Origin of the sequence: Ralstonia sp. NFACC01, from assembly GCF_900115545.1 — a bacterium.
In the GTDB taxonomy this organism is placed as follows: domain Bacteria; phylum Pseudomonadota; class Gammaproteobacteria; order Burkholderiales; family Burkholderiaceae; genus Ralstonia; species Ralstonia mojiangensis.
Window position 1 is genome coordinate 169,704 of sequence record NZ_FOWV01000008.1, and the last position, 57,671, is coordinate 227,374.

A 57,671-nucleotide genomic window follows, 5' to 3' on the forward strand; every position below is an offset into this window, starting at 1 on the left:
CGACATCCAGGCGGGCAAGTTGCAGGTCGAGGGGTTGGCGTCGTCGCTGGGGCTCACAAAGGCAACGCGCTTCATCAACGTGCTCGACCTCGGTTACGTGCGCAATAGCAAATCCAACGAGCCACGCGAAACGGGCTACGAGATCGGCATCGAGATCCCGCTCTTCGACTGGGGCGGCGCCCGTGTGGCGCGCGCGCAGTCGATCTACATGCAGGCGGCCGATCAGCTTGCCGACACGGCGGTGCGGGCGCGCTCCGAAGTGCGCGAATCGTATGTACGCTATCAGACGGCATATGACCTTACCCGCCACTATCGCGACGAGGTGGTGCCCGTGCGCAAGAGCATCTCCGACGAGATGCTGCTGCGCTACAACGGCATGCTCGTGAGCGTGTTCGAGCTGCTGGCCGATGCGCGCGAGCAGGTGAATGCGGTGAACGGCTACATCGACGCGCTGCGCGGGTACTGGATTGCCCAGACCGATTTGCAGATGGCGCTGGGCGGCAAGTTGCCGCCGGCCGAGGCGAACGCGGCCGCTCCTGCGCCCAACTCTCCTGAAGGACACTGAACATGGTTTCCCGACGTCAATTTCTCGGCGGCACGGGCGCGGCCATGCTGGGCGCGGCGATGGTCTCGCGCGCCGGCGCTGCCTCGCTGCCTGAAGCACCGCTCCAATCAAAGCCCGCCACACAGCCCCCGCTCGCGCCGCCCAACGGCCGGCCGTACAACCCCGTCGTCACGCTCAACGGCTGGACGCTGCCGTGGCGCATGCGCGGCGGCTGGAAGGAGTTCCACCTCGTCGCCGAGCCGGTCGAGCGCGAGTTTGCGCCCGGTATGACGGGCCACCTATGGGGCTACAACGGCCAGAGCCCCGGCCCGACGATCGAATGCGTGGAAGGTGATCGCGTGCGCATCTTCGTCACCAACAAGCTTCCCGAGCACACCACGGTGCACTGGCACGGCATGATCCTGCCCGCCGGCATGGACGGCGTGGGCGGCCTGTCGCAGCCGCACATTCCACCGGGCAAGACCTTCGTCTACGAGTTCGAGATGAAGAAGTCCGGCACCTTCATGTATCACCCGCATTCCGACGAGATGGTGCAGATGGCGATGGGCATGATGGGCTTTATCGTCGTGCATCCGAAAGACCCGGCGCAGCACCGTGTCGACCGCGACTTTGTCTTCCTGCTCGCCGCGTACGACATCGACCCGGGGTCATACACGCCGCGCGTGGCCCAGATGACCGACTTCAACATGTGGACGTGGAACAGCCGCGTCTTCCCCGGCATCGACCCCTTGCCCGTACGCCTTGGCGATCGCGTGCGCATCCGCATGGGCAACCTCACGATGACAAACCACCCGATGCACCTGCATGGCCACACCTTCGAAGTGGCTGGCACCGACGGCGGCTGGGTCCAGCCCAGCGCGCGCTGGCCGGAGGTGACGACCGACATTGCCGTGGGCCAGATGCGCGCGATCGAGTTCATTGCCGACAACCCCGGCGACTGGGCCTTCCACTGCCACAAGTCGCACCACACCATGAACGCCATGGGGCACAACGTGCCGACCATGATCGGCGTGCAGCAGAAAGACCTCGCCAAGAAGATGAACGCGCTGGTGCCCGACTACATGGGCATGGGCCAGGCCGGCATGGCCGACATGGGCGAGATGGAAATGCCGCTGCCCGACAACACGCTGCCGATGATGACGGGGCAGGGCCCGTTCGGCGCCATTGAAATGGGCGGCATGTTCACGGTGATGAAGGTGCGCCGCGATCTGCCGCGCAACAGCTACGCAGACCCCGGTTGGTACAAGCACCCCAAGGGCACCGTCGCCTACGAATACACCGGCATCGGCATCGACGACTGAGCAAATGCCTGAATCCACATCCAATACGAGACCCAACATGCAACGCAATCTGATCCGTTCCACTTTCCTGGCCGCGCTGATGTCGATGGCCGCTATCGCTCACGCATCCGGCAGTCACGCCGGCGGGCATGATCATGACGATGCAGCCATCGGCGAACCCGGCGACGCCGCCCACATCTCACGCACCGTGCGTGTCGACATGGCCGACACCATGCGCTTCACGCCTGCCCAGATCACGGTGCAGCGCGGCGAGACGATCCGCTTCGAAGTCGTCAACACCGGCCACGTGCGGCACGAGATGACGCTGGGCACGCCGGCCGACCTCGCAGCCCATGCCGAGCAGATGCGCAAGCACCCCGAGATGGAGCACGCCGACGGCAACGCCGTCACCGTTGACCCAGGACAGCGCGGCGAGATCGTCTGGCACTTCACGCGCACCGGCTCCGTCGATTTTGCGTGTCTGCAGCCCGGACATTTCGAAGCCGGCATGCGCGGCGCCGTGCAGGTGCGCGGCAACAAATCCTGATTTCTTCCCGACCCCGTCTTTGAACAAGGAGCCCAAGATGTTTCGTCACGCCCTGATGCTGACCGTGCTGCTGGCCGGTGCACCGTTTGTTCACGCGGCTGAAGATGCCGCTTCCGCCCCTGCGGCTGCCGCTGCTGCCCCGATGTCAGAAGGTGAGATCAAGAAGATCGACACCGCTGCGGGCAAGCTGACCATCAAGCACGGCCCGCTTGAGAACCTCGGTATGGAACCCATGACGATGGTGTTCCGAGTCCAGGATCCGGCAATGCTCGCCAAAGTGCAGGTTGGCAGCAAAGTGCGCTTTGTCGCCGAGAAGGTGAATGGTGCGTTGACCGTGACCGCATTGGACGTGCAATAACACGAAGGCGGGCGCCTGTCGGCTGCCCGCCCCGTCAATGCCGTGGCCGAGGCTGACATGGCGCGTTCAGCCTCGGACGGCAGCAAAGTGTTACGCCGGGACAACAGCCGAGCGACGGGAAGCGGGGCGACTGCCGAAGCGGGCGGCTCGGCCCCAAGAAACACAATGAGCCGCAGGGTACTTACGGTAAAGTGAGGGCCGCCGCGAATGCGAGTGGCAAACGGGGTCGATGTGCCGTCTGGTGGCAGATGCACGATCGGCCGCACCGTGCGTCAGCGGCGGGCAGAAAGTGGTTCATGCGCTACTTTATCTGCGTATTGGGGGCTGGAACATTTCGCTCGAAAGCGACGCCCTGGGGTTCAATTTCCGCGGCAACTTTTGGTTCATGCGTCATCTCAAATACCGCTTGAGCAGATTCTCTGCAAGAAAATTCTGGTATTACTTTTCGAATGCTTCAAGCCATTTCCTGGCGCGCGCTACAAAAAATGGAAGAGCCGAGACTCTCCTGAAAAGAAAAGGCGCTCACAGTGGCATGCAAGATATCATCGATCGATTGAGTTATTACAACTCGATTTCGGAGTCATTCGACCCAAGCCGCAATGCCGTCGAGTATTCAAGGTTCTTGTTGAAATCTTCAACCAGCACCATTGTGAACAAGGGCCGTGAAATAGGCAGCACCTATTTCTATGATCTTGTCGATCTGATGGACTATTTTGGCCCGGGCTACTGCTTCGACTACGACTGCGGCGACGTGACGGCCGAGCCGATTCACCCGGCATTTGTGAAAAGCCGCCCCATCAAGAGCAGCTCCCATAATGGGATTCTCTTGAAGCTGGACGCCATCCGGCATTTTTCACTGGCGCGCGACACGATCGATTTTCACGACAAGAAGCCCATGGCGGTTTTTCGCGGTCCTTGCCACCAAGAACATCGCAAAGCGTTTGTCGAGCGTTGTCACGACTTGGCAAACGTTGATATTGGCGATACTCGAAAATCAGAGCTTGGGAAGGCGACTTACAAGTCTCCCATGACGATTGCCGAGCAATTGCAATACAAGTTCATTGTGAGCGTTGAGGGGAACGACGTTGCGACGAACCTCAAATGGATCATGTCCTCCAATTCGCTTTGCTTTATGAGGCGCCCCCGGTATGAGACGTGGTTCATGGAGGGGAGGCTGATTCCGGATGTGCATTATGTTTTGCTGAAGGACGATTATTCTGATCTTCAGGAGAAAATGGAGCATTACCGGAAGCACCCGGGCGATGCACTGGCGATCGTCCGCAACGCCAATCGCTGGGTGGCGCAATTCATGAATCGCGATCAGGAGCGCTTACTCGGGTTGATGGTGATTGCAAAATATTTCCGGCTGTCGGGCCAACAAGCCTTTTGGTAAAGCCCGATCGGGACAACGCGCATTGCGTTTGATCCTGAGCAGGCCAGTCGTGGGGCGGGCCTGCAACGCATACGGCGGCGCGTTACACTCGTTGTCTTTCGCCGTCTCTGTACGCTTTTTCCACCATGTCCGCGTCTGCCCCCACCGCCACCCACGCCCACCCGCTTTCCGACGAGCAACAAGCCTTCTTCAAGGAGCACGGCTACGTCGTGTTGCGGGGCTTCGTCAGCCAGCAGGTGAGCGCCGCGTTGCTTGCGGCCGCGCAGGACGGGCTGGCCCGCGCTGAAGCGCCGGTGGAGCTGGAAACCGACGTCGGCTATGCCGGGGCACCACTCTCGCGCGAAGCCGAAGGGGGCCAGACGGTGCGCCGCCTGCTCGACGCAGATTCACGCGGCACGCCTTATACGGAATGGGCGCGCGACCCACGCGTGGCCGGCGCAATTGCGCAACTGATTGGTAGCCCCGTGCATCTTTCGCTCGCGCACCACAACTGCGTGATGACGAAGCACCCCGCGTTTGGCACCGCCACGCATTGGCACCGCGACAGCCGCTACTGGTCGTTCGCACGCAACGCGCTGGTGTCGTCGTGGCTGGCCTTGGTGGAAGAGACGGTCGACAACGGCTGCCTGTGGGTGATCCCCGGCAGCCACACGCTTGAGCTGCCTGCGGATCGGTTCGATGCGAAGCTGTTCCTGCGCCAGGAGCTGCCAGAGAATCGCGCGCTGATCGACACCGCGCGCCCCGTGCCGCTGCTACCCGGCGACGTGCTGCTCTTCCACTGCAACACCTTCCATGCGGCCCGCGCCAACCAGACGGGCGCTGTCAAGTTCTCGGCGGTGTTCACGTATTACGGCCCCAATAACCATCCGTTGCCTGGCACGCGCTCGTCTGCCCGGTCCGATCCGCTGGTCGGATGAGGTGCGTCCTCCCCCATTTGTAGGTGGGCGGCGGACAGATTTGTGTCATGTGCCTTTGCTAAGGTGGTCTCCCAACGATCACGAACGGGGGAATCACAATGGCGATTCAGGAAGTGACACATGGAGCGCATGTCATCGTCGTTGATCCGCTGCAACGCGACGATCATCGATGGACGGCCCGTTTCCAAGTCTGTCGCGCCGGCCACATCGTGTGTGACTGGGAAGACGTTGAGATGCCGGAAGGCTTCATCTCCGCCCAGCTTGCCCTGAGTGCGAGTGTGTTGCTGGCCGAGCACCGCTTGTCTAGCTTGCCGCATTAGCATCACCCCACAAAGCGCCCGCCGACCTCGCGGGCGTTTTAGTCAGCACCTCTGACGTGCTCCCTTCAAGCTGCAGTGATGCGCTCATCTCTCCCAAGCGACCGTTTGCGCCGTGGCATCTGCACTTCGTCGCATCCGCGCTGACTGTCCTGACGTCTCTGTCTACATTGCCTCCTGATCGCCGGCCTGCAAACGCATCGCCGGGCCCACAGGAGACGTTCATGACTGCCATGTTTTCTTTGCCGCGCCTTGCGCTGGCCCTGATGCTGACAGCACTTGCAGCAAGTGCATCCGCCGCGACGCTGACTGTGGTGGTGGAAGGCGCACAAGGGCGCCAGGGCGCCGTGCGCGCGGCGATGTTCCGCGACGCCGCGGGCTGGCTCAAGCCCGATTCGGCCATCCGGGCTGACATTGCTGCGCTCGATAGCGTGTCCGGCGCAAGCGTCACCTTCGTGTATCCGGATTTGCCGGCGGGGCGCTACGCGTTGTCGGTCTTCCATGATGCCAACAACGACGCCAAGCTCGGCACCAACCCGGCCGGCATTCCCATTGAGCCTTACGGTTTTAGCCGCGATGCACGCGGCCGCTTCGGCCCGCCCGCATTTGACGATGCTGCCATCGACGTGCAGGGCGACCAGCGCGTGACGATTCACTTGCATTGATGTTGAGCGAGGCCCCGTCATGCAACGCCGATCCTTCATTGCGGCCTTGGGCGCCGCACCGTTTGGCTTGACCCTGACCGATGTAATGGCCGCTACCCCGGACCCGTGGGCTGCGGGGTTTGCAGCGGCGCGCGCGCAGTATCCGTGGCTGGCGGGTTACCAGGGCGTCAGTGCCGACATGCCGACTCGCGCGCTGAAAGTGGAAGGCAGGTTCCCGCCCGCGTTGCGCGGCGCGTTCTATCGAAATGGCCCAGCGCGGCATGAGATCGGCGGCGTGCGTTACCACCATCTGTTTGATGGCGACGGCATGATCCAGCGCTACGACATCAGCGAGCAGGGTGTGACGCACCGCGGCGTGTTTGTGCGCACCGACAAGTTTGTTGCCGACACCGCCGCCGGCCGGCCGTTGCGCGCGACGTTCGGCACCGCCAACCCCGACATGGAGCCGGTTGCATCGCCTGACAGCATCAATGTGGCCAACACCAGCCTGGTGATGCACGGCGACGAGATGCTCGCGCTGTGGGAAGGTGGCTCGGCCACGCGTGTCGATCCCGATTCACTGCGCACGCTGGGGGTGCAGACCTGGCGCGACGACTACAAGGGCATGCCGTTTTCCGCCCATCCCAAGGTCGAAGCCGACGGCACGCTATGGAATTTTGGCGTGAGCAGCGCGGCCAGTCTGCTGACCGTCTACTGCGTCGGTGCGGACGGCGCACTCAAACGTGTGGAAACGCTCAAGGTGCCGGACGTGGCGATGGTGCATGACTTTGCAGTAACGCAGCGCCATCTGGTGTTTCTGCTGCCGCCGTTCGTGTACGACGTGGAACGCTCGCGCGCAGGCAAGTCGTTTTTGGATTCCCATGTCTGGCGGCCGGAGCTGGGCATGCGTGTGCTCGTGCTCGACAAGGACGACGTCACGCGCATGCGTTGGCTGCAGTTGCCGGCCGGCTTCGTCTTCCATCTGGGCAATGCATGGTCGTCGCCGGATGGGCTGGAGGTCCATCTCGATTACATCCGCTCGGACGATGCCTCGGTCGTCACCACGTCGCTGCGTGAATTGATGCGCGGGCAGATTCGTCCGTCGCCCGGCGCTCGCCTTACGCAAGTGCAGTTGAACCTGCGCACCGGCCGCGCCGAGCAGTTCAGCACCGAGCATGTGGCCGAATTCCCTAAGATCGACACACGCCGCACCGCGCAGCGTCATCACGCGCTGTTCATGGTGGCCCACACGGCGCCGTCGTCCAGCAGCAGCTCTCAGCCGCTGAATGGATTCGACACCGTCATGCGCGTCGATACGAATTCGGGGCAGGTGCAGCAGTACCGCTTCGGGCACCGCACGCTGGTGGAAGAACACGTGTTCGTGCCGGCATCGGCCAGTGCGCGTGAAGGCGAGGGCTGGCTGATCGGCACGGTGTTCGATGTAGACGCCGGCTGCACCAGATTGACGGCGTTCGATGCACAGAGTGTTTCTGCGGGGCCCGTCGCCATGGCAAGCCTGAACGGCGTGGCGCCGCTCGGGCTGCATGGGCTGTTTCGCCCCGCATAGGCAGAGTGGCCCGTCAGAGCGGGTGCGTCAGCAGGCCGTAGATCGTGCGCACGCCGCTCACGTAGTTGCCCATCCGGAGGTTCTCGTTGGCAGCGTGCTGATTGTTATCGGCATTGACCAGCGGAATGATCGCGAAGGGCACCTGCAGCACACCGACGATTTCTGCGGTGGGCACGGTCCCGCCCATCATGCGGATGCGAACCGGCGCCGGGTTGGCACCAAACGTGTCGGTCAGCGATTTGTAGGCCCATGTTCCCACTGCCGAGTCGATCGGCGAACCGGCAGCGTCTGCACCTTCGCTCTGATACGTGAAGGTGGCCAGTTTGTCGTAACGGCTGCGCTCTTCATCCGTCGGCGCGTTCTTGACGAGGTGGTAGCCCTGGCGCTCGACGTGCTGCTCGATCAGCTTGCCGAGGTAGGCCGCAGTGGAGTCTGGCGTGGTGCGCAGGTCGAGTTCGGCGACGGCCTTGTCGGGCACGATGTTCGCCACCTTGTCGCCCACGGCCGCAGACGCCATGCCGCGCACGTTCAACGATGGGTACTGCATCGCTTCCTGGTAATTGGCGCCGACCTTGTCGGCATGCGCAATGCCCAGGCGCTTGTTGAGCGCTGCCTGGTCGTCGGGCACGGCGGCCATGATCTTGCGGTCGGCCGCACTGATCTTCACGTGGTCGTAATAGCCCGGCACCGTCACCCGGCCCTCGTCGTTCTTCATCGATGCCAGCAGATTGGCTAACTGCTGGGCCGGGTTGCGGGCGTAGTTTCCGTAGTGCCCGCTGTGCAACGGCACCTTGCCGCCATAGACGGTCAGCCGGGCTTCGGCCGCGCCGCGGTTTCCAAAGACCAGCGTTGGCCGGTTGGTCGCGTGCATGGGGCCGTCGTGGATGACGATGGCGTCGCAGCGCAGCAGCTCGCGGTTTGCCTGCATGACCTTGCTGATCGACGGCGAGCCTTTCTCTTCCTCGCTGTCGAGAATGATCTTGATGTTGACGGCGGGCTGGCCGCCGCCGGCCTTCAATGCGTCAAGGGCGGCCAGCATCATCATGATCGGGCCCTTGTCGTCGGCAGACGAACGGCCGAAGACACGCCATTCCGGATCGAGCGGGCCGCTGAACAACTGCGCCGAGTCGATCTCTTCCCAGTTGCCCTGAGCGGTCTTGTGCTTGAGCACGGGTGTCCACGGGCTCTTCTGTGCCCACTGCGCGGGAATCACGGGCTGGCCGTCGAGATGCATGTAGAACAGCACCGTTTTGCGGGCAGCGTCCGGGTTCGGCAGCTCGGCGTAGAGCATCGGTTTGCCGTTGTTCGCCAACTGTTGGGTCGTGAAGCCACGCTTGCGGAACGCCTGCTCCAGCCAATCGGCATTCTTGCGAACATCCTCTGGCGCGATGGCGTCGTTGGGCAGGGAAAGCAGCTCGAAGTATTCGCGGTAGGTTGCCTGGGCATGGCGTTCGGCGTCTGCCGTAGACAGCTCGGCGGCGCCGGCTAGGCCAGCGGCACCGAGCATGAGGGCCGGCACCACGGCCCGGAGGCGATGGGAAGCGCGGTGCGCGGTCGTTTGACGGGCTGCTTGCTGAAGGGGCATCAGGACACTCCGCTGGTCGAACAGTTCCGGGTGAGTCTGCGCATACCACACCTTTTTGACCATTAGAATTTTCTTGGGATATCTTTGCGTTTTCTGCAAAGAAAAAGGGCCCGCGCCTACATCGCTTATGTCATCTCATCGCCTGCAGGAGACGTCCCTCCGCTATTTTCTCGAGGTTGTGCGCACTGGCTCGTTGACGGAGGCGGCCGCGCGCCTGCACGTCAGCGCATCGGCCATCAGCCGGCAAGTGGCCATGCTTGAAGAGCTTCTGGGCGTGCCGCTGTTCGAGCGGCAACCGCGCGGTATGCGGGCCAGCGCAGCGGGCGAGCTGCTCGCCGCGCATGCGCTGCGCGGGGCCCTGGAGGCAGAGCGCGTGGTCTCGGATATTCAGCGCCTGCAAGGGCTGCAGCGAGGCCGCGTGCGCATCGCGTGCTCCGATGGCTTTGCGATCGAGTTTGTGCCACGCGCCATCGTGGCGTTTCGGGAGCGGCATCCGGGCATTCAGTTCGATCTGCGCGCAGAAGAGCCGATGCGCGTGACAGAGGCCGTCTTGCGTGGCGACGTGGACATCGGCTTGACCTACAGTCGCGCCGCCGTGCACGGCATTCGTGTGGCGTATCAGCAGCGTGGCTCAGTGTTTGCCATCATGCGGCCCGACCACCCGCTGGCGAAGTTCAGCAGCGTGACGCTGGCGCAGATGCACCCATTTCCAATTGCGCTTTCGGGGCCGGACAACACGGTGCGCCAGCTGTTCGACATGGGCTGCAGTCAACGCGGGCTCGTGTTCGAGCCGGTGCTGGTCAGCAACCGCTTCGATGGGCTGTTGAGTTTCGTGCTGCAAGGCGGCGGCTTGGGCATCGCTGGGGAAATCACGGTGCGCGAGCGCGTGCAGCGGGGTGAGCTGCACGCCGCGGAGATCCGCGAGCGCGGCATGCGCGGGCGGACGGTGGAACTGCAGACCCTGGCGGGCCGCACCTTGCCCGAGGTGGTGCGGGTGTTTCTCGACTTCCTGCGCGAGGCGCTGCCGGAGCAGCCCCCGCGCTGACCCGCGCTACCGGAACGCGGGCTCGTCAAAGCTGCGCAGCTTGCGCGAGTGCAGCGCTTCAACGCCACTTTCGCGCAACAGGCGCACGGCCTCCATGCCGATGTCCAAATGCTGGCTGACACGCTGGCGATAGAACAGGTTGGCCATGCCGCGCAGCTTCAGCTCGCCGTGCAGCGGCTTGTCCGACACGCACAGCAGGGTGCCGTAGGGCACGCGCAGGCGGAAGCCGTTGGCGGCAATCGTCGCGCTTTCCATGTCGATGGCAATCGCGCGCGACTGATTGAAGCGGCTGTACAGCGCCTGGTACTTCAGCTCCCAGTTGCGGTCGTCGGTGGAGACCACCGTGCCGGTGCGCATGCGCGATTTCATGTCGGCGCCCGACAGCCCCGTGATGCGCGCTACAGCCTCCTGCAGTGCCACCTGAATCTCGGCGATGGGGGGCACGGGCACCCACGGCGGCAGATCCTGATCGAGCACATGGTCGTCGCGCACGTAGGCGTGCGCGAGCACGTAATCGCCCAGCTGCTGCGAACGGCGCAAACCGCCGCAGTGGCCGATCATCATCCAGCAGTGCGGACGCAGCACGGCCAGATGGTCGGTGATGGTCTTCGCGTTGGACGGGCCCACGCCAATGTTCACCAGAGTTACGCCCAGGCGGTCTTCGCGCACCAGGTGGTAGGCGGGCATTTGCGGCAGGCCCTTGATGCGGTGCGAGTCGTCCGGCGCCGGCGTGCCGAGTTCGTGTTCGGTGTCGCCGGGCTCGACAAAGCGGATGTAGCCCTCGTCGTTGCCGTCTTCCATCAGCTTGCGGCCGAGGGCGGCAAACTCATCGACGTAGCGCTGGTAGTTGGTGAACAGCACGAAGCGCTGGAAGTGCTTCGGGTGCGTGGCGGTGTAGTGGTACAGGCGCTGCAGGGCCAGGTCGACCCGCTCGGCCGTGAACATCGACAGCGGCTGCGGTTCGTCGCCGATGGGGCGGTACGTGCCGTTGGCAATGGAGTCGTCAATCTGTGCGAGGTCGGGCAGCGTAAACGCACCGCCCAGCGCGCGCGCCTGTTCGGGCGTGATATCTACGGTGGACGCTTCCACCACGAAGGGCAGCGGAATCGGCCGGTTGCTCACGCCCACCACGACGGGGCTGTTGTGATAGTGCAGCAGCCGTTCGATCTGTACGCGGTAGTAATCGCGGAAGAGGTCCGGCCGCGTGAGCGTCGTACCGTACACGCCCGGATATGCCACCGTGCCCCACGCCGGCCGCGCGTCGCTCACCAGCGTTTTCGGGTCGACGGTGATGCCGAGGTAGGGGTAGCAGGCGGAGAGGTCTTCGCTGCAGTCCTCTCCGCGCGCAAAGGCGTGGAAACGATCGCGGATCGCTTGTGCGGAGCGCTCGTAGATGGCGGTGATGCGCTCGACGGCGGTGTTGGCGTCGGTGCAGATCGCCAGGTCGTGCGCAGGATAGAGATGGGCTGTGGCGCGGGTATCGGTCATGTGTTCGATGATACCGACGTTTTGTGAAGCCAAGATAGCGGTGTCGCTCAAGTCACGACATCTGAAACGGGACGTTCGCGCCAGGGCAAAAACGTTGTCCGGTCGGCCTGTGGCAGGGGTCGTCCGGAGGGCTTGACGGCACCCAATTGGCGACGCTCCAATCCCCCTCTGCATAGCGGGAAAGCGCAGCACGGCCTCCGCGCCCAATACCCAAAAAACACGGTGCGCGTGACACCTCCGAGCTTTTCGGCAGTCAAGCACGAAGGTGATTTCTACGTCGCGCAAACGAATTCGTCTGCAGCTCGATATGCCCCTCTCAGCACGCGCCGCGCCATGCGCCGCAAAGCCGCACGGGCCTTCAGTTTTTACATTTCCTGCCGATGGGAGGGGAAGGTGATCGGGTGCGCACCACGCAGTCAATCGCACGGCAACAGTGCCCAATACACTGCAAGAACAACAACCGAACGGGGAATACACGTGGACCAACCGGCTGGCGTCGTCATTCGCCGGCATCGCCATGCGCGCCGGGCGTGCCGATCATGCTGATCGCTGCCCTGGCTTGCGCTGCGCTCGTTTCGATCGCGCTGATCGGCCTCTCATGGCCGCGCCGCGATGACGCGGAAGTCTCCGCCTTCATGCTGTTGGCGCTCGGTACCGCGCTCTGGAGCGGCGCGCGCCTCATGGAGGTCGTGACCTTTGACATGCCCGCGCGCGTGGGCTGGGCCAAGGTCGCCTATCTCGGGATCATGATGGTGCCGGCCGCATGGCTGCGCATGGTCGTTGGCCTCATCCGGCCAGAACTCAATGCATTGGTGCTGGTGCGCGTGGGTTGGCTGCTGGCGCTGCTCGTGGGCGCCGGATTCGTCGGGCTGGTCGCTACCAATGAACTGCATCACCTAGTATGGCTTGATGCGCGTTTCGTCGTCATCGACGGGATACGGGGCGCGGTGTTCGAGCACGGGCGCATGTTCTGGGTGGCCACCGCCTACAACTACGTGCTGCTGGCCATCAGCCTTGTGCTGTTGGTATTGCCCATCGACGAAGTTGCCTCCGGGCTCTATGTGTCGTCGCGCACGCAGGTGCGGCTGGCGCTTGTCATCGGGCAACTGCTGCCGCTGGTCGCGCATCTTGCCTATCTGCAGCGCTGGACGACGGCGCTCGGCGGCGATCTCACACCCGCCACGTTTGCCGTCAGCACCGCGTTGCTCGGCTGGATCGTTTTGCGGCCGCGCCTGCGCGACACCGCCGCTTATGCCCGCGGCAAGATCATCGAAGCCATGCGTGATGGTTGCATCGTGCTCGCCCGCGATGGTTCCATCGCAAGCATCAATGCCGCCGCGAAGTACCTGTTGCCGACTGCACAGGTGCATGCAATGCCGCCCGCCGTGCTGAACGTGGCTGGCATCGTGCGCGAGTTTGAGCGTACGCGCCTGCCCAACCGCTACCAAGTCTGGCTGCCCGACACGGGCCGCACGCTGGAAGTCACGCTCGAGGGCTTGAGCGACGCGCGCGGCCGGCATGCCGGCGTTTTCCTGCTGCTGCGCGACGTGACGGTCGAGCAGTTGCAGCGTGCGGGCATGGCCAGCGCCCAGGATGCGCTGCGCGGCGAGCTGCAGCGCACGCGCGCCTTGCTCAGCGTGCTGGAGAACGACGTCAACCGCGACGCACTCACGCAGTTGTTCAATCGCCGCTTTTTTGAAACGCAGGCCCCGCGATTGTTCGACCACGCCCGCCGCGACAAGCGCCCAGTCACGCTGGCGCTGTTCGACATCGACTGCTTCAAGCAATACAACGACACCTACGGCCACCTGCGCGGCGACGATTGCCTGCGCATGGTGGCCGACACGCTGGGCATGGCGTGCCGGCACCCCGATGACTTCATTGCGCGCGTGGGCGGCGAAGAATTTGTCGCCATGCTGTTTGACCTGGACCGCGACGAGGCCCGGCAGGCGGTTGCGCGGGCCGTGGCTATGGTGGCCGAACGAGCCGAACCGCACGCGGCGTCTGTTGCCGCGCCGTACGTCACGCTGTCAGCCGGCGCCGTCACGCTCACGCCCGCCGACGAACACGTGGACGTTCTGTTCGAATGGGCCGATGCGGCGCTCTACGATGCGAAGCGCAGCGGGCGCAATACATTCCGCTTTCATCAGAGTCCGCCGGGGCTGCGGAGTGTTGCGGGCCGGGAGTAGACCGCCCATTCGTAGGGCTACGGCATTGCCTTGTTACGCAACAGCAAGTGCATCGGAAGAATGGATACATGCGCGGGACCACCGCGCATGCGCGGCTGCCGCCAGCAGCCAATTCCATTCTTGGAGTATGCGATGCCGACAGGCCAATCCATTGCCACAGTCGTCAACCACTATCTGCGCAATGCCGAGCTGCCCGAAGCCATTTCTGCGCAGCAGACGTTCCAGCACGCCTTCGATGTCTATCTGAAGGATTCCAACGCCTACGCCAACACGTATTTCGCCCGGTATTTCGAGTGGCAGGGCGTGGTGCGCGAACGGTGGTTTCACGAATGCATCGACGCAGACCTGCTCATGAGCGGGCGCGTGATCTTCGTGACCAAGCTCGCGCATCAGGAATTCGTTGAAGAGACATTCCCGTTTCAGCGCGTGGAATGCCACTTGAACACATTCCGGGTGCAGCCCTGCTCGTTCTACATGGTGTTCCGGTTTGTTTCGGGCGGGCGGCTGGTGTCGCTGGGGTATCAGCAGGTGGTGTGCGCCAACGCCGAGCGCGTGATTCAGCGGTTGCCGGAACACGTGCGCCTGCGTGTGAAGGCGTACGAGCTGGACACGCTGCCGGAGCTGGCGCACGTGTCCTGACGCGGTTTGAAGATGTGAGCGTCAGATAGCAGGAGGTTGGGGAAACCGCATGGAGAACAGCGTGTATTCCCCAACCACCGATTCGCACTGGATGCGCCCGCCAAATGCCTGCATGACACGGCGGCAGAATGTCAGCCCCACGCCCGAACCCTTGCCGACATGCTTGGTGGAGAAAAACGGGTCGAAGATGCGACGCTGCACGCTGGGCGGAATGCCGGTGGCGCTGTCGCGCACCACAAGCACATAGGCGTCTCCATCCTGGCGGGCGGAAATTTCGATGTGGCCCTTGCGCGCGATCTGGATGGCATGCAGCGCATTCTTCAGCAGGTTGAAGAGCACATACACAAGCAGCGTGTCGGAGCCCACGAAACGCCAGTCGGCGTTGAACGGCTGCACTTGCACGCGTTCGCGCTCACCGGCCTGGAACGGATACTGCGCCACGGCCGTCTCGACGCATTCGTGCAGCGAATGTGCCGCGAAGGTGCGCCGGTCCAGGCGCTCCAGCGTGACGGAGGCCAGGGCCATCTCGATCACGCTATGTGCGGACGCGACTTCCGACGTGATGGCCCCCGCCAGTTTGGAAAGACGGTCCAGCATCGCCGGATGCTGCGGCGGCTGGCACAGGCCGTTGTCGATGGCAAGCTGATAACCGCGGTAGACGTCGGGCCAGGCGCGGGCGATTTCAGCGGCCTGCAAGCGGATGGTGGTCAGCGGCGTGCGCACCTCGTGCGCAACGGTGGCCGCCAGTGCGTAGGGGCGCATCAAGTCAAACTTGACCACGCCCACGGCGATGATGCCCAGCGCAATGGCCAACGGCAGCACACCCGGCGGGTAGAACGCAATGCCGTAGTTGACTGCGTAATCAGCCGCCGCCAACGAAATCAGCCCCACGCCGAACAGGCACGTCAGCAAACGCTTGCGTTTTTCTGCGGTGGCATGTCGCTGCTCGCGGTGGAGCACCCACATGCCGCGCGTAACCAGCGCGGTAGTTTGGATGATGTGGACGGCTTCCAGCGGGCCCGCCTTCGGATAGAAGCCGAAGTGGAACTGATGCACGCCGTCGATGACGAGATCGGTGGTCAGCAGCAACGCGATCAGCACGGCGTCCAGCGCATAGGCGACCAGAAGCCAGCGCCGCTCGCTTTGTGCCTCGGCGACCTCCACGGCAAAGTGGTAGAGCATGGTCGGCATGACGAGGATGGCGATCCAACCGAGTTTGGCGAGCACCTGGGCCGTGCCAACGTCTTGGGTCTGGAACAGAAACGCCCAGATGCCTTGCCACAGGCACGTGAGCGTCGTCATGCCGAGAAACGCCAGGCTCGCGCGCGTGCGGCCGCGCGTGGTCACGACGTAGACGCCGTAGAACAGGAAGAGCGACGAGACGAAGGCGGGGAACAGGGCGTACATGGAAATCGGAAGTCGGCGCAGTGGCCGCGCGCCAATGCCGACCGGAGTCGACGGTAACCCGGAAGGCTACCGGCAACCCCGCGTTCGTACACGTGTTCCGATATCACATTTTTTTCATTCAGGATTAAGCGAAACCCTGAAATGGCGTCGCATCGCGGCACCCCTCGAACGGGTGTGACAAAAAGGATGAGAGGGGATCAAGGCGCCAAAGCCCCTCACGTACCTCATGTCGCCTCGATGAGCATCGCGTCGATCGCAAACGAATGGTCGGGCGCCACGGCAAAGTACGTGCGTGCTTCGTCGGCTGCACGGTCGAACAGATCGCGGATGGCATCTGCGCGCACCTGGGGCGTGCGAATGCGGGCGATCCAGCTGTCGAAGGTCATCGTCAGCTTCCACGTGCGCGGCGTGCCGGGCTGGAAACCGGCCTCGGCCAGCATGGCCTGCCATTCGGAAACACGGTAGTCGCGCACGTGCGACGCATCGCGCAGCACCTCGGCGGTCTGCAGCAGCGTGTCGAGCAGCGGTATCTCCGGCGCGACGATATCCACGATGACGAGCTTGCCGCCGGGTTTGAGCACACGGCGCGCTTCAGCCAGGCATTTGCGCACGTCGTACCAGTGGTGAGCGGAAAAACGCGTGGCAACGATGTCGAACGCGGCATCGTCAAAGGGCAGGTTTTCAGCGCGGCCGGCTTGCGTGTGCAACTGCGCAAGGCCGCGACGCTCTGCTTCGGCGGCCACCACGTTCAGCATGTCTTCCGACAGGTCATACGCCACCATGGCAGCCACGTGCGGCGCCATGGCAAAGCTCACGTGCCCGCCGCCGCAGCCCAGATCGAGCACCTTGGCGTGCGGCATCGATTGCGCCAACGCGGCCAGCGCGTCCAGATCGGCGCCCTGCGCGTGCACTGCGCTGGTCAGGTAGGCCTGGGCGACCTGGCCGAATTGCTGGTCGACGAGTCGATGCTGCTGCATGGCTGCTCCTTGCGGCTTGTGGGGATGAGGAGCGGCCAGTGTAGGAGCGCCGCCCGCGCGGCGAAATTCGTGATTCGCGAAATGGGGTATCGCGCGGGGGCGCTGCTGCTGTTGCGGGTTCAGACGAAGCGGAACAACTGCGTGGGCGTGTCGACCAGCACCTGCTTGCGGTCTGCTGCGCTGGGCAGCAGCACACCGGCGAAGGCCCACATCTTGTCGTAGTTGATCTGCGATTCGAACTGCGTGTGCGGCCAGTCGCTGCCCCAGACGAGGCGGTCCAGGCCGAGCGCATCTTTCAGCCGTGGCATGGCGGCCTCGGCGATGGCTTCGCCGCGTCCGTTGGCGCCGTTGCGGTATGCGCCGGAAATCTTTACCCACACGCGACGGGAGCGGCCCGCGGCAAGCAATGCGGCAAAGCCCGGGTCGTCTACACCGAGCGCGGGATCGGGGCGGCCGAAATGGTCGACCACCACGTTCACTTGCGCTTCCAGCAGGGGCTGCAGCAGCGTGGGAAGGCGGCGTGCCTCGACATGCAATTCCACGTGCCAACCGAGCGCATGCAGGCGAGCGAGCGCGGCCTGCCATACGGGCGATTTCAGTTGTGGATCTGCCGCACCGATCAGGTTCAGGCGGATGCCGACGATGCCCTCGGCGTTCATCTGCGCGAGCAGCGTTTCGGGCGCGGCCGGGTCGATCACGGCCACACCGCGCAAGCGCTGCGGCGCCTGTTTGAGCGCGGCCAGCAGGTAGCTGTTGTCAACCCCCAGGAAACTCGGCTGGACGAGCACACCGTGGGACACCCCATGCGCGTCGAGCTGCGCCAGGTAGGCCGGCAGCGGCGCGTCATACGTGGGGGCATAGCGGCGCGCATTGGCGAGCGGCAAGCCGCGCTCGAATACATGCGCATGCGTATCGATGGCGGTGATGCGGGCAGGGGCGCCGCGCGTGGCGTCGCTGTTGCCGGTGACGGCGCATCCGGCAAGGGTGGTGGAACCTAGCATGGCAAGCAACCCGGTGTTGAAGGCGCGGCGAGTGGGCATGGGGTCTCCTGGCGGCGACGGATCAAGTGCGTCGTCATGATGTTGTGATTGGTGTTCAGACGGTGACGGCAGCGAGGTCGCGGCCCTTCGTTTCGGGCAGCATCAGCACCGCCACCGCGACGATCGAATACGCGATGGCCGCGTCGATGCCGATGGCCGTGCCGAGCGACATTGATGCGCTCATCTTGCCCACCAGCACCGGGAAGGCGGCAGACACCACGCGGCCGAAGTTGTAGCAAAAGCCCACACCCGTGCCGCGCACGCCCTGCGGATACAACTCATTGAACAGCGCGCCCATGCTGGCCGGAATGCCCGCCGCAAAGAAGCCCAGCGGAAAGCCCAGCACCAGCATCGCGCCGTCCGAAAGCGGCACCAGCAGATACACCAGCACCGTCACCACGCAGCAGCACGAGAACAGCAGGATGTTGCCGCGGCGGCCGAGCACGTCCAGCAGCCACGCGCTGGCCACGCAACCGCACCAGAAGGCGAAGATGATCACCGCCAGGTAGCCGCCCGTGCCGAGCACGGACAGGTGCCGCTCTGTCTTGAGATACGTCGGCAGCCACGTCATCAGCGCGTAGTAACCGCCGTGCGCGCCTACCCCCAGCAGCCCGCCGATCAGCGTCATGCGCAGCACCTGCGGACGGAAGATGTCGAGCAGCGGAAAGCGCGAGATCGGCATCGCGTTGGTATTCGCGCCCGGCTTGGCGGCCGGCACGGGCTCCTGTACGCCACGGCGGATGTAGATGATGAGCAGCGCCGGCAGCAACCCGGCGGCAAACATCACGCGCCAGGCGAGGTCCGGCTCGATGAAGGAATAGGTGAGCGCATACAGCAGCACCGCCGCGCCCCAGCCGACCGCCCAGGCGCTCTGCACCGTGCCCATCGCCTTGCCGCGGTGGCTGGCGCGAATACTCTCGGCCATCAGCACGGCGCCCGCCGCCCATTCACCGCCAAAGCCGAAGCCTTGAATGGCCTTGAGCACCAGGAACTGCTCGAAGTTCTGCGCAAAGGCCGAGGCGAATGTGGCCAGCGAAAACCACAGCACCGTGAACTGCAGCGTGCGCACGCGGCCGAAACGATCGGTCAGCGCGCCGGCAATCCAGCCGCCCAGGGCCGACGCCACCAGCGTGACGCCCGACACCAGCCCGGCCTCGGTCTTGCCGATGTGCCACGCCGCGATGATGGTCGGGATGACGAGGCTGAACATCTGCACGTCCAGCGCGTCGAGCGCCCAGCCGCCAAAGCAGGCCCAGAACGTGCGCTTTTCTCCTTTTGAAATCTCTTTGAACCAGCCGAACATGCGGTCTCCTCCGGGTGACGTGAGCGACGTGTTCACCACACATTGCTCTAGTCATCTATATGAATAGAGGAATTTTAGGGCGAGCCAAGGAGCGGCGCAGTCGGTGTTAACCCGTGCGGGTGCGTAGCGTGCGGATCAGGTATGCAGCAGGGCGACCGGCAGGTGGGCGAGCACCTGGCCCAACGCCAGGCGGGGGCTGTGCAGCGTCTGGCCGTCAAAAGCGCTATGCAACGGAGCGTGCGACAGCGCGGACGGCAGACAGACCGTGGTGTCCCGCCATGCGCCATCCGCAAACGTTGGTGTGGCGGCATGGCCCAGCAGGGCGGAGGCATGCAGCGGCACGATCGCGATGACCGCCTGGGCGCCATGCACGCGCGCAAACGCCAACACGTGCTGCGCGCCGCTGCCGGTCACGGCCAGGGGTTGGTAGTCGCCGGATTCGAACACGGCCGGCATGGCGGCGCGCAGGGCCAGTGCACGTGCCAGCACGGCTTGCTTGATACGGCCGTCGGTCCAATGCGTGAGCAGCGACGCGAGGCTGTGCCCGGCATGCACGTGCAATGCCCGCAATGCGCGATGCCGCGCGGCGTAGTCGACGGGGCGGCGGTTGTCGGGATCAACGAGGCTGGTGTCCCAGAAATCCGCGCCCTGGTAGAGGTCGGGCACGCCGGGCAGTGTGGTGCGCAGCAAGGTCTGGGCGAGGCCGTTGACGGCGGCGGCCGGCGCTACGCTTTGCACGAAGGCGGAGAGCGAAGGCAGGAAGGTCGAGGCCGCCTCGCCCGTCAGCAGCGTCAAGACGAAATCGCGGCAGGCAGCTTCGTAGTCCGCATCGGGCTCGAACCAGTCAGTGCGCAGCTTGGCTTCGCGCTGCGCTTTTTCTTGCCACTGCGCGACGCGCTCGGCCAGCTCGCGCACGGCATCGGCGTCATGCCAGTCGAGATCCGCGGGCCAGATGCCAACCAGCGTCTGATACAGCATCCACTGCGCGGCGGGTGAGGGGGCTGGGCCGGGAGGCAGTTGACGCACCCACGCGGCGTGTTCCGTGCGCCATTGGTGCGCGGCGGCCAGCCACTGCGTGGGGCGCTCCGACAGCACGGCCAACCGCGCACGCACATCTTCGCCGCGCTTGTGGTCGTGCGTGGCGGTGGTGAGCATCGCGTGCGGCCAGGTGTGGGCGCGCGCTTGCATGGCGTGATGGAACGCGTTGGCGCTCATGGAAAACGCACCCGGATCCGCGCCGACCTCGTTGCGCGACAGCAGCCGGCCGTAGCGGTAGCACGCCGTGTCTTCGACCGCCTTGGCCGCCACCGGCGACGACAACTGCTGGCACCGGCGCAACGCCAGTTGGCGCAGCTTGTCCTGCCCCGCCGGTTGCCCGCCCAGCCATGCGTCGAGCCAGCGGAGCACAGGCTCGTCGACGCGCCGCAGACAGGTCGCCGCGCCGGACATGGCGGTTTGCAAGATCGCCGAATCCTGCGCATCGCGTTGCTGCGCATTCGCATAGGTTCGATACACCGGAAAGTGGACGATCACCTCGGCCAGCGCGCGTCGGATGGCGTGCCACGTCACGTCGTGGCTGCTGCGGTCCTGTTGTGCCACCGCGTGCAGCGCCGACGTGGCTGCATCGAGTTCTGCAGCAAAGTGCGCATGCAGGATCTGACGACGTGCGGGTACCGCGGTGGCTGAGAACGTCGCCTCAGCCGCTGGTGCGCCAATCCACTCAAGCCAGCCTTGGGTGAGGGCGGTCTCGCCGTGCGCATCGTGCAACAGCGCGCCTACCTGGTTCATGAAATCGTAGCCACTGGTGCCGTCGACGCCCCAGTCGGTGCGCATGGCTTCATCGCCGGCGAGGATCTTTTCGACGACGATCCACGGGTGGCTCGTGAGCCGGTCAGCGGGGCGTGCAGCGTGTTCGGCTTGCAGGCGGCGGCGTAGCTGGCGGCAGTATGCGGCCGGGTCGGCCAGGCCATCAACATGGTCGATGCGCACGCCGTCAATCCAACCCAGGCGATAGAGCCGGAACAGCAGCGCATGCGAGGCTTCAAACACCTCGGCGCGCTCCATGCGCAGGCCGGCCAGCGAGCCGATATCGAAGAAGCGGCGCCAGTTGATCTCATCGTTGGCGGTACGCCAGTGGGCAAGGCGCCAATGCTGTCGCGCCATCAGCGCATCAAGCTGATCGGGCTGCGCGTTGAGCACGCGCACGGCTTCGGCGACGTGTGCGGCACCTGCTTCCGTGGTAGCGAGGTTGCGCAGCGCGTCGCGTGCTTCGTCGGTGCGTTCGCGGCGCGTGCGCAGTGAGCGGATTGTGCCGAGGGCGGCAAAACGGTCGGCCACCGCGTGGACGGCGGTGTCTGCGTTGCCGGTGCGAAGCAGTGCGGCATAGTCGGCCAGCACGATCGGGAAACGGTGGTCGTAATACGCCATCGCCAGCCGCGCGGCCGTGTCGTCGTAGGTCAGCTGCAGTCGGCCGCCGTCCAGTGCGTCAGCGTAGTTTTCGCCCAGGAAGGGCGCGAGCACCTTGTTGCGCAGCGCCGGGTTGGGCGGCTGCCAGTCGATATCGAAGAAGTTGGCGTAGGCGCTGTCGGGGCCGGATTCGAGCACGTCCAGCCACCACCCGTTGTGTCCGCCGCCCACGCCCATGTGGTTCGGCACGATATCGACAATGAGCCCCATGCCGCGCGCATGCAGCGCATCCACCAACTGTTCGAGCGCGCGTTCGCCGCCCAGCTCGGGGTTCACGTGAGTGGGGTCCACAACGTCATAGCCGTGTGTGGAGCCTGGCTGCGCCGTGGTGATGGGCGACGTGTAGAGATGCGAGATGCCGAGTGCGGCGAAGTCATCCACCAACGCGCGCGCATGGTCGAACGTAAAGTTGCGGTGCAATTGCAGCCGCACCGTAGCGCGCGGCACACGCTGGAGGGCGACGGGCGGGAGAGGTGTGGTCGGTTCACTCATGGCGTGCTGATGCGCGCGTTGGCCAGCGCGGACAGGCGGGCCTGCACGGTGGACGCGTCGAGCAGCGTGCCGGACGGCCCGGGCAGGCGACGCCGCCAGTTCGGGTGGGTGTCGATCGTGCTTGGCAGGTTCGGCTGCTCGACGAGACCGAGCAGGTCTTCCAGCGGCACCAGCGCCAGCGGCGTGTTGGCCGCACCCGTAAACACGGTGGCCGCCGTGGCAAAGTCCTGCGCGCTGGCTTGCAGGATGACTTCGGCTTGTGCCGCGTTTGCCACGCGCGCCTGTTCCAACGCGGCCTGCAGCGGCGCCACGCCGATCATCGGCACACCGCCATTGGCCAGCACCAGGCGGTTGTGCTCGGCAAAGGCGGCGACGAGAGCGGCGCGATCGTCCATGCGGCGCGCGTGCGCCTCGCCCTCGGTCATGCCGGCCGGTAGCAGGCCAAGCTGGGCTTGCCAGCGCAGATCGTTGCCGATCCACCAGCCGACGAGCGTGGGCAGATCGTGCGTGCTCGTCATCGCGACTGACGCCGGCGCCCATGTGCGCGGCGCCTTGAAGGGGGCATCGTCGCGGGTGTACTCGCGTTCAAACCAGAGGATGCGCATGCCAAGCAGGCCGTCGTCGGCAAGCTTGTCGCGCAGGCCCGGTGGCACGGTGCCAAGGTCTTCGCCAATGACGATGCAGCGGTTGCGCCACGATTCCAGCGCGACCAGCCGCAGCAGATCCTGCATCGGGTAGCGCAGGTACACGCCGTCCAGCGGTCGTGCGCCATCTGGAATCACCCACAGCCGCATGAGCCCGAGCACGTGGTCGATGCGTACACCGCCGGGCACGGCCATCACCGCGCGCAGCATCTCGATAAATGCCGAAAAGCCTTGCGTGCGCATGGCGCGCGGGCTGAAGGTGGTCAGCCCCCAGCCCTGGCCTTGCGCGTTGAACACGTCGGGCGGCGCCCCCACCGTCACGCCGATCAGCAAGTCGCGCTGCCGCGCCCACGCATGGCTGCCCGCGCTGTCGGTGCCCACAGCCAGATCGGCGATGAGGCCGATGGCCATGCCGGCGTTCTCGGCAGTGCGCTGCGCAAGGGCCCACTGGCGTGCCGCCGCCCATTGCAGGAAGAGGTGGAAATTCACCGCATCCTCATGCTCGCGAGCGAAAGCCTGTACGCCCAGATAGCTCGGATCTTGATATTGCTCGGGCCACTGCTTCCAATGGGCGGGTCCAAGGTGCGCATTCAGTGCCTCAAAGTGAGCGTGATCGCGCAGGCCGGTGCCGCCATCAATGCAGTACGCACGAAAATCGTCCAGCAGCATCTGAGCGACGGTGTCCCCGAGCGGGGCCTGCAGCAGACGGCGATGCAACGCGCGCAGCACCGTCATGCGCGCGTTGCCGCTGGCCGGCCAGTCGATGAGCTGCGCGGCTTCCAGGCGGGCATAGTCGTCGACGAGGTTGCAGTCGACCACGGTCTGCCGCACGGCTTCGTCCCCAAAGAGCGCGGCGGGGTCGATCATCCACGCGTTCAGGAACAGGCGGCTCGATGGCGAGTACGGCGAATAGCGGCGCGCGTCGGCCGTGAACATGGCATGCACGGGGCTGAGCGCCAAGGCATCCGCTCCGCGCTGCGCCAGGTGCCGCGCCAGGGTGCCCGCCGCGGTGTAGTCGCCCAGGCCGGCGCTGCTGGCGGCGCGTTCGGCATCGCATCGCAAGCCGTAGAGCTGGGCGGACGCGCCCCACAGGCGGGTGTCGGCCGGGCGATCGTGCCGGCGCAGGGCATCGGCCACGCCATAGCAACGCGCTGGGGCGATGGCGAGCGTGGTTTCGATCACGGTGCCCGGCCCGGCGTCAATGGTCAGGCGGTGGTAGCCCACGGCCTGCACCGGCGTCAGGTGCAGCGTTGCATGGCGCTCGCTTGCGCTGACGCTGATCTTGCCATCGGTGCTGCCGTCGGACTCAAAGTCGACGCGATAGGTTTGTCCACCCAGCAACGCGGCTTGGGGCGCCGAGGTCTGCAGCACGATCGGCTGTCCGGCCACGCCGGTCACAAGCGGCGGTATGGCGACCGCTTCGGCTTCTGCGCGCAGGCGGGTCTGGCTTTCCGACACCTGGGCCGACGTGCCGGCCGGCAGGCCCAGCGTAAAGAGCACCGCGCGCAGCACTTCGTCGGCCACGCGCATGGGGCGGCTGGCAGCGTCTTCCCAGTCGACGAGTAGCCCGGCATCCGTGGCCAATTGCTGGAGCGGCGTGCGCTGCGTGCCTGAGGAGTGAGTCGTGCGGTCCATGATGCGTTGGTACGTTGCGGTTGTCCTCAGGCAGGCGACGGCGTGTGCAGCAATGCCACGCACGCGCGCTCCGGCAGGCGATGCGCGATGAGCGCTGCGGCCGCACCTTCACGCGATTCGTACAGCAGATCGGCGGGGTTGCCCGCCAGCACTGTGGGCACCGCCACGGACTGATCGGCCAGGTTGAGCATCAGCGTAAGCACGCTGCCGTCGCCCATGCGCCAGCGGGCAATGGCGCCGGCGTGGCCCAGCGCGACCGCATCTAGTGCGCGCGCATTGGGCAGGCGCGGGATGATTTCTGCATGACGCAGCGCCAACAGGCGGTGCATGCGGTTCAGCACATTGAGGGGACCGGGTAGGGTCAGGTCCGCCTCGCCGGGGCGGGAGGCGAGGTAGGTGCGCTCGTCGTTCGGGTCGGGGATGCGCTCGCGCTGATGTGGATCGGCAAACGCCTCGAACTTCGCAAACTCCCGACGCCGGCCTTCCCGCACGGCTTCAGCCAGCATGCCGTGGTGGCTGGTGAAGTACTGGAACGGGCACGTGCTGCCCCATTCTTCACCCATGAAGAGCATCGGAATCTGCGGGCTCAGCAGCAACAGCACTTGCGCAGCATGCAACGCATCGGGGTGCGCAAGTTGCGTCAGCCGTTCGCCAAAGGCGCGGTTGCCGATCTGATCGTGGTTTTGCAGGAACAGCACGAATGCGGTGGGCGGCAGGTGCGCGCTCGGTTCGCCGCGCGGTGCGTTTTCATGGATGGGCGACGGATCGCCCTGGTAACAGAATCCGTCCTGCAGTACACGCGCCAGGCGCTCTGCCGGCGCATCTGCGTAGGCTGCGTAATAGGCCTCGCGCTCGCCGGTCAGCAGCACGTGCAGGACGTTGTGGCCGTCGTCGTTCCACTGCGCTTCGAAGTCGCCATGGGTGCCGCCATCGCGCAGCAGCGATGCCGCGTTGTGCTCGTTCTCCAGCACCAGATGCACATGCCTGCCGGGTTCGACCGATAGCCGCACGCGAGCGGCGAGTTCGCCCAGCCAGTCGCGCTCGGTGATGGCGTGCACGGCGTCGAGCCGCAGACCATCAAAGCGGTATTCCATCAGCCACATCAACGCGTTCTGGATGAAGAACTCACGCACCTGCGGCATGCGGAAATCGATCGCCGCGCCCCAGGGCGTATGCACATCGTCGCGGAAGAAGCTGCGTGCGTAGTGGTGGAGGTAATTGCCGTCGGGCCCGAAATGGTTGTAGACCACATCGAGAAACACCATCATGCCCAGCCCGTGCGCGGTGTCGATCAACGCCTTGAGATCGTCCGGCGTGCCATAACTGGCGTCGGGCGCAAAGGGCAGGACGCCGTCGTAGCCCCAGTTGCGCGCGCCTGGAAACTCCGCCACCGGCATCAGCTCGATGGCCGTGATGCCCAGCCGCGCCAGTTCCGGCAGCCGTCCGCGCACACCCTTGAAGCCGCCCAGCGTGCCGACGTGCAGTTCGTATAGCACCGTCTCGTGCCAGGGCCGCCCCTGCCAGTTGGCGTGCTGCCAGCGGTAGCGCTGCGGATCGACGACGAGGCTCGGGCCGGGGATGTCCTGCCACTGTGCGCGTGCGGCGGGGTCGGGTACGGACAGCGTCACGCCGTCCCGATTGGTGATGCGGTACCGATAGCACGTACCGGCGCCCACGGGTGCTACCCCTGCATACCAACCGTCGGGTTCGGCGTCCATGCGGATGGCCTCGTTGCCGCGCGCCTCGTCGAGGTCGATCCAGGCGGCGGTCGCGTCAGGTGCCCACAGGCGGAAGCGGGTGTTGCCGTCAGCCAGGACGGTGGCGCCAAACGGCATGTCGTGCGCAAACCGGGGAGCGGGTGCGGTCATCGCGAGGCGTCTCCATTGTCGTCGTTGGCTGCTTGGCCGGCAGTTGGTGCGGTGCGCTCGTCGTCGGTGATGGGTTGCTCGGGCCTGTCGTCCTGCAGTGCGCTCCGCGGTACGTTGTGCGTTTCGGGAACGTGCCCGAGGGTTTCACCGCTGACGTCCGCATCAGGCTGCCCGGCAATGTGGGCGATCGTGGCGAGCTGCGTGGCGAACAGCAGAACGACGCTGCGCCCCGCCACTTTCAGGGTGCCGCTGCCGTGCGGACGGGCCTCCTGCTCTGGCGCTGCGCTATCGATGGCGATTTGCCAATCCATGGCTGGCTCAGGCAGCGTGAAGGTCAGGTCCGTTGCGGCACCGTTGATGAGCAGCAGCGCCACATGCGGGCGGGCCTCCGCGTCGATGGTCTCGACGCATGCGCGCCGTAGCGCCAACGCGCGAGCCTCGCTGTCGTTCCACGCGTCGGGCGAGAGCACCTGACCGCGCTCATCAAACCAGGCGATGTCCGGCACGCCGGGCAGAATCTCGGTGTTGCCGTGCACGTAATGTGGCCAGCGCAGCGCGGGGCTTTCCTTGCGCAACGCTATCAGCCGTGCCGTATAGCGCGCGAGCGCCTGCCCCGGGTCTTTATCCAGCAATGACCAGTCGAGCCATGAGAGCGCGTTGTCTTGGCAGTAGGCATTGTTGTTGCCGTCTTGCGTGCGGCCGAACTCGTCGCCCGCCAGCAGCATCGGCGTGCCGCTGGAGAAGAACACCGTGGCCAGCAGCGCGCGTGTCACGCGTTCACGCAGGGCTTGGATGGCGGTGTCGTCCGTCGGGCCCTCGGTGCCCCAGTTGGCACTGCAGTTGTCGTTGTGGCCGTCGCGGTTGTCTTCGCCGTTGGCCTCGTTGTGCTTGTCGGCGTAGCTCACGAGGTCGTGCAGCGTGAAGCCGTCGTGCGAGGCCACGTAGTTGACCGACGCCCAGGGCCGGCGGTGGCGGCGGTCGAAGAGGTCGCCACTGCCGGTCAGGCGTGCGGCAAGGTCTGGGCGCTGCCCGGAATCGCCACGCCAGAAGCGGCGGATGCCATCGCGAAATCGGTCGTTCCACTCCGCAAAACCCGGCGGTTGGTTGCCGACCTGATAGCCGTCGGGGCCTACGTCCCAAGGCTCGGCGATGAGCTTGACGGTGGAGAGCACCGGGTCCTGACGTATGGCATCGAAAAAGCCCGAGCCCGGATCGAAGCCGTTGCCCTCGCGCCCGAGCGTGACACCCAGGTCGAAGCGGAAGCCATCCACATGGAACGCGTTGACCCAGTAGCGCAGCGAATCCATCACCATCTGCAGCACGCGCGGGTGCGACACGTTGAGCGTGTTGCCGCAACCCGTGTCGTTGATGTAGTAGCGCTCCTGGCCCGGCACGAGACGGTAGTAGCTCGCGTTGTCCAGCCCACGGAACGACAGCGTCGGCCCCAGTTCGCTGCCTTCACACGTGTGGTTGTAGACCACATCGAGCAGCACCTCGATGCCCGCCGCATGCAGCCGGCGGATCGCCACCTTCAGCTCATGCAGCGATGGCGCCGACAGGTACGACGGCTCCGGCGCAAAGAAGCACAGCGTGTTGTAGCCCCAGTAGTTGCGCAGGCCGCGCTCCACCAGGAACTGGTCCTGTAGGAAGGCGTGAATGGGCAGCAGTTCGATGGCGGTGATGCCCAGCCGCTGCAGGCGCTCGATGAAGACGCTGTCGCCGAGCGCGCTGAACGTGCCACGCTCAGGCGGCAGCAAGTCTTCGCGCAGCATCGACATCCCGCGCACGTGTCCTTCATAGATGACCGTGCGCGACCACGGCGTGTTCGGGCGAACGTCGTTGCCCCAATTGAACGACTCGTCGGTGACCACGGCCTTGGGCATGGCGGGGGCGCTGTCGCGGCGGTCGAATGAAAGGTCGCCACGGTTGGAGTTCAGCCGATAGCCGAACAGTGCATCGGACCAGCGCAGCGCGCCCACCAGCCGGCGGGCGTAGGGGTCGAGTAGCAGCTTGTGGGGGTTGAAGCGATGGCCATGCTGCGGCTCCCACGGGCCGTAGGCACGGTAGCCGTAGACAAGGCCGGCTTCCACGCCGGGCAGGTAGCCGTGCCAGACCTCGTCGGTGCATTCGGGCAGGGCGAAGCGGGTCAGTTCCTTGCGGCCGGTCGGATCGAAGATGCAGAGTTCGATCTTGCTGGCGTTGGCCGAGAAGACAGCGAAGTTGATGCCTAGGCCGTCCCATTGGGCGCCAAGGGGGAAGGGTTTGCCGGGGGCAAGGGAGCTTGGGAGACGGAGCATTGGTTGAGGCGTTTTGCGTCTTTTTGCCTTGGTGGTTCATCCCTGTTTCGTACCCTGCCGGGCACGACTTACTTTTCTTTGTCTTGCCAAAGAAAAGTAAGCAAAGAAAGGCGCGCCCGAGATGGCGACCCATCCCTTGAATCTTTGTAACCGGGCGGAGACGGGGAAAACTCGCTTCGCTCAGACAGTTCCCCGTCTTGTTTCCGCCCGCTTACAAAAATTCAAGGCGCCATCTAGGGCAGGAAAAGCAAACAGTCGATTGCCAACGTTGCACGTCCTGTTGTTCTCCAGCCAGTTCGCCCAGTACCGCTCTGATTTCGTCGCGTCCCTAAGTGCTCCGTTGGTTTGGCCGTTCCCAGCCCTAGATGGCGCCTTGAATTTCTGTTGCAGGGAGGAAAAAGGAAGGGAAACTGTCTGAGCGCAGCGAGTTTTTCCCTTCCCCTCTCTGCGACATAAATTCAAGGAGTCTTTCGCCATCTTGGGCGCGCCTTTCTTTGCTTACTTTCTTTGGCAAGACAAAGAAAGTGAGTCAGCCCCGGCAGGGGATGAAACAGGGGATGCACCACCAGCAAAAAAACTCAAACCTTCAAAACCACAACCCCCAACGGCGGCAGCCTCAACACCAACGACTGCCCCTGCCCATGCGCAGCCACGTGGTCCACATCCACCGCTCCACCATTCCCGAGATCGCTGCCGCCATACACGGCGGCGTCTGTGTTCAGTACCTCCTGCCAATGCCTGGCGCCATCGGCGGGTGGCACACCAATGCGATATCCCTCTCGCGGCACCGGCGTCATGTTTGCCACCACGAGCATCGGCCGCCCCTCGCCATCCAGCCGCAGGAACGCAAACACGCTGTTGGTGCGGTCGTCGCCAATCACCCAGTTGAACCCTTCCGGCGCGGTGTCTCGCGCATGCAATGACGGTTCATTCCGGTACAGCGCATTGAGGTCATGCACCAGTCGCTGCACGCCACGGTGCCGCGGGTCATCCAAGAGGTGCCATTCGGGCGATGCATCGTGGTTCCATTCGCCCACCTGCCCAAACTCGCAGCCCATGAACAGCAGCTTCTTGCCCGGATGCGTCCACATGAACGCGAGATAGGCGCGCAGGTTCGCCAGCCGTTGCCATTCATCGCCGGGCATCTTGCCCAGCAGCGAGCCCTTGCCGTGAACCACCTCGTCGTGCGAGATCGGCAGGATGAAGTGCTCGGAGAATGCGTACACCAGCCCGAACGTCATGCCGTCGTGATGGTGCTGGCGGTACACCGGGTCGCGCTGCATGTAGTGCAGCGTGTCGTGCATCCAGCCCATGTTCCACTTGTAGTCGAAGCCCAGGCCGTTGAACTCGACGGGCGCGGTCACGCCGGGCCACGCGGTTGACTCTTCTGCGATGGTGATGGCGCCGGGGCAGCGTTCGTGCACGACCGTGTTCATCTGCTGGAGGAACGCCACGGCCTCAAGGTTTTCGCGGCCGCCGTAGCGGTTGGGGACCCATTCGCCGGCGCGGCGCGAGTAGTCGCGATAGAGCATCGAGGCCACGGCATCCACACGCAGGCCATCGATATGGAAACGCTCCAGCCATTCCAGCCCGCTGGCGATCAGGAAGCCGCGCACTTCATTGCGGCCGAAGTTGTAGATGAGCGTGTTCCAGTCCTGATGGAAGCCTTCGCGCGGGTCTTGGTGTTCGTACAGCGCGGTGCCGTCAAACTGCGCCAGCCCGTGCGCGTCGGTAGGGAAGTGCGCGGGCACCCAGTCGACGATGACGCCCAGGCCTGCCTGATGACAGCGATCAACAAAGCGCGCAAACGCCTCGGGCGAGCCAAAGCGCGCGGACGGCGCGAACAGCCCGAGTGGTTGATATCCCCAACTGCCGCCGAACGGATGTTCCGCCACCGGCAGCAGTTCAATGTGCGTGAAGCCGAGCGCCGTCACGTAGGGGATCAGCCGGTCGGCCAGCTCATCCCAATGGAGGTTGCGGCCGCCGTCTTCCAGATCGCGCAACCACGAGCCGGCATGCACTTCATAGATGCTGATGGGTGCGTCAGGTTTGTGGCGTTCAGCGCGCGTTTGCATCCAGTCGTCATCGCTCCAGCGCAGCGGGGCCGGGTCGGCCACCACCGATGCGGTGGCGGGCGGCGGTTCGGTCTGGCGGGCGGCGGGGTCGGCCTTGACCATCAGCCGACCATCGGCGCCAATCAGTTCGAACTTGTAGCGCGTGCCGGGGCCGACGCCCAGGCCGCTAGGCAGGAACAGCTCCCACACGCCAGCCTGATGGCGCAGGCGCATAGGGTGGCGACGGCCGTCCCACTGGTTGAACTCGCCCACCACCGACACGCGCTGCGCATTCGGCGCCCATACCGCAAAGCGCACGCCGCTGATGCCGTCGATGCGGATGGCCTGCGCGCCCAAGCAGCTCGCCAGCGCCCAATGCGTGCCTTCGTTGAGCAGGTGCAGGTCGAGGTCGCCCAGCAGCAGGCCGAAGGCGTATGGGTCTTCGGTTTCCTGTACGGCTTCATGGCCGGTGCCTGCAGGCCAGATGATGCGCAAGCGATAAAGGTCGGGGTGGCCGTACACGTCTTGCGCATCCGCGCGCAGCGGGCCGTGGAACAGTCCCGTGCGGCCTACCGGCGTCATCTCGGTGATGATCTGGCCGCGTGCGTCGATGGCCTGCACACGGCGCGCGCCGGGATAGAAGGCACGCACCACCCAGCGCGTGCCGTCGTCGGTGTCCACGCGATGCGGCCCGAGCACGGCAAACGGGTCGCCCAGGCGGCCATGTGTGAGCGCGTCGACGCGCATCTGGTCGACACCGGGCGGTAGCACGATCGGCGCCTCAGGGGCGGCGGCGGTTTTGGTTGGAGAGGCAAAGTCGAGTGCGGTCACGGTGGGCCTCCCGTCGAGTCTTCTGCAGCAGGTGAGGGTGGCTCTGCATGCAGCAGGCGGTGTGCCACGCGCGTGAAGCCTTCCAGCGGAATTGGCAGCCAGGTTGGGCGGTTGGACGCTTCGTAGTTGACTTCGTATGCGGCCTTTTCCAGCAGGAAAAGATCCAGCAGGTGAAAGTCGACCACGGGCTGATCCAGCGCGTTCAGATCGGGCCCGCGAATGGCAGCGGCATACGCCTCCAGGAAGCGTTCAGTGGACGCAGCGCGGAACCGCTCCAGCAGGACGTTGCGGCGCTCCTGCGCTGGGCCGGCCACGTGTTCAGGGCCTTGGCGCATGGCGCCCACCACGTAGTCGAGCGAGCGCATCAGCCCTGCCACGTCGCGCAACGGGCTGGTCTTGCGCCGGCGCTCTTCCACGGGGCGCGAGGGCTCGCCTTCAAAATCGATCAAGTAGGCATCGCCCTGCGCCACCAGCACCTGGCCGAGGTGGAAATCGCCATGGATGCGCGAGAGCGTGGCGCCCAGGCCGTCTTCGGCATGCGCGCGCGCAGCGTCGAGCAGCGCCTGGTGTTGCGACAGCAGCCATTGCACATCAGGCTGCCGGGGGCTGTCCGGGTTTTGCTGTTGCCATGCCGTCAGGTTGTCGTGCGCACGATTGAGCTGTTCGCTCACGCGGGCGGTCCAGTAGGCGGCATCGTCGGTATCAGCAATGCGCGCGCCGAAGTTCGGGTCTTCGGTGGGCGCGGCCAGCGCGACATGCAGTTCGCCCAGCCGTGTGCCAATCACGCCGATGAAGTTGACGTAGCCCGCCAGTGCCTCGTCGGTATCCATGCGCGCTTCCGAGACAGCCACGGGGGACGATTCACCATCGCCCGAGGTCACGCCTTCCATCTGCACAGCCAGTTCGTCGATGGTGCGTCGCAGGTAGTCCAGCGCCCATGTCCAGGCATCGCCCTGGTTGGGAACGAAGCTCTGCATGACGGCCAACGTCGAGCGTTCGCCGTCGGCAGCGTGATGAGAGACCTCGCCGATCAGCGCCGCCGTATTGGCATAGCCCACGCGCGTGAGGTGGCGCGTCATCTCAACCTCGGGGTGGATGCCCGCGGCGATACGGCGAATGAGCTTGACGATGACGGACTCGCCAATCACCAGCGAACTGTTCGACTGCTCCGCCGCCAGCCATTGGATGGGCGTGTCGGGCGCCAGCGGTAGCGGTGCGGGCCGTGTGCTGCCCGCTTCAGGCGACACGGCAGGTTCTGCCAGCTCTGCGATGTTCGGCTCGGGCTCGAACCGCACGGTGCCGTCATTGGCTTCCAGCGTGGTGCCGCGCACGAGGTTGGTGAGCAGCGCACGGGCGAACGTCTCGGTGGTGAAGGCGTCGGTCAGGTAGCCGACATGGCGGCCGCGCCGCACGCGCGCCAGGGCAAGCTGAATCGGCAGTGCCGGCAGTGTGGACGATTCCCATGCGATGGAAAGCGGCAGCAGGTAGCGCTCGACGCGTTCGCTGCCGTCGGGGCTACCCAGCGTGACGGCCACTTCGTTGAAGAACACCTCGGGCCGTGTTGCCCCGGCCAGCGGGCGATTGGTGGATGCAGCATCCACGGGCACGGTCGCGCCCCAGGCAAACTTCGCGCCGCGCAGCACGCTGTCCTTGGCGGCAAACCAGCGGCGCTTGGGCAGATAGGTCGGCAGGATTTCGCGCTCGATCAACTGGCGATGTGCCTCGCGTTGTCGCGTGTCGGCCAGGGCATCGAGCCCCGCGCGCAGCACCAGCGTCGTGAATTCGGGCAACTGCTCGGCGGCCGGTTGCGACCAGCTCGGGCCGGGCTCGTTCTCGCGCAGCTCCAGCCAATAGAACGCGTAGGGTGGCAGCGTGAGCAGATACGACAACTGGCCGATCGGCGGAAACGCCGTCCCCCCAATCAACTCCACCGGCACGCGCTGTGCGAAGGCGGACAGGTCCAACTCCACGGCCTGTGAGGCGCGGGAGAGATTGGCCACGCAGAGGATGGGCGCCTCGCCTTCCAGCGCCCGGACATACGCCAGCACCTTGCGGTTGGACGGCTGCAGAAACTGGATGGAACCACGCCCGAAGACGCGATGGCGCTTGCGTGTGGCAAGCAGCCGGCGCGTCCAGTTCAGCAGCGAATGCGCGTCGCGGCTTTGCGCTTCGACGTTCACCGATTCATAGCCGTACAGCGAGCCCATGATGGCGGGCAGCACGAGCTGTTCAGGGTCGGCGCGAGAGAATCCGCCATTGCGGTCGGGTGACCACTGCATGGGCGTGCGCACGCCGTCGCGGTCGCCCAGGTGGATGTTGTCGCCCATGCCGATTTCGTCGCCGTAATACATGACGGGCGTGCCGGGCATCGAAAACAGCAGGCTGTTCATCAGCTCGACGCGGCGGCGGTCGCGTTCCAGCAGCGGTGCGAGCCGGCGGCGGATGCCGAGGTTCAGGCGCGCGCGGCGGTCGCTGGCGTAGACCTCCCAGAGGTAGTCGCGCTCGGCGTCGGTCACCATCTCGAGCGTCAGCTCGTCATGGTTGCGCAGGAAGATCGCCCATTGGCAGCCGCTGGGCACCTCCGGCGTCTGACGCATGATGTCGGTGATCGGGAAGCGGTCTTCGCGCGCAATCGCCATGTACATGCGCGGCATCAGCGGGAAGTGGAACGCCATGTGGCATTCGTCGCCGGCGCCAAAGTATTCCTGGGTGTCTTCTGGCCATTGGTTGGCCTCGGCCAGCAGCAGGCGGTTCCTGAATTCCCCATCCATGGCCGCGCGAATCTTGCGCAGCACGTCGTGTGTCTCGGGCAGGTTCTCGTTCGAGGTGCCTTCGCGTTCCACGAGGTAAGGCACCGCATCCAGCCGCAGGCCATCCACGCCCAGGTTCAGCCAGAACTTCATCACGCCGATCACGGCCTTGAGCACGCGCGGGTTGTCGAAGTTGAGATCGGGCTGGTGCGAATAGAAGCGGTGCCAGTAATACGCCTTGGCCACCGGGTCCCACGTCCAGTTGGAAGGCTCGGTATCGATGAAGATGATGCGCGTGCCGGCGTACTTCTTGTCATTGTCGGACCACACATAGAAGTCGCGCAGCGCAGAACCCGGCTTGGCGCGCCGCGCACGCTGAAACCACGGGTGCTGGTCCGACGTGTGGTTGATAACGAGTTCCGTGATCACGCGCAGGCCCCGCGCATGCGCTTCGGCAATGAAGCGGCGCGCGTCGGCCATGCTGCCGTAATCGGGGTGCACGCCGCGGTATTCGGCGATGTCGTAGCCGTCGTCGCGGCGCGGCGACGGATAGAACGGCAGCAGCCAGATGACGTCCACCCCAAGCTCGGCGATGTAGTCGAGCTTGGAGATCAACCCGGGAAAATCCCCGACGCCGTCGTTGTCGGAATCGCAGAACGATTTGACATGCAGCTGATAGATGACGGCGTCCTTGTACCAGAGCGCGTCGTCCACCAGCAGCGCGGTCGGATTGCGCGTCATGACGGTTGTTCCTCCGATGGCAGGGCCGGGCGCACGCGCCAGATGGCAAACGGCTGCTCGGGTTCAAGACGGATGTGCTGCCACTTGCCGCGCCACACGGTGCGCTGGCCGTTGACCAGGTTCTCGGCCATCAGCGCGCCGTGGTCAGGCAGGCCCCATTGCCACAATGGCAGTTCGATATCGGATTCGTGCGGGTGGTGCGGGTCGAGGTTGATGGCCACGAACACCGTGTTGTCGCCAAAGCGGTCTGGCGGCAGGGCATTGGCCAATTCGGCCGGCGAGGTTCCCATCTGCGCCGGCACCACGGGCGGCGTCGATTTGCTGAAGAACAGGATCTGCTCACCCGAGGCGGGTTGGAATGTCACCCCCAGGTGCGAGTGCAGCGCCGGATTGGCCCGGCGGATGCGGTTGAGCAGCGCGATTTCCTTGACGATGTTGCCCGGGCGGTTGTGGTCCCACGCGCGCAGTTGGTACTTCTCGGAGTCGAGGTACTCCTCCTTGCCCGGCACCGCAACGCCTTCGCACAGCTCGAACCCGTTATAGACGCCCCACAGGCCAGACAGCGTGGCCGCCAGCGCGGCGCGAATCAAAAAGCCGGGCCGGCCCGACGTCTGCAGGAACACCGGGTTGATGTCCGGCGTGTTGACGAAGAAGTGCGGGCGGAAATATTCACGCACCGGCGTGCGCGTCAGCTCGGTCAGGTAATCGATGAATTCCTGCTTGGTATGCCGCCACGTGAAGTATGTGTACGACTGCGAGAACCCAACCTTCGCCAGCCGGTACATCACCTTGGGGCGCGTGAAGGCTTCGGACAGGAACACCGTATCCGGATAGCGCGCACGCACCTCGCCGATCATCCATTCCCAGAACGGCAGCGGCTTGGTGTGCGGATTGTCGACGCGGAACAGGCGCACACCCTCGTCGGCCCAGAACATCACCACATCGCGCAGGGCGGTCCACAGGCTGGGCTTGGCGTCGTCGGCATAGAAGTCGACGTTGACGATGTCTTCGTACTTCTTGGGCGGGTTCTCGGCGTATTTGATGCTGCCGTCGGGCCGCCATGCAAACCAGCCGGGGTGCTCGCGCAGCCAGGGGTGGTCGGGCGAGCATTGAATGGCAAAGTCGAGCGCCAGCTCCAGGCCTTTCTCATGCGCGGCGCGCACCAGTCGGCGGAAATCTTCCAGCGTGCCGAGCTGCGGGTGGATGGCATCGTGCCCGCCTTCGGCAGCGCCAATGGCGTACGGGCTGCCGGGGTCATCGGCTTCGGCGCGCAGGCTGTTGTTTCGGCCCTTGCGGTTGGTGCGGCCGATCGGGTGTATGGGCGGGAAGTACAGCACGTCGAAGCCCATGCCGCGAATGGCGCCCAGCCGGCGGATCACATCGTCAAAGGTGCCGTGCCGCTGTTCGTCATCCGATGCCGAGCGGGGGAACAGCTCGTACCAGCTCGCGAACGCCGCGCCACCGCGTTCCACGTCCAGCGGATACGCCACGCTTTCTACATAGAACGGCCGGTAGTGCGAAGCCTGCGCCATCACGTGGGCGGTCACGGGGTCCAACAGCAGCTTGAGACGGTGCGCGTGGTCCGCCTCGGCCAACAGGTGGGCCAGCTTGTGCAATGCGTCGACCGGTGCGTCCTTCGGCGCATGTTCTGCGGCCTGTGCGACGAGCCGCGCGCCTTCTTCCAGCTCCAGCGTTACGTCCACGCCGGCGGTGTGCTTCTTCTCCAGTTCAGACCGGTAGGTGCCGAACGCATCGCGCCACGCGGCCACGGCATAGGCGTGCCGCCCCAGCCGTTCGGGCCGGAACGCGCCACGCCAGCGGTCGTTGCCCAGCGGCATCATCGGTACGTGCTGCCACGTGTCTTCATCTTGCGCGCGCCACAGCAGGTGCACGGCCAACTTGTCGTGCCCGTCCATGAGCACATCGGCCTCGACGATGATGTCATCGCCCACCAGGCGCTTCACGGCAAAGCGGCCGTCTTCAACGGAGGGCTGCACCTGCTCGATGCCGATGCGCGGCGACGCAATGGCGGCGTTGACAGGTTCTTTCGCTTCGCCGGCCTTGGCACGCTGGCTCTTGACGGGTTTGCCCGCTGCGGGAGTGCGCACCGGGGCATTGCGGAACACGCGCCAGACCTGCACGTCGCCGGGTAGCAGGTCGATCTCGGCCAAGGGCCGTGCATTGGCGCGCAGCGTGTCGTCGCAACTGCCCACCGGTTCGGTCAGCAGGTCGAGCGCCACGCCGCGCGTAAAGCCGCCCGCCACACCGGGCAGGAAGTGGTCGGCATGCACCGACACGCCCATGTGCAGATCAGGGTTGATGACGGTCAGCGTGGCGGCATCGCCCGCACGCAGGTCGGGGCCATCGGCGCGTAGCAGTGCGGTGGCGGGCGCGTCGGGGCCGGTCAGCATGCGCAGTTCAGCGTGCGGCGCCACGGTGTTCGTCTCGCGTGCGGCGCGGATGGTGGCGTTCACATCGCGCACGGCATCGCTCAGGTCGAATGCGGCATGCGCGTCGATCCATTGCTGGTCGGATGGGTCACCGCGCTCAGCCAGCATCGGCAGCAGGGCGCCCCGTTCGAAGCCCAGCGGCATCAGCCAGCCGGCATCGAGCGTGTCGGCCACGTGCAGGAGGCGGCGATAGGCGCGTTCTCGGATCATCGCGTCGCCAAATGCCTGGCCGTAGCGCGTGCCGAACGGTGCTTCCACGGTGGCGATGGGCGGTGCCACAGCGGCCAGGCGCGCGTGCTCTTCCACCATCCAGCCGGCACGGAAATCCCACCAGCGCAGCGACGAAAATGTTGCATCAAAGCCGACACCGGCCAGCGCATCGAGCGCCGCGCCATCCATGCCGGGCGTCCACGCCAGGAATCGCACGGCGCCGGCGTCTTTGCGCACGTCCGCAATCAACGTGCGCCAGCGGTCTGCAGGCAGGCGGGCGGGCGCTTCACAGCGGAACCCGCCGATGCCCAATGTGGCCCAGGCGCGCAGTTGCTGAGCCCACCACGTGAGGATGGCATCTGCGCTGCGCGAGTCGTCGTGCCGGAAGGACGCCACTTCAAAGTGCGAGGGCGGCAGGCGTGGGTCCAGCGCGTCGCCGTCTTCGGCGTGGCTTGCGAACCAGTCGGGATGGTCGGCGCGCAGGGGCGCATCAACGGCCACGCGGTCGATCACCAGATCGAGCAGCAAAGTAAGCCCGCGCGAGCGGCAGCCTTCGGTAAGCTTGGCGAGGGCTGCGTCAGCCGGCCCGCCGCCCAGCGCCGTATGCAATTGCGCATGGTCGCGGGTGACGAAGACGTTGCCGGCGGCACCCACCGCAAATGGCGGCGCCATCAACACATGATCGAAACCCAACGAGGCGATGCGATCGAGCACGCCGTCCCATCGGTCGAGCCTGCCCAGTTGCAGCGGATGCACATAGCAGATGGCCGGGGCGTATGGGGGCGCTGCCGTGGTGGGCGGTGCCGCGCTCGGCATTGCTGCCGGCCTGGTCACCGATTTGGCTTTGCTGCCGGGTGGCTTGGCCGCGTTGAGTGCGGCCGTGGTTTTACGTGGAGTGGCGGGCTTGGGCGACTTGGTCTCGGGCATGCGTGAAAGCGGGGCAGGGCGTCAGGCGCGGTCAGGCACGGATCTTCTCGGCACTGGCGGCGCGCGCCACCGCGTGCGCTCGGATCTCGTCGGACAGTGCCGTCGAGCGTCGCCGCGCCGGCGTACGCACAGGTTGGTCGGGTCGGGGCGTATGCAACGCGTCGGATGTGACGGGCGTCTGTGCAAGCGCCACGGCAGGCATGGGCGTGGCGGCTGGCACGAGGTTGCGGTACAGCGCGATGTATTCACGTGCAGGCTGCGACCAGCCGAAGTCGGTCGTCATGCCGTTGTATTGCAGGATGCGCCACGCCTGCGGCTGGGCGAAGACGCGCAGGGCGCGCTCCACCGCGGCCACCATGGCGTCGGCGGTGTCGCCGTCGAACAGGAAGCCCGTCGCGCCATGCAAGGCTGCTTCGGGCGAGCCGCGATCGGTGATCGTGTCCATCAGCCCCCCGACGCGCGACGCGACCGGTACTGTGCCGTAACGCATCGAATAGAGTGGCGTCAGGCCGCATGGCTCGAAGCGGCTGCCATGCAGCAGGATGTCGGCGCCGGCGTGCAGCAGGTGGGCATAGGCCTCGGTGTAGCCGATCTTCGCGGCCACCTGGCGCGGATAGCGCGCTGCCAGTTCGGCCATGCCGGTCTCGTAGGCGTGTTCACCGCAGCCGAGCACGGCGACCTGCAATTGCGGGTTGGATTCCAGCAACTGAGGCAGCGCTTGCAACGTCACGTCGGCCATCTTTTGATGCGTCAGGCGGCTGCCCACGGCCAGCAGCGGCGCCTTCGCGTCTTCCGGCAGCCCGAAGCGCTGCTGCAGTACGCGCTTGGCGGTGTGCTTGCCGCTCAGGTTGGCGGCAACAAACTGCTGGGGAAGCAGCGGGTCTTTCGACGGGTTCCAGACGTCGTTGTCGATGCCGTTGAGGATCGCGACGAGGTCTTGCTGGCGTGTGCGCAGCAGATCCTGCATGCCGCAACCCGCCGTGTCGGTCAGGATTTCGCGCGCATACGCATGACTCACGGTGGTGATGCGGTCCGCCCACAGCAGGCCGGCCTTCAGGAAACTGAACTGACCCCAGAACTCGGCTTCGTGCGCCGCATCGGGCGGCACGCCAATGTCCGGCACCATGTGCATCGGGAAATTGCCCTGGAACGCGAGGTTATGGATCGTGAAGACGGTCTTCGCCGGCACCTGCGCACGCTTGACGAACAGCGGCACCAACCCCGCATGCCAGTCATGCGCCTGCACGATGTCAAAGCGATGCACGCCCGGCACGCCGCCGGCAATGCGCGCAGCCGCCTGGCTGAACGCCGCAAAGCGCAGCGCGTTGTCGTTATACGGCTCGCCGTGGTCGTCGAGGTAAGGGTTGCCGGGCCGCGCGAACAGCGCCGGCGCGTCGAACAGGAGCACCGGGATGCCCTGTGCGCCCATGCGGCCACTCAGCAGGCGGGCGCGGCCGCCGGGCAGGTCAGTCCATTCACACACGGTGCGCGTGTGCTGCAACTGCGTGATGGCGTCGGGATAGCCCGGCAGCATCACCGTCACTTTCATGCCGGCGCGCCGCAGTGCGTTCGCGCAGGCCCCGACCATATCTCCAAGCCCGCCGGTCTTGGCCAGCGGCACAGCTTCAGAAGCGACAAAGAGAACGTTCAGCGACAAGGTCATGCTCCCGGGGGAATTCGCCCGCCGGGCCGTCAGCCAACTGCGTGAGCAGTGGACGGCGCCGATGCGCGGCGGAGGTTTGCGATCGACCTCTTCGCGCAAGACCTATGCCAGTCAGACAGACGCTGACAAGGCTGTAGTCTTGGCCCGCGCCGCCTTGGCTGTACGTCATGTGCGCGCTGCGGGACCACGTGCGGGGTGTGCAACCTGCGGGTGCGCTGTGTAATTTCGTCTATGCACGCAGGCGCACGTTTGGGATAGATGGCGCTTCAGGCCGGAGACGCTCGGTTGCTCGGGCAATAGAAAAAAACAATCGATAAAATCATATCAATCAACTTGTGCAATACATCGATCGACGATACGATCCACTCCGTTGTCAACCAAGCAACCCAACCGAAAACCACTATGTCGCTGATCAATACTCAAGTCCAACCGTTCAAGGCCCAAGCGTTCCATAACGGCAAGTTCATCGAAGTCACGGATGAGTCGCTCAAGGGCAAGTGGTCCGTGCTGATCTTCATGCCGGCCGCATTCACCTTCAACTGCCCGACCGAAGTGGAAGACGCAGCGGACAACTACGCTGAATTCCAGAAGGCTGGCGCCGAGGTCTACATCGTCACGACCGACACGCACTTCTCGCACAAGGTGTGGCACGAAACGTCGCCGGCCGTGGGCAAGGCGCAGTTCCCGCTGGTGGGTGACCCGACGCACCAACTGACCAACGCCTTCGGCGTGCACATCCCGGAAGAAGGCCTGGCACTGCGCGGCACGTTCGTGATCGACCCGCAAGGCGTGATCAAGACGATGGAAGTGCACGACAACGCCATCGCCCGTGACGTGAAGGAAACGCTGCGCAAGCTCAAGGCTGCCCAGTTCGTCGCCAACAACCCGGGCAACGTGTGCCCGGCCAAGTGGAACGAAGGCGCCAAGACGATCAAGCCGTCGCTGGACCTGGTCGGCAAGATCTAAGTTGTAAGGCTGTTTGCTGCAGAAATGCAGCGAGAAAAAACGGCCGGCTCTGCCGGCCGTTTGCTTAAGGGCGCAGGCATGTGCCGCGCCCTGTCACTGAATCAAAACGAATAAAGGAAGTCGTCATGCTGGATGCTGATGTCAAGGCCCAACTGAAGGCCTACCTCGAACGCCTCGTGCAGCCCATTGAGCTGGTCGCCAACGTCGATGACAGCGAGGGCTCCCGCGACATGATGGACCTGCTGCGCGACGTGGCCGAGCAGTCCAGCATGATCGTGCTGACCGAACAACGCGACGCCGCCGAGCGCGCGCCGTCGTTCCTGATCCGCCGCACCGGCGCCGATGTGAGCGTGCGTTTTGCCGCCATCCCGACCGGTCACGAGTTCACCTCGCTCGTGCTGGCGCTGCTGCAAGTGGGCGGCTATGCGCCCAAGCTCGAAGCCGACGTCATCGAACAGATTCGCAATATCGAAGGGGATTTCCGCTTCGAGACCTACATGTCGCTCACGTGCCAGAACTGCCCGGACGTGGTCCAGGCGCTGAACGTGATGTCCGTGATCAACCCGCGCATCCAGCACGTCGCCATTGACGGCGCGCTGTATCAGGGCGAAATCGAGGCGCGCCAGATCATGGCCGTGCCGACCGTGTTCCTGAACGGTGAGACCTTCGGCACGGGCCGCATGGGCGTGGAAGATATCCTCGCCAAGATCGACACCGGCGCCGCTGCGCGTGACGCTGAAAAGCTTGCCGCCAAGGAAGCGTTTGATGTGTTGATCGTCGGCGGTGGCCCAGCGGGTGCGGCGGCTGCGGTGTACGCGGCGCGCAAGGGCGTGCGCACGGGCGTGGTGGCCGAGCGTTTTGGCGGCCAGGTGCTCGACACGCTGGGCATCGAGAACTTCATCTCCGTGCAGGAGACCGAAGGGCCGAAGTTTGCCGTCGCGCTGGAGCAGCACGTGCGCCAGTACGACGTCGACATCATGAACACGCAGCGCGCTGTCAAGCTGACGCCGGCAGACAAGCCGGGCGGCTTTGCCGAGGTGACGCTGGCCAACGGCGCGGTGCTCAAGGGCCGCTCGGTCATTCTGTCGACCGGCGCACGCTGGCGCAACGTCAACGTGCCGGGTGAGCAGGAATACAAGAACAAGGGCGTGGCGTACTGCCCGCACTGCGATGGCCCGCTGTTCAAGGGCAAGCGCGTGGCCGTGATCGGCGGCGGCAACTCGGGTGTGGAAGCGGCCATCGACTTGGCCGGCCTCGTGAGCCACGTCACGCTGCTGGAATTCGCCAGCGAGCTGAAGGCCGATGCCGTGCTGGTGCGCAAGCTGCAAAGCCTGCCGAATGCGACTATCGTCACCAACGCGCAGACCACCGAGATCACCGGTGACGGCCAGAAGGTCAACGGCCTGCGCTACAAGAGCCGCGTGGATGGCGTCGAGCACACGGTCGCGCTCGAAGGCGTGTTCGTGCAGATCGGCCTGGTGCCCAACACCGAATGGCTGGATGGCGCGCTCGAGCGCAACCGCTTTGGCGAGATCGTCGTCGATGCGCGTGGCCAGACCAGTGCGGAAGGTGTGTTTGCCGCAGGCGATGCGACCACGACGCCGTACAAGCAGATCATCATCGCCACCGGCGATGGCGCGAAGGCCGCACTGTCGGCGTTCGATCATCTGATCCGCGTGCCGCTGGCCGAAGCTGCCTGAAGCTGAACGCAGCCGTACCCGTACCAAGCCGGACTTCGCGACAAGCGGGTCCGGCTTTTTCTTTGGTGCTTCGGCGCTCAGCCGGCGGCAGATTGCAGCGCCTGCGCACGCGCCGCGCACATCTCGACAAGACGATCGCGCAGCGCACGCCCCGCGCTGTCGAGGTCCGGTCGCGCGAACAGCGCCAGCTCCAGCCCGCCGATCTCCGGAAAACCATCCGCAGCGCCGAGCACGCGATGTCCGGCCTGCACGGTGCTGGCGGGCAGCAGGCTCACACCCAGCCCCGCGCTGACCGCCGCACACAGGCTCGCCAGGCTCGGGCTCGAATACGTGATGCGCCACGGCTGGCCGATCGATTCCAGCGCGTGCAGCATCTCCTGCCGATACAGCGCGCCCACCGGAAACACCACCAGCGGCAACGCAGGTTGCGATGGCCCGAGCGGCAGCGTGTGCGGCCGCTCGGCGCTGTCGATCCAGCAAACCGGCTCGGCCCAGCGCGCATGGCAGTCGCTATCGGTCCCCCATTGCTTGACGAGCAGCATGTCGAGATCGCCATTGCGGTATAGGCGCAGCAGGTGGTGGGAGAGGCCGCTTTCCACTTCCAGACGCAGCCGCGGGCGCTCGCGCGCGAAGCTGGCGATGAGCGGCATCAGCGCGCCGCTGCCGAGGTCTTCCGGCACGCCCAGGCGCAGCACGCCGCCGGTGTGTTCGGGGCTCAGCGCCTCGCTGGCTTCGTTGGCCAGCCGTAGCAGACGGCGGGCGTAGCCAAGCAGGCGATCGCCTTCTTCCGTCGGTAGCACCTGGCGCTGGCTGCGGTCGAGCAGGCGGCAGTCCAACTGCTGCTCGAGCCGGAGGATCTGCTGGCTCACGGTCGATTGCGTCAGGTGCAGATGCTCGGCCGCGCGGGTGAAGTTGCCCGTATCGACCACCGTGACAAAGCTGCGCAGCAAGACAAGATCAATCATTTGAAAACCCACTGAACATCATTCCACTATTTAATTTGAACATGTTTAGGGGCGCAACCATAATCGACCCGCAAATTCGTCTGCGGAGAACCCGATGTCCAATGAGCAGTACATGCGTGAGGCGGTGGAGCTTGCGCGCGGTAACGTCAACGCCGGCGGCCTGCCGTTTGGAGCGGTGCTGGTGCGCGATGGCAAGATCGTCGCGCGTGCCGTGAACGAGGTGCACACCACCAACGACCCTACCGCGCACGCCGAAATGCAGGCCATCCGCCAGGCAAGCCAGACGCTGGCCACGCCCGACCTGCGCGGCGCGGTGATGTACGCCAGCGGCCATCCGTGTCCGATGTGCTTTGCGGCCATGTACCGCTGCGGCATTCGTGCGGCGTACTTCGCGTATTCGAACGAAGACGGCGAGCCGTTCGGTATGTCCACCGCCGCCCTGTATGCCGAGATGCGCGGAGCACCGGAGCGTGGCGAGTTGCAACCGCCCTCGTGCCGACCGACGGGCGAGCAGGGCCTCTACGACGCATGGCAGGCACGTCAATCGTGAGCGACGTCGCCGCACAGGGTGCCGCAGCCGCTTCCGCGCGTATCGATGCCGGTTGGGTCGGCGTGGCGGTCATGATTGCGCTTGGGCTGAACCTGCGGCCGATTCTCACGACCATCGGGCCGCTGCTGGCGGAAATCCGTGCCGGCACGGGCCTTGGCTTGCAGGGCGCATCGTTGCTCACGGTGATTCCCGTGCTCTGCATGGGCAGCGTGGCGCTGTTCCTGCCGTGGCTTGCGCGCTGGTTGCCGGAGCATCGTGGCGTGGCTTGCAGTCTGCTCGCCATTGCGGGCGCGTGCCTGTGGAGGCTGTGGGCCGGGCAGGGCGCCGCGCTGATCGCAAGCGCCGCGCTGGCCGGCACGGGCGTGGCGATTGTTCAGGCACTGGTGCCGGGTATCGTCAAACGGTGGTTTCCGCAGCGTGTGCCGATGGCGCTGGGTCTGTATTCCGCCTCGCTGATGGCCGGCGGCGGTATTGCGGCGACGCTGAGCCCGCGCATTACACACGTCGCCGATTGGCATGTCGGTCTCGGCGTGTGGGCGGTGCCTGCGCTGGCGGCCCTCGTATTGTGGGCGACCGCGCGCCCGCGTGAAGCCTCCGCACCCGCGCGGCGCGGGCCGGTGCTCAATTTCTTCGGCAACCGGCGCGCATGGCTGCTGGCGATCTACTTTGGCGCGGCCAACGGCGGCTACACGAGCATGATCGCGTGGCTGCCGATGTTCTACCGCCAACTCGGCTGGAGCGCACAGGACGCGGGCAGCCTGATTGGCCTGATGACGATCTTCCAGGTGATCGGGGCATTGGCAGCGCCGCTGCTCGCACGCCGCTGGCCCGATCGCCGCCCATGGTTGGTGGTGGTGCTGGTCTTGCAACTCATGGGCATGGTCGGTTTGCTGCTCGCGCCGCAAACCGGCACCACGCTGTGGGTCGCCCTCATTGGCGGTGGGCTCGGCTCGATGTTCTCGCTGTGCCTGACGCTCACGCTTGATCACCTGCCCGATGCACGCGCTGCCGGTTACCTGGCGGCCTTCGTACAAGGCATCGGCTTCATCATCACGGGACTTATTCCCTACGCAGTCGGCTGGCTACGCGAGGTGACGGGCGGTTTCCAACTGCCTTGGCTGCTACTGATTGCCATCGTGATCGCGTCGATGGTGACCACGTTGCGCTTTGCTCCAAGGGGTTACGCCCGCGCGATCGGGCCTGTGTGATGCCGCTTTCGGTGCCGCTTCTAGTGCCGGGCAGCCGTGTTCGGATCAAGGTCTTCAACAGTTCGCAAAGAAAATGCTTGTAATGCGAATCATTCGCATTTATAGTGTGTCCATCGACGGCGCTGCAGCCGATGGATCTGCCCCCAAGGGCACTTCCTCCACTGCACGGCGCATCGAGCTGAATTCCGCTGCGTGCGCTCGCTGTTTCTTGGGCCGGCGCCCGGCAACCGATCTTTTGTGGGGACCGCTCTGACACACAGAGCGTTTGGCAGTAGCAAGCCGCCCGACAGTCGGGAAAGCACTCAGACCCCGCTTTCCCGACTGCGACTTTTCCGGGCCGCCAGCCATGCCGCTTTTTTTTTCGGAACGCATCGACCCGGCTTGCACGCTTGCTGCCCGGTCGTTTCTGGTTCTCGCCCGCTGTAGTGCCCCGCCTGCTGTACCCAAATCTCGCCCCAACGAACGCCATGCCAAACTCGACCGACCTGCGCCGGGCCGGGCTTAAAGCCACCTCGCCGCGCGTCAAGATTCTGGAAATCCTCACCGCTGGTACGGAACACGGCCGTCACCTGAGCGCAGAAGATGTGTACCGCCAGTTGCTCACGTCGGAACTCGACATCGGCATCTCCACGGTCTATCGCGTGCTCAATCAGTTGGTGGATGCCGGCGTACTGTTGCGCCATACGTTCGAGGCCGGCCATGCGGTGTATGAGCTAGACGAGGGTGCACACCACGATCACCTGATCTGCTTATCGTGCGGCCGCGTGGAGGAGTTTCACGACGACGCCATTGAGTCGCGGCAGGAGCGTGTCGCCAACGAGCGCGGCTTTGTGCTGCGCGATCACGCGCTGGCGCTCTACGGCGTCTGCCCCGCGTGTCAGGCAAGTGCGGGTACGGTCGGCGCGCTCGGGTTGAACGCGTGATGTGACCCGGTAACTTGCTGAAACAGTATCGGCGCAATCATGGCGAAACTCACTGCGCGCTCGGGGTTCCAACTCCCTGTTATTCAGGAGATGCCGATGCAACGCCGTCTGAAGTCCGAACATGAACTCAAGACCTTGCTGGCCCGCTGCGTCCAGCAACATCCGGAATGCGCGCAGTGCGAACTGCGAGCGATGTGCATCCACCGCCCGGATCACACCGGCTGCAACTGGAGCGCCGAGTTTGATTTTCCGGTCGACGACGATGACGCCGCCATTCGCGGCCTGTCCGTCGCCAAGCGCTTACTGACGCGGGCCCGCACGCAGTACAACGTGGTGCCGGCCCAGTAACTCGCGCCGCCTATCCCTTCGCCTGGCGAGAAATCCGCTCCAGCAGCGCGCGTGCGCTTTCACCCTGCCCCTGCTGTGCCAGCAGGCGCGCATTCAGCACAAGATTTTCGAGGACCAGCTTGGCGATGCTCGCGGTGAGCGAGACGATCACCTCGTCCTGGCTGAAGTGGGCATTTTCCATTTGCGTCAGCTGGCGTGATACCAGCTTGCAGACCAAGTCGCGCAACATCTGCTCGTCAAAGGGCAGGTTGGCAAAATCCACCGGGTCTTCCTTCTCGACTTCCGCAATCAACTGGACCAGCAATTCTTCGGTCATGACGCGTCCCCCGTTCAGGTTTGGACCAGTCTACGCCTGCGCTGGACAAAAACAAAACGGGCCCGCGTCATGCGAGCCCGTTGGTGTTGTGACGTTGCGTCGTCCGTTATTTGCGCCGCACGAAGTGGATCGGCTGTTCAACCGGCGCGGCGGATGCCGAGTGGCCCGAGGCGCAGCCGCTGCAACCGCTGCCGCATGCGCTGCCCGAAAGGGGATCGGAGTGACACGAGGGCGACTCGCCTGGCGTGAGCAATCGCTGCCCGAAGGCGCGCATCCAGCCCGGCCGCGACGGCCGATCACACCAGCCTGCCACGCGTGCGGCCGTGCGAGCGCGCATTGCCGGCGCATAGCGGCCCGTCAGCGACAAGGCGCTCAGCGCCACAACCGTGGCGACAACGCCGGTTTCGACAACGTGGTACACGCTCATGTCAGCACCCGTGCGATCTGGTAGGTGGCGAACGCGGCCAGGTAGGCCAGCGCGAAGAGGTAACCGGCGGTCCCCGCCATGACCTTCCACGAGTTGGTTTCGCGGCGGATGGTGGCCAGCGTCGAGATGCATTGCGGCGCGTAGACGTACCACGCCAGGAAGGCCAGCGCCGTGGCCAGCGACCATTGCTGGGAGATGATCGGCGCCAGCTGCGCAGCCGCGTCTTCATGCGTGGCCGACAGCGAGTACACCGTCGCCAGCGCGCCCACGGCCACTTCGCGTGCAGCCATGCCAGGAATCAGCGCAATACACATCTGCCATGTGAAGCCGATCGGCGCGAACACCACTTCGAGCGCGCGGCCGATCATCCCCGCAAAGCTGTAATCGATGGCGGGCAGCGTAGCGTTGGCCGGCGGCGAGGGGAACGTCGAGAGGAACCACAGCACCACCATCATCTTGAGGATGACCGTGCCGATGCGGCGCAAGAAAATGCGTGCGCGTTCGATCAGGCCGACGATCAGGTTGCGCACGCTGGGCAGGCGGTACGACGGCAGTTCGAGAATGAGCGGGTGCTCGTTGCGATCGCGCTTCAGGTACTTGAGCACGTATGCGACGATCAGCGCCGACACGATGCCCGCCATGTACAGCCCGAACAGCACCAGTCCTTGCAGATTGAACAGGCCCCACACCTGCCGCACCGGGATGAACGCGCCGATCAGCAGCGCATACACCGGCAGCCGCGCCGAGCACGTCATCAGCGGAGCCACGAGAATCGTCACCAGCCGGTCGCGCGGGTCCTGAATCGTGCGCGTGGCCATCACGCCGGGAATCGCACACGCAAAGCTCGACAGCAGCGGAATGAACGAACGTCCCGACAGCCCCGCGCCCGCCATCAACCGGTCGAGCAGGAAGGCCGCGCGCGGCAGATAGCCGGATTCTTCCAGCGAAAGGATGAAGAGGAACAGGATCAGGATCTGCGGCAGGAACACCAGCACGCTGCCCGTGCCGGCGATGATGCCGTTCACCAACAGGCTTTTGAGCATGCCGTCGGGCATGACGTTGCCGACCCACACGCCCACGGCTTCCACGCCGCCCTGGATGCCGTCCATGAGCGGCTGCGCCCAGGAGAACACCGCCTGGAACATAAAGAACATCAGCACGGCCAGCAGCAGCAGGCCCAATACCGGGTGCAGCACGATGCGGTCGAGCCGGTCGTCCAGCTCGGCCGTGCTGCGCGGCATGGTCACGGCGGAATCGAGCAGGCGCTTCACTTCAACGTGCGGATCGGCGTCGGCCGACAGCCCAATCGGCACGGCCGGGAGTTGTTCGTGATCGATATGCGCCACGAGCTCGGCTGCGCCGTTGCGTTTGATGGCCACGGTTTGCACCACCGGTACGCCCAGGGCGGCTTCCAGCTTGGCACGGTCGATGCGGATGCCGCGCCGCTCGGCCGCATCCACCATGTTCAGCGCCAACACCATCGGCAAGCCCAGGCGCTGCAGCTCCAGAACAAAGCGCAGGTGCAGCCGCAGGTTGGTGGCGTCGACCACGCAGATCAGCAGGTCGGGGCGGGACTCACCACGGAACGTGCCAAGGCAGATATCGCGCGTGATGGCTTCGTCCGGGCTGGTGGCGATCAGGCTGTAGGCGCCGGGCAGATCGAGAATCTGCACATGCCGGCCCGACGGCGAGGTAAAGCGGCCTTCCTTGCGCTCGACCGTCACGCCCGCATAGTTGGCGACCTTCTGGCGGCTGCCCGTCAGCAGGTTGAACAGCGCGGTCTTGCCGCAGTTAGGGTTGCCGACCAAGGCAACGCGCAATGCGGGTGTGGAAGCGGAGGAGGAAGAAGCGTGCATCTGCATGAAGCCGGATAAGCGGAGCCGAAGGCGGCAATGGGAGGCGGGCTACGCCGCCTCGCGTACCTTGGAGGGCGGGGCCGTTTCGGGGGCGGCGATGGCGGCTGCGGGTCGCGTGGCCGATTCGGCGCGCACGCGCACGCGGGCAGCCTCCTGGCGACGCAGTGCAAAGCGGGTAAAGCCCACCTGCACGACCAGCGGATCGCCGCCGAACGGGCCGACGGCCACCACGCGCACCTCTTCGCCCGTCACGAACCCGAGTTCGCGCAGGCGTTGGCTGATGGGATCGGCGGGTTCACGGTCTTCAACGTGATCCACCACCGCCGTCGCCCGGCGGGAAAGCTCGGAAAGCCGCATCGTGCGTGATCGTTAACGTAGCGTGGTACAAGCAAGGAAGCTAAATGCGAATCGTTTTCATTATAACGCAACATCCCGTGTGACGGGCTGCGGCACCTGGTCGCCAGGATGGATATTTCGGAGGACGGGTTGTTACGGAGTCAGGCGTTGCGCAGAAGGCACACGCGAAGGCGCGGGGCGGACAAAACCGCTGCCCATGCAGGGTTTTTCCCAAATTACCCTATCCTGGGTATTGGCCTGAACGGGGACCATTGCCTATCCTTCAACTGCGCTGAACTTCCCCGTTCAAAGCGTATTCTTGAAGCCACCGGATACCGCTATCCGGTGGCTTTTTCTATGGGCGCGTGCCGTGCTCTGGGGTCCCCCCGCCAGACGCAGCCGGCACCGTGACCACCAGCTCGCGTTACGGTTGAGCAGCATCGCGGCAACGGCGGGTCGGGCACCGCTTCCCCAACGCCGCTACCACCCCTCATGCCGCCTGCCACGCCGATTTGCGGCCGGGTCGACTACAGACTATCCACAAGTTGCGTGCGATAGGAATTGCAAGCAAAATGCTTGCGCACTGCGTCAGCCGTCAGCCGGCACGATGCCGCAACTGCATCGTGCGCCGGGGGGATGGTCCTTGAGCCGCGCATCGTGCAACCGCAGAGTGCACCCGCTCTCCACATAAGGCTCTACCGGTCATTCAAGTGCCGAAGCACGCTCTCTTTCCCACCACGCTGCGCGGCCGCTTGCTTGCTCTGGCCGCGGTGGCCGCCTTGCCGGCCATTGTCGTGGCGATTGCTGGTGTGGCGCTTTACCGTGACCGGCTCAATGATCATCTTGCTCAGCACCTGACCCACGAAACTGAGGCCGCTGCTGCCCGCGTCGGCATGGTGCTTTCCAACGCCAATACGCTGCTCTCGGTGCTGCTCGCCGACGATTCGGCCCTGCACATGGAGCAGCAAGAGTGCAGCAGTTTCGTCAACCGCGTCTTCCATAACCAGACCGAACTCGCGAATCTCGGCATCATCGATGCGCATCGCAAGCTGGTATGCACCCCCGACACGGCGAAGCTCGGCGTCGATCTGTCAGACCGGCCGTACATCAACGCGATCATGGCGACGGGGCGGCCATCCCTCTCGACGTTCGTGATCGGACGCGCCTCCGGGCAGGCGGTGTTGATTTCGGCGCGGCCGATGGCAGGCAGCGACGGCGCCATCCGTGGCGTGGCGTACGCGGCCGTGCGGCAGAGCGCGTTGATTGCGGCGGCCGTTGACGGCATGCCGGACGCGCCGGTCTACCTGGTGGATGCCGTCGGCAACGTGTTGTCGACCCACGGTGTTCTGGAGTCCGCCCAGGTGCCGGCTGTCGTGCACGGGCAGTTGGTCGCTGCCGCGGCCCAGCAGCCGGGAGAGCCTCTTCTGGTGGACGACACAGACGGCGTGCGCCGTGCCTATGCCGCCATGGTGGTGCCGCATGCGGCCGGCGGACATTTGCGAATCGTGCGCGGCGTGGATGCAACCGACATCGTTCGCCAGCAGCGCAACGTGACGCTGGCCGGCGGCGGCGCGATCCTGCTCATGGTCGGGATGCTGCTGGCGCTGATCCAGTGGGCGCTTCGGCGGATGGTGATGCCGCGCATCGATGCCCTGGTGGATGCAGCGCGCCATTACGCCACGGGTGATTTTTCTGCCCGCGTGCCCGAGCACGGCGGCTCGCGTGATGAACTCTCGCTGCTTGAGCGCACCTTCAACGAAATGCGTGCCGCGATCCAGCGCCACGACGCCACCGTTCATCGCCTGACCGAACGCTTCCAGCGCGTGGCGCGCGCCACCAACGACTGGATCTTCGACTGGGATATCGCCACCGGCGAATCCTGGGCCAACGCCAGCCTGCATCGGCTGCTTGGTAGCGACGCACTGCTGAGTCAGGGCGACGAGGGCACAGGTGGGGGCTCCTCGCGCACGCTGACGTTCCATCAGTTTGTGCATCCGGACGACGTCGATGCCTTCGCCCAAGAGTTGCGCGCCGTACTGAATTCAGACCGCGACAGCTGGCAGCACGTCTGCCGGGTGATCGACGCCAACCGTGCCACGCGCACGGTGGAAATTCGTGCGAGCCTGTATCGGGATCAGAACGGTCGCGCCGTGCGCGTGGTCGGCGGGGTGACCGACATTTCGCAGCGCTCGGCGATTGAGCAGGAGCTGCGCAGCAGTGAAGCGAACCTGCGCGTCGCCGAGCAGATTGCGCTCCTGGGGAGTTGGCGCTGGGACGTGCTGCGCGATTCGACTACATGGTCGTCGGGCATGTATGTGCTGACGGGTATGCCGCTGGGCGCGCCTCCTGCCTTTGCACAGCAGGCGCAGTTCTTTACCGCCGACAGCTATAACCGACTGCGTGAAGCCGCCAGCCGCGCCGTGACCGAAGGTGAACCATACGCGCTGGACCTGGAGATGATCCGCCGCGACGGGGAGCACCGCTGGGTGCTTTCGCGCGGCAACATCGAGCGCAACGATCGTGATGAGGTTGTCGCCCTGTTTGGCACCATGCAGGACATCACCGAGCGGCGCGAATCCGACGAGCAACTGCGCTTGCTGCGTCGCGTGGTCGAGTCGGTGCCGTCCGGCATTACCGTGGCCGACGCGCAGCAGCCTGACCTTCCGGTCGTGTACGTAAACCCGGGCTTCGAGCGCATGACGGGCTATCGCGCAGAAGAAGTGCTGGGCCGTAACGCGCGCTTCCTGCATTCGTCCGAACCGGGGCAGCCTGCGCTCAACGAAGTGCGTGCTGCCCTGCGCGACGAGAGCGAGATCCGCGTGCTGCTGCGCAACTTCCGCAAGGACGGCCACGCGTTCCTGAACAACTTCCTGCTCTCGCCGGTGCGCGATGCCAAAGGTGCGGTCACACATTACGTTGGCATTCAGGACGACGTGACCGAGCAAGAGATGACGCGCGCGCGCCTGGCGCAGCACGCCACCATCGATTCGCTCACGGGTCTGCCCAACCGAACGCTGCTGGCCGATCGCGTGCAGCAATCGGTGGAGATGGCTGCACGCCAGCGCAGTCGCTTCTATGTGGCGCTGGTCAACATTGACCGTTTCAAGGTCGTCAACGACAGCCTTGGCCACCTGCTGGGCGACGAGGTGCTGCGCCGTGTGGCCGAGCGCCTGCGCGATGCAGCCGATACGGTGGACACCGTGGCGCGTTTTGGCGGCGACGTGTTTGCACTGGTGATCTCGCACGCAGGTTCGCGCGGCGTCGATTTCGGCTTTGATCTGTTTGCCGAGCCCGTGCGCGTGGAAGGGCACGAAGTATTCGTGACCGCAAGCATTGGCGTGGCCGAATACCCGGCGCACGGCGCAGACGCCGATAGCCTCATCCGCCATGCCGAAATGGCGATGTACTACGCGAAGCAGAACGGCCGCAATCGGCTGGAATTTTTCGCCCCCGAGATGGACATCGGTGTGTCGTACCGGCTGAACCTGGAGCACCAGATTCGGGCAGCGCTGGAACAAGGGCAGTTCCGCTTGCTGTATCAGCCGCAGATCGACACCAAGACGGGCCGCGTGTGCGGGCTGGAAGCACTGATCCGCTGGATTCATCCGACGCGGGGGTTGCTGCCGCCGGCTGCGTTCATTCCGGTGGCCGAAGAAAGCGGGCTGATTGTCGAGATCGGCAACTGGGTCTTGACCGAGGCCGCGCAGCAGCGCGCCGAGTGGCACAAACGTGGCCTGGCCGAGGATCTGACGCTGGCAGTGAATGTCTCGCCGCTGCAGTTCAAGCGCGGCACCGTGCTGCCGACGCTACTCAAGCTCCAGCGCCAATACGGCCTCGGCTCGGGCTTTCTTGAACTGGAAGTGACTGAGTCGATGCTGATGGAGGGCACCGAGCGCACGATCGAAGACCTCACGGCCATACGCCAGCTTGGGGTGCGCATTGCCATCGACGACTTCGGCACGGGCTATTCGAGCCTGGCCTATCTGAAGCGCTTGCCGATTGATCTCATCAAGATCGACCGCGCGTTCGTCAAGGACATCGACCGCGATTCCAACGATGCCGCCATCTGCACGACGGTCGTGGTGCTTGCGCACAACCTGGGCGTGAAGGTGTGCGCGGAAGGCGTGGAAGATGCCGCGCAGTCTGCCTTCCTCGCTTCGCACCAATGCGACGTGCTGCAGGGTTATTTCTTCAGCGAGCCGCTGTTGCCCGATGCGGTGACGGCGCTCCTGGAGCGCGACACGCGCTTCACGCTGTAAGGCCCGCACCCGCCACGGCGCTACGCGCGGAACACCGCGATGGCATGCTTCAGATCTTCCGATTGGCGCGCCAGCACCGACGTGGCCGCTGCAGCTTCTTCCACCAGCGTGGCGTTCTGCTGCGTTACCCCATCGAGCTGCGAAACCGACGCGTTGATCTGCGCAATGCCGCTGCTCTGCTCGCGCGAGCTGGCCGAGATTTCCGACATGAGCTGCGTGACGGTCTGCACTGACTGCACGATCTGCGTCATGGTCGCGCCGGCCTTGTGAACGAGGTCCACGCCATCGCGCACGGATTGATCGGACGCGCGAATGATCTCCTTGCTCTGCGCTGCGGCCTGGGCGCTGCGTTGCGCGAGGCTGCGCACCTCGCCCGCGACAACCGCAAAGCCGCGGCCTTCTTCGCCCGCGCGGGCAGCTTCCACAGCCGCGTTGAGCGCAAGGATGTTGGTCTGGAACGCGATGCTCTCGATGGTGGCGATGATCTCGGTCACACGCTGGCTGTCGGCGCGGATGGCATCCATGGTGTGCACGACGCGCTGCACGACCTGGCCGCCGTCGGCCGCGATCGTGGAGGCCTCCTCGGCAAGTGCACTGGCCGCACGGGCGTGGTCGGCATTCTGCGAAACCATCGATGTCAGCTCTTCCATGCTTGAAGCGGTTTCTTCCAGCGCGGCGGCCTGCTGTTCAGTGCGGGCAGAGAGGTCATGGTTGCCGGCCGAAATCTGCAGCGTGCTGTGTGCGACGCTGGCGGCACCGTCCTGGATGTCGCGCACGATGGACGACAGGCTCGCGCGCATGGTCGCCATGGCGCGCATGACTTCGCCCAGCTCGTCGTGGGAGCGGGCTTCGACCACGGTGGTCAGATCGCCGGCTGCCAGGCGTGTGGCCAGCATGGCGGCTTCTTCCAGCGGACGGATGAGCGTGCGCGCAAGCAGCACGCCAGACATCGTCGCCAGCCCGGCGCAACCCACGCCGGTGAGCCAAAGCCAGTCGCGGCTGAAAACGAGCCACGCTGCGCCATGCAGATCGGCGGCTTCCAGCGCGATGTGCGCCCACAGCGTACCGATCAGGATGGCTGACGCAATCAGCGTTTGCAGACCGATCACCTTGAAGCGCAGGCTCTCGAGCTGGAGCAGGTTCGCGGCGCGCCGCCAGCCCGTGCGCAGAATGCGGCCGGCGCGCACGGTGTACGACGTGTCGCCCTCGTTGATGGCGGTGTAGGCACGTTGCGCGCGCGCGATCTGCGCAGGCGTGGCCATCGAACGCACGGACGTATAACCGACCACCGCGTTGTTCTGAAACACCGGCGTCACGTTGGCCAGCACCCAATAGAAGCCGCCATCCTTGCGGCGGTTCTTGACGAAGCCACGCCACGGCTTGCCGGCTTGCAGGGTTGCCCACAAGTCGGCGAACGCGGCTTCGGGCATGTCAGGGTGGCGCACGAGGTTGTGCGGCGCACCCACCAGTTCCTCCTGCGAATAGCCGCTGATGCGCACGAACGCTGGGTTGGCGAAGACGATGCGGCCTTTGAGGTCGGTCCGGGAGATGAGGTAGTCCGTCGGGTTGAGGGCGGTTTCGGCTTGGGTGACCGGCAGATTCTTGCGCATGGTTGTGCCGCGCTTCGTGGGCGCAGATGGACGGAAGGAGGGGCGCGCGCGAGACGCGCTGTTCTTCTTTGCATCGGCACACTGGCGACGGGCTAAAGGTGATGCGTGCGCCCGCAGTTGATCTCGATCAAATCACAAGGCCCTCATAGACAGGCATGGCCGTTGCTACTTGGCTGGCAATGCGCTGTTCAGGCGCTGCAGACGGAGGAACGAGGTGCACAAGATCTGTGGAGACGTTGAGATCGTCCCGCGTGTGGTGCCCGCCGGCGGGCGGGGCTGGGAGGCGCGTGTCGAGGTGGTGTTCCGCGGCGCGGAAGGGCAATCGTTGTCTGGCTCGCAACCGGTGCGACCCGGATGCACGTTTGGCTCCCCGCGCGAAGCGATGGACGCGGCGCTGCTTTACGGGCAGCGCCTGCTGCGCGATTGGGTGCGGGGTGCCACGCCTAGTGCGGAGATCGCCACCTGAGGCGACTCGAAGATCAACGCGCCTCGGCCGCCTTGCGTTCTTCGCGCGAGAGCCCTGCCGTCCAGTAGCCCTTGGCATCGATGGCGTCGCGGGGCACCGCCCAGGCACCTTCGAGCAGGGTACGGACCTGCTTGAGCAATGACGCCTCGCCGGCCAGGAACACCTGTGGCGTGCCGGTCGGCATGGGCTGGGCACTCAGTGCGCCGACCATCATGGCGCCGGCGTGCGCCGTATCGCTCTCCACCCAATGAATGCTGCGGCTGCGCGGGTGCGCGGCCAAGGCACCTTCCAGGGGCAGTCTGGCGCGGGCGTCGCCAATGGCGATATAGGTCAGCACCTGCGCGTGCGTGGGCAGGGTTTCGAGAATCGCGAAGATGGCGGGCAACGCCGTTTCATCGCCAATGAGCAGTGTCCACGGTGCAGCTGGGTCGGCACGGAAGCCGCGCTTGGGGCCCGCAAATTCCACTTCATCGCCGGGGGCGGCGTGTTCGAGCCAGCGTGCGGCAGGGCCGTGCTGCGCGGCGGGTGTTTCGTCGTGCACGACAAAATCGATTTCGAGTTCATCACGCTCCGCGTGATAGCGGCGGATGGTGTAAGCGCGCCCCAGCGTGCGGCCGGAGCCTGCGGCATCGTGCGGAAACATCAGCTTGATGGCGGCGCCGGGGGCAGCACCCGCCAGATCAGAGAGATCTGCCGCGGCTACGCCGGTAAATACCACGCGGCGCATGCGCGGGGACAGCGTATGGATGGCGCGCACACGCACGCGGCGTGTGGCGGGTTTGACAGAACTGAGCAGCTGCGACATGAGACCTTGTGTGCGATTGAAGGCAAACATAGATGGCTGCGAAATGGACCGAGACTGCGACCCGGGGATCGAGGCGGTGGCCCGGGCGATGAAACATCCCCGGGGCGGCTGAACGGATGCTGCTGCTTACCGCTTACCGCTTACCGCTTACCGCTCGCCGGTAATTTCTTTCAAAGCACGTAGCAGGATGTCTGCCACGCGCTGCTGTTCTTCGCGCGAGGCGAAGCGTTTTTCCATGAGGGCGAACTTCAGGCGCCAGCGCGCGGTACGCAGCGGGTCGTGTCCCGTGTCAGTCCATTCGGCGGCGTTGTCGGTTTCGCGGTCGAAGGCCATGGCTTCGTTCATGCGCTTCACGCGCTCGCCCATGGCGCGCAGTTGCGCGAGGATGGCATCGGCGCTGTGCTGGCGTTCGGCCAGCCATGTTTCGCCGTCGGGGGTGATGCCGTAGCGCTTCTTGTTGCCTTCGACCGTGACAGAAGCAAAACCGTGGTCTTCCAGATACGACAGCGCCGGGTACACCATGCCCGGGCTTGGCGTGTAGAAGCCGAGCGAATGCTCTTCCACCGCCTTGATCAATTCATAGCCGTGGCGGGGCGTGCCCTTGAGCATCGCCAGTAGCACGAGCTGCAGGTCGGCCGAGCTGAGCC

42 protein-coding genes (2 of these 42 cut by a window edge) are annotated in these 57,671 nt (G+C 65.1%); 20 read left to right on the forward strand and 22 right to left on the reverse strand.

Annotated features, from left to right (window positions below; genetic code table 11):
- The 9 genes from BM136_RS20390 to BM136_RS20430 form a co-directional block, all read left to right on the forward strand.
- Positions 1–565, forward strand: the final stretch of a protein-coding gene (locus BM136_RS20390; RefSeq protein ID WP_092974902.1) for a TolC family protein. 845 nt of this gene lie to the left of the window's left edge; 565 of the gene's 1,410 nt are visible here — the last part of the coding sequence; its start codon lies beyond the left edge, outside the window; the stop codon is at positions 563–565.
- Between the two features lie 2 nt (positions 566–567).
- Positions 568–1,866 carry a copper oxidase gene (locus BM136_RS20395; RefSeq protein ID WP_092974905.1) on the forward strand — a complete coding sequence of 433 codons (1,299 nt, stop codon included), beginning with the start codon at positions 568–570 and terminating at the stop codon, positions 1,864–1,866.
- Positions 1,867–1,903: 37 nt separating this feature from the next.
- The gene (locus BM136_RS20400; protein WP_092974908.1) at positions 1,904–2,392 is read left to right on the forward strand and encodes a cupredoxin domain-containing protein; all 489 of its coding nucleotides are present in this window, start codon (positions 1,904–1,906) and stop codon (positions 2,390–2,392) included.
- Between the two features lie 37 nt (positions 2,393–2,429).
- Positions 2,430–2,750, forward strand: coding sequence for a copper-binding protein (locus BM136_RS20405; protein WP_092974911.1), 321 nt, complete (start codon positions 2,430–2,432; stop codon positions 2,748–2,750).
- 229 nt (positions 2,751–2,979) lie between these two features.
- Complete coding sequence (locus BM136_RS20410; protein ID WP_254775707.1) at positions 2,980–4,143, forward strand: glycosyl transferase family 90; 1,164 nt, start codon at positions 2,980–2,982, stop codon at positions 4,141–4,143.
- 125 nt (positions 4,144–4,268) lie between these two features.
- Positions 4,269–5,060, forward strand: a complete 792-nt coding sequence (locus tag BM136_RS20415) for a phytanoyl-CoA dioxygenase family protein (protein ID WP_092974914.1) — start codon at positions 4,269–4,271, stop codon at positions 5,058–5,060.
- A 98-nt stretch (positions 5,061–5,158) separates the two neighbouring features.
- Positions 5,159–5,380 carry a hypothetical protein gene (locus BM136_RS20420; protein WP_092974917.1) on the forward strand — a complete coding sequence of 74 codons (222 nt, stop codon included), beginning with the start codon at positions 5,159–5,161 and terminating at the stop codon, positions 5,378–5,380.
- Positions 5,381–5,601: 221 nt separating this feature from the next.
- The gene (locus BM136_RS20425) at positions 5,602–6,042 is read left to right on the forward strand and encodes a DUF2141 domain-containing protein (RefSeq protein WP_092974920.1); all 441 of its coding nucleotides are present in this window, start codon (positions 5,602–5,604) and stop codon (positions 6,040–6,042) included.
- Positions 6,043–6,061: 19 nt separating this feature from the next.
- On the forward strand, positions 6,062–7,588 hold the full coding sequence (locus BM136_RS20430; RefSeq protein WP_092974923.1) for a carotenoid oxygenase family protein: 1,527 nt from the start codon (positions 6,062–6,064) through the stop codon (positions 7,586–7,588).
- A 13-nt stretch (positions 7,589–7,601) separates the two neighbouring features.
- Here BM136_RS20430 and BM136_RS20435 read toward each other — a convergent pair whose 3' ends face one another.
- Entirely contained in the window at positions 7,602–9,236 is a 1,635-nt protein-coding gene (locus BM136_RS20435; protein WP_092974926.1) for a M20/M25/M40 family metallo-hydrolase, read from the reverse strand.
- A 64-nt stretch (positions 9,237–9,300) separates the two neighbouring features.
- On the opposite strand from BM136_RS20435, the gene BM136_RS20440 reads away from it, so the two are divergent.
- A complete protein-coding gene (locus BM136_RS20440; RefSeq protein WP_092974929.1) occupies positions 9,301–10,218 on the forward strand; it encodes a LysR family transcriptional regulator in 918 nt (305 codons plus the stop codon).
- A 6-nt stretch (positions 10,219–10,224) separates the two neighbouring features.
- On the opposite strand, the gene BM136_RS20445 is transcribed toward BM136_RS20440, so the two are convergent.
- Complete coding sequence (locus BM136_RS20445) at positions 10,225–11,706, reverse strand: AMP nucleosidase (protein WP_092975103.1); 1,482 nt, start codon at positions 11,704–11,706, stop codon at positions 10,225–10,227.
- 539 nt (positions 11,707–12,245) lie between these two features.
- On the opposite strand from BM136_RS20445, the gene BM136_RS20450 reads away from it, so the two are divergent.
- Both BM136_RS20450 and BM136_RS20455 read left to right on the forward strand, forming a co-directional pair.
- Positions 12,246–13,895 (forward strand): diguanylate cyclase domain-containing protein, encoded by a 1,650-nt coding sequence (locus BM136_RS20450; RefSeq protein WP_092975106.1) that lies wholly within the window; start codon positions 12,246–12,248, stop codon positions 13,893–13,895.
- Between the two features lie 132 nt (positions 13,896–14,027).
- Positions 14,028–14,534 (forward strand): acyl-CoA thioesterase, encoded by a 507-nt coding sequence (locus BM136_RS20455; protein WP_024978265.1) that lies wholly within the window; start codon positions 14,028–14,030, stop codon positions 14,532–14,534.
- Between the two features lie 21 nt (positions 14,535–14,555).
- On the opposite strand, the gene BM136_RS20460 is transcribed toward BM136_RS20455, so the two are convergent.
- The 12 genes from BM136_RS20460 to glgA form a co-directional block, all read right to left on the reverse strand.
- On the reverse strand, positions 14,556–15,941 hold the full coding sequence (locus BM136_RS20460; RefSeq protein ID WP_092974932.1) for a sensor histidine kinase: 1,386 nt from the start codon (positions 15,939–15,941) through the stop codon (positions 14,556–14,558).
- A 224-nt stretch (positions 15,942–16,165) separates the two neighbouring features.
- A complete protein-coding gene (locus tag BM136_RS20465) occupies positions 16,166–16,918 on the reverse strand; it encodes a class I SAM-dependent methyltransferase (protein ID WP_092974935.1) in 753 nt (250 codons plus the stop codon).
- A gap of 119 nt (positions 16,919–17,037) precedes the next feature.
- Positions 17,038–17,958, reverse strand: coding sequence for an amidohydrolase family protein (locus BM136_RS20470; protein ID WP_092974937.1), 921 nt, complete (start codon positions 17,956–17,958; stop codon positions 17,038–17,040).
- A gap of 55 nt (positions 17,959–18,013) precedes the next feature.
- Entirely contained in the window at positions 18,014–19,261 is a 1,248-nt protein-coding gene (locus BM136_RS20475; RefSeq protein ID WP_254775708.1) for an MFS transporter, read from the reverse strand.
- 135 nt (positions 19,262–19,396) lie between these two features.
- The gene (treY, locus tag BM136_RS20480) at positions 19,397–22,219 is read right to left on the reverse strand and encodes a malto-oligosyltrehalose synthase (protein ID WP_092974943.1); all 2,823 of its coding nucleotides are present in this window, start codon (positions 22,217–22,219) and stop codon (positions 19,397–19,399) included.
- Entirely contained in the window at positions 22,216–24,498 is a 2,283-nt protein-coding gene (gene malQ / locus BM136_RS20485) for a 4-alpha-glucanotransferase (RefSeq protein WP_092975109.1), read from the reverse strand. Before malQ ends, treY begins: the two co-directional genes overlap by 4 nt.
- A gap of 26 nt (positions 24,499–24,524) precedes the next feature.
- The gene (gene treZ / locus BM136_RS20490) at positions 24,525–26,366 is read right to left on the reverse strand and encodes a malto-oligosyltrehalose trehalohydrolase (RefSeq protein ID WP_092974946.1); all 1,842 of its coding nucleotides are present in this window, start codon (positions 26,364–26,366) and stop codon (positions 24,525–24,527) included.
- Entirely contained in the window at positions 26,363–28,663 is a 2,301-nt protein-coding gene (gene glgX / locus BM136_RS20495) for a glycogen debranching protein GlgX (protein ID WP_092974949.1), read from the reverse strand. Before glgX ends, treZ begins: the two co-directional genes overlap by 4 nt.
- 578 nt (positions 28,664–29,241) lie before the next feature.
- The gene (gene glgB / locus BM136_RS20500; protein ID WP_092974952.1) at positions 29,242–31,548 is read right to left on the reverse strand and encodes a 1,4-alpha-glucan branching protein GlgB; all 2,307 of its coding nucleotides are present in this window, start codon (positions 31,546–31,548) and stop codon (positions 29,242–29,244) included.
- The gene (treS, locus tag BM136_RS20505; protein WP_092974955.1) at positions 31,545–35,039 is read right to left on the reverse strand and encodes a maltose alpha-D-glucosyltransferase; all 3,495 of its coding nucleotides are present in this window, start codon (positions 35,037–35,039) and stop codon (positions 31,545–31,547) included. Before treS ends, glgB begins: the two co-directional genes overlap by 4 nt.
- Complete coding sequence (locus BM136_RS20510; RefSeq protein ID WP_092974958.1) at positions 35,036–38,626, reverse strand: maltotransferase domain-containing protein; 3,591 nt, start codon at positions 38,624–38,626, stop codon at positions 35,036–35,038. The genes treS and BM136_RS20510 overlap by 4 nt, the downstream gene beginning before the upstream one ends.
- A gap of 31 nt (positions 38,627–38,657) precedes the next feature.
- Positions 38,658–40,289, reverse strand: coding sequence for a glycogen synthase GlgA (gene glgA, locus BM136_RS20515; protein ID WP_092974961.1), 1,632 nt, complete (start codon positions 40,287–40,289; stop codon positions 38,658–38,660).
- A gap of 402 nt (positions 40,290–40,691) precedes the next feature.
- Here glgA and ahpC point away from each other — a divergent pair, with 402 nt between their 5' ends.
- Both ahpC and ahpF read left to right on the forward strand, forming a co-directional pair.
- Positions 40,692–41,255 carry an alkyl hydroperoxide reductase subunit C gene (gene ahpC / locus BM136_RS20520; RefSeq protein ID WP_024978277.1) on the forward strand — a complete coding sequence of 188 codons (564 nt, stop codon included), beginning with the start codon at positions 40,692–40,694 and terminating at the stop codon, positions 41,253–41,255.
- A 125-nt stretch (positions 41,256–41,380) separates the two neighbouring features.
- Complete coding sequence (gene ahpF, locus BM136_RS20525; protein ID WP_092974964.1) at positions 41,381–42,955, forward strand: alkyl hydroperoxide reductase subunit F; 1,575 nt, start codon at positions 41,381–41,383, stop codon at positions 42,953–42,955.
- 77 nt (positions 42,956–43,032) lie between these two features.
- On the opposite strand, the gene BM136_RS20530 is transcribed toward ahpF, so the two are convergent.
- A complete protein-coding gene (locus tag BM136_RS20530; protein ID WP_092974967.1) occupies positions 43,033–43,920 on the reverse strand; it encodes a LysR family transcriptional regulator in 888 nt (295 codons plus the stop codon).
- Between the two features lie 94 nt (positions 43,921–44,014).
- Here BM136_RS20530 and BM136_RS20535 point away from each other — a divergent pair, with 94 nt between their 5' ends.
- The 4 genes from BM136_RS20535 (at position 44,015) to BM136_RS20550 (ending at position 46,949) form a co-directional block, all read left to right on the forward strand.
- Complete coding sequence (locus BM136_RS20535; protein WP_092974970.1) at positions 44,015–44,470, forward strand: nucleoside deaminase; 456 nt, start codon at positions 44,015–44,017, stop codon at positions 44,468–44,470.
- Positions 44,467–45,678 (forward strand): CynX/NimT family MFS transporter, encoded by a 1,212-nt coding sequence (locus BM136_RS20540; protein WP_217649365.1) that lies wholly within the window; start codon positions 44,467–44,469, stop codon positions 45,676–45,678. The genes BM136_RS20535 and BM136_RS20540 overlap by 4 nt, the downstream gene beginning before the upstream one ends.
- A 467-nt stretch (positions 45,679–46,145) precedes the next feature.
- A complete protein-coding gene (gene fur, locus BM136_RS20545) occupies positions 46,146–46,601 on the forward strand; it encodes a ferric iron uptake transcriptional regulator (protein WP_092974975.1) in 456 nt (151 codons plus the stop codon).
- A gap of 96 nt (positions 46,602–46,697) precedes the next feature.
- Positions 46,698–46,949 carry a hypothetical protein gene (locus BM136_RS20550; RefSeq protein ID WP_092974978.1) on the forward strand — a complete coding sequence of 84 codons (252 nt, stop codon included), beginning with the start codon at positions 46,698–46,700 and terminating at the stop codon, positions 46,947–46,949.
- A 10-nt stretch (positions 46,950–46,959) separates the two neighbouring features.
- On the opposite strand, the gene BM136_RS20555 is transcribed toward BM136_RS20550, so the two are convergent.
- From BM136_RS20555 to BM136_RS20570, 4 genes are all read right to left on the reverse strand, one after another.
- Complete coding sequence (locus tag BM136_RS20555) at positions 46,960–47,265, reverse strand: hypothetical protein (RefSeq protein WP_092974981.1); 306 nt, start codon at positions 47,263–47,265, stop codon at positions 46,960–46,962.
- A gap of 106 nt (positions 47,266–47,371) precedes the next feature.
- Positions 47,372–47,692: a DUF6587 family protein gene (locus BM136_RS20560; RefSeq protein ID WP_092974984.1), complete on the reverse strand. Its 321-nt coding sequence runs from the start codon at positions 47,690–47,692 to the stop codon at positions 47,372–47,374.
- Positions 47,689–49,554 (reverse strand): ferrous iron transport protein B, encoded by a 1,866-nt coding sequence (gene feoB, locus BM136_RS20565; protein WP_092974987.1) that lies wholly within the window; start codon positions 49,552–49,554, stop codon positions 47,689–47,691. The genes BM136_RS20560 and feoB overlap by 4 nt, the downstream gene beginning before the upstream one ends.
- Before the next feature lie 42 nt (positions 49,555–49,596).
- Positions 49,597–49,905, reverse strand: a complete 309-nt coding sequence (locus tag BM136_RS20570) for a FeoA family protein (RefSeq protein ID WP_092974990.1) — start codon at positions 49,903–49,905, stop codon at positions 49,597–49,599.
- A gap of 689 nt (positions 49,906–50,594) precedes the next feature.
- Between BM136_RS20570 and BM136_RS20575 the strand changes: the two genes are divergently transcribed.
- Complete coding sequence (locus BM136_RS20575) at positions 50,595–54,143, forward strand: bifunctional diguanylate cyclase/phosphodiesterase (RefSeq protein WP_092974993.1); 3,549 nt, start codon at positions 50,595–50,597, stop codon at positions 54,141–54,143.
- 20 nt (positions 54,144–54,163) lie between these two features.
- On the opposite strand, the gene BM136_RS20580 is transcribed toward BM136_RS20575, so the two are convergent.
- The gene (locus tag BM136_RS20580) at positions 54,164–55,753 is read right to left on the reverse strand and encodes a methyl-accepting chemotaxis protein (RefSeq protein WP_092974996.1); all 1,590 of its coding nucleotides are present in this window, start codon (positions 55,751–55,753) and stop codon (positions 54,164–54,166) included.
- Positions 55,754–55,967: 214 nt separating this feature from the next.
- Here BM136_RS20580 and BM136_RS20585 point away from each other — a divergent pair, with 214 nt between their 5' ends.
- On the forward strand, positions 55,968–56,219 hold the full coding sequence (locus BM136_RS20585) for a hypothetical protein (protein WP_092974999.1): 252 nt from the start codon (positions 55,968–55,970) through the stop codon (positions 56,217–56,219).
- A 13-nt stretch (positions 56,220–56,232) separates the two neighbouring features.
- Here BM136_RS20585 and BM136_RS20590 read toward each other — a convergent pair whose 3' ends face one another.
- The gene (locus BM136_RS20590) at positions 56,233–57,054 is read right to left on the reverse strand and encodes a siderophore-interacting protein (RefSeq protein ID WP_092975002.1); all 822 of its coding nucleotides are present in this window, start codon (positions 57,052–57,054) and stop codon (positions 56,233–56,235) included.
- Between the two features lie 117 nt (positions 57,055–57,171).
- Positions 57,172–57,671, reverse strand: partial view of a PadR family transcriptional regulator gene (locus BM136_RS20595; RefSeq protein ID WP_092975005.1) — the 3' portion only. Its footprint extends 169 nt past the window's final position; only the last 500 of its 669 coding nucleotides appear in the window; its start codon lies off the right edge, out of view; its stop codon occupies positions 57,172–57,174.

What these genes read in the sequence shown, in the direction of transcription:
- glgX (WP_092974949.1), bottom strand. Translation starts at nt 28,663, where the DNA reads ATGCTCCGTCTCCCAAGCTCCCTTGCCCCCGGCAAACCCTTCCCCCTT.
- treS (WP_092974955.1), bottom strand. Translation starts at nt 35,039, where the DNA reads ATGACGCGCAATCCGACCGCGCTGCTGGTGGACGACGCGCTCTGGTAC.
- BM136_RS20570 (WP_092974990.1), bottom strand. Translation starts at nt 49,905, where the DNA reads ATGCGGCTTTCCGAGCTTTCCCGCCGGGCGACGGCGGTGGTGGATCAC.
- BM136_RS20435 (WP_092974926.1), bottom strand. Translation starts at nt 9,236, where the DNA reads ATGGTCAAAAAGGTGTGGTATGCGCAGACTCACCCGGAACTGTTCGAC.
- treY (WP_092974943.1), bottom strand. Translation starts at nt 22,219, where the DNA reads ATGAGTGAACCGACCACACCTCTCCCGCCCGTCGCCCTCCAGCGTGTG.
- BM136_RS20410 (WP_254775707.1), top strand. Translation starts at nt 2,980, where the DNA reads ATGTGCCGTCTGGTGGCAGATGCACGATCGGCCGCACCGTGCGTCAGC.
- glgA (WP_092974961.1), bottom strand. Translation starts at nt 40,289, where the DNA reads ATGACCTTGTCGCTGAACGTTCTCTTTGTCGCTTCTGAAGCTGTGCCG.
- BM136_RS20590 (WP_092975002.1), bottom strand. Translation starts at nt 57,054, where the DNA reads ATGTTTGCCTTCAATCGCACACAAGGTCTCATGTCGCAGCTGCTCAGT.
- BM136_RS20440 (WP_092974929.1), top strand. Translation starts at nt 9,301, where the DNA reads ATGTCATCTCATCGCCTGCAGGAGACGTCCCTCCGCTATTTTCTCGAG.
- BM136_RS20415 (WP_092974914.1), top strand. Translation starts at nt 4,269, where the DNA reads ATGTCCGCGTCTGCCCCCACCGCCACCCACGCCCACCCGCTTTCCGAC.
- BM136_RS20465 (WP_092974935.1), bottom strand. Translation starts at nt 16,918, where the DNA reads ATGCAGCAGCATCGACTCGTCGACCAGCAATTCGGCCAGGTCGCCCAG.
- BM136_RS20550 (WP_092974978.1), top strand. Translation starts at nt 46,698, where the DNA reads ATGCAACGCCGTCTGAAGTCCGAACATGAACTCAAGACCTTGCTGGCC.
- BM136_RS20400 (WP_092974908.1), top strand. Translation starts at nt 1,904, where the DNA reads ATGCAACGCAATCTGATCCGTTCCACTTTCCTGGCCGCGCTGATGTCG.
- BM136_RS20470 (WP_092974937.1), bottom strand. Translation starts at nt 17,958, where the DNA reads ATGCCCACTCGCCGCGCCTTCAACACCGGGTTGCTTGCCATGCTAGGT.
- BM136_RS20560 (WP_092974984.1), bottom strand. Translation starts at nt 47,692, where the DNA reads ATGAGCGTGTACCACGTTGTCGAAACCGGCGTTGTCGCCACGGTTGTG.
- BM136_RS20450 (WP_092975106.1), top strand. Translation starts at nt 12,246, where the DNA reads ATGCTGATCGCTGCCCTGGCTTGCGCTGCGCTCGTTTCGATCGCGCTG.
- feoB (WP_092974987.1), bottom strand. Translation starts at nt 49,554, where the DNA reads ATGCAGATGCACGCTTCTTCCTCCTCCGCTTCCACACCCGCATTGCGC.
- BM136_RS20555 (WP_092974981.1), bottom strand. Translation starts at nt 47,265, where the DNA reads ATGACCGAAGAATTGCTGGTCCAGTTGATTGCGGAAGTCGAGAAGGAA.
- BM136_RS20455 (WP_024978265.1), top strand. Translation starts at nt 14,028, where the DNA reads ATGCCGACAGGCCAATCCATTGCCACAGTCGTCAACCACTATCTGCGC.
- fur (WP_092974975.1), top strand. Translation starts at nt 46,146, where the DNA reads ATGCCAAACTCGACCGACCTGCGCCGGGCCGGGCTTAAAGCCACCTCG.
- BM136_RS20510 (WP_092974958.1), bottom strand. Translation starts at nt 38,626, where the DNA reads ATGCCCGAGACCAAGTCGCCCAAGCCCGCCACTCCACGTAAAACCACG.
- malQ (WP_092975109.1), bottom strand. Translation starts at nt 24,498, where the DNA reads ATGGACCGCACGACTCACTCCTCAGGCACGCAGCGCACGCCGCTCCAG.
- BM136_RS20530 (WP_092974967.1), bottom strand. Translation starts at nt 43,920, where the DNA reads ATGATTGATCTTGTCTTGCTGCGCAGCTTTGTCACGGTGGTCGATACG.
- BM136_RS20445 (WP_092975103.1), bottom strand. Translation starts at nt 11,706, where the DNA reads ATGACCGATACCCGCGCCACAGCCCATCTCTATCCTGCGCACGACCTG.
- BM136_RS20475 (WP_254775708.1), bottom strand. Translation starts at nt 19,261, where the DNA reads ATGTTCGGCTGGTTCAAAGAGATTTCAAAAGGAGAAAAGCGCACGTTC.
- BM136_RS20425 (WP_092974920.1), top strand. Translation starts at nt 5,602, where the DNA reads ATGACTGCCATGTTTTCTTTGCCGCGCCTTGCGCTGGCCCTGATGCTG.
- BM136_RS20405 (WP_092974911.1), top strand. Translation starts at nt 2,430, where the DNA reads ATGTTTCGTCACGCCCTGATGCTGACCGTGCTGCTGGCCGGTGCACCG.
- BM136_RS20430 (WP_092974923.1), top strand. Translation starts at nt 6,062, where the DNA reads ATGCAACGCCGATCCTTCATTGCGGCCTTGGGCGCCGCACCGTTTGGC.
- BM136_RS20535 (WP_092974970.1), top strand. Translation starts at nt 44,015, where the DNA reads ATGTCCAATGAGCAGTACATGCGTGAGGCGGTGGAGCTTGCGCGCGGT.
- treZ (WP_092974946.1), bottom strand. Translation starts at nt 26,366, where the DNA reads ATGACCGCACCCGCTCCCCGGTTTGCGCACGACATGCCGTTTGGCGCC.
- BM136_RS20580 (WP_092974996.1), bottom strand. Translation starts at nt 55,753, where the DNA reads ATGCGCAAGAATCTGCCGGTCACCCAAGCCGAAACCGCCCTCAACCCG.
- ahpC (WP_024978277.1), top strand. Translation starts at nt 40,692, where the DNA reads ATGTCGCTGATCAATACTCAAGTCCAACCGTTCAAGGCCCAAGCGTTC.
- BM136_RS20460 (WP_092974932.1), bottom strand. Translation starts at nt 15,941, where the DNA reads ATGTACGCCCTGTTCCCCGCCTTCGTCTCGTCGCTCTTCCTGTTCTAC.
- BM136_RS20420 (WP_092974917.1), top strand. Translation starts at nt 5,159, where the DNA reads ATGGCGATTCAGGAAGTGACACATGGAGCGCATGTCATCGTCGTTGAT.
- BM136_RS20395 (WP_092974905.1), top strand. Translation starts at nt 568, where the DNA reads ATGGTTTCCCGACGTCAATTTCTCGGCGGCACGGGCGCGGCCATGCTG.
- ahpF (WP_092974964.1), top strand. Translation starts at nt 41,381, where the DNA reads ATGCTGGATGCTGATGTCAAGGCCCAACTGAAGGCCTACCTCGAACGC.